We start from the raw sequence: 56,674 nt of genomic DNA, 5'->3' as shown, positions 1-56,674 counted from the left end.
CTTGCGGATCACGCCGCAAGGAGGGTTCTCGCTGGTGACCGAGTACGACGGCGAACCCAACGGGCTGAAGATACACAAGGACGGACGCATTTTCATCGCCGACCAGAAGAACGGCCTGTTGGTGCTCGGCCCAGGCGACAGCCAGCCTCGGCCGTTCCTGACGCGCGCCCACCTCGAGCGCCTCAAGGGGCCGAACGATTTGATCTTCGCGAGCAACGGCGACCTGTATTTCACGGACCAGGCGCAGACCGGCCTGCAGGATCCCACCGGGCGCCTGTACTGCCTGCGCGCGGATGGCCGGCTCGACATGCTGCTGGATAACGTTCCCAGCCCCAACGGGCTTGTGCTCAGCCCCGACGAGTCGGTGTTGTTCCTGGCCGTGACGCGCGCCAACGCCATCTGGCGCGTGCCGCTGTCGGCCTCCGGCCGCGTCAGCAAGGTCGGCAACTTCATCCAGCTATCGGGCGGCGGCGGCCCGGACGGGCTGGCCATCGACGAGGACGGCAACCTCGCGATCGCCCATGCCGGCCTGGGCAGCGTCTGGCTGTTCAGCGCGTTCGGCGAGCCGTTGTACCGCATCGTTTCCTGCACCGGGGGCAGGGCGGTCACGAACCTGGCCTACGGCGGGCCGGATCGCAAGACCCTGTTCATCACCGAATCGTCTACCGGAACCGTCATCAAGGCGCAAATGGACGTGCCCGGCCGCGCCATGTATTCGCACATGTAAGGCGCCGCGGGCGCGGTTTCCATCCAACTCTCATGCAAAGGCAATTCATGGCCAAGACATTCAAAGTGGTCGCCGCGACCGGAATGCTGGGTTCCGGCTTCCAGCCGGCCTCGATCGACAAGGCGATCGCCCTGGGCGCGCAGATGATCGGCTGCGACGCCGGTTCGACCGACGCCGGACCCAACAACCTGGCCCAGGGCAAATGCCACTTTTCGGCGGCCGCCGTCAAGCGCGACCTGAGCAATATGCTGGGCCGGGCCCTCGCGGCCGGCATCCCGCTGATCATCGGTTCGGCCGGAACCTCGGGCTCCGACGAAGCGCTGGAGACGCTGGCCGGCATCGTGCGCGAGCTCTCGCGCGAGCAGGACCTGCATTTCAAGATGGCGGTGATCCGCTCCGAACTGAGCAAGGACGTGGTGCTGGAGCACCTGCGCGCGGGCCGCTGCCATCCGCTCACGCCGTCCAGCCCGCTGACCGAGGAGGAGGTCGGCGAGTCGCTGCACATCGTCGCCATGATGGGCGTCGAGCCGATCCAGGAAGCGCTCGCGGCCGGGGCGCAGGTCATCCTGGGCGGGCGCAGCAGCGATACGTCCATCTACGCCGCCATGCCCCTGATGCAGGGCTTCAGGCCCGAAGTGGTCTGGCACATGGCGAAGATCCTGGAGTGCGGCGCCGCCGCCGTGACGATGCGGCTGGCGCCCGACAGCATGATGGCGGTGCTGCACGAGGACTCCTTCGATATTTTTCCGCTGCGCGAGGATTACCGCTGTTCGCCGCAGAGCGTGGCTTCGCACACGCTCTACGAAAATGCCGATCCGTTCGACCTGAAGGAGCCGTCCGGAACGCTGATCACCCGCGATTCGCAGTACCGGGCGATCTCGGACACCGCGGTCAACGTCTCGGGCTCGCGCTTCGAGCCGGCCGGGCAATACACGATCAAGATCGAAGGCGTGCGCCAGCGCGGCTGGTCGACGGTCATTCTCGGGGCGGTGCGCGATCCCTATATCCTGGCCGGCCTCGATGACTGGCTGGCCCAGCTCGACGAGATCACCAGAATCCGGCTGTCGAACACGATAGGCGAGCAGCCCTACGAGATCGTCACGCGGGTCTACGGGCGCAACGGCGTCATGGGCGAACTCGAGCCGACACCCAACGTGGCCGGGCACGAGGTCTTCATTCTGTGGGACGTCATCAGCGGTTCGCAGGCGCTGTCGCATTCGATTGCGAGCAGCGTGTCGCACCTGGCGGTGCACAACCCGATCCCGAAGTGGAAGGGACTGATTTCCGGTGTCGCGTTCCCGTACTCGCCATCGGAAATCGACCGCGGCCCGGTCTATGAATTCCATATGAACCACGTCCTGGTGCCGCAGACGCCGACCAGCCTGTTCCACACCGAATTCGAGGAGGTTTGATCATGGCCAACACCATCGGCGATCTCGCGGTCCTGGTGCGTTCGAAAAACGCCGGACCGTTCTGGCTGACCTTCGACATCATGTTCGACGACGAAGCCGTCTACCGGCGCGTGCGCGATAGCCGGGTGCTCAACAAGGATGACATCGCGAGCCTGTACCGGCGCAGCCGCGACGAAGTCATCGTCGTCAACCACGATGCCGCGCTGGCGGTGAAAGTCAGCTTTCCCCGTCCGCAGAGTTCTGGTTCCAAGTACGACAGCGATGTCTACGGAGGCGCACAGTATGCGCCGCTGCTCGGTCTCGCCATTCCCGATTGACGGCGGGCCCGGATAACTACATGAAAACAGGAGGTGACATGATGAGAGTCAACAAAAGGTTGGGCCGTATCCTTTTGGCGGCGACGGTGCTTTCCCCGTTCGCGGCCTCGGCGCAGGCCCAGTGGCCGCAGCAGCCGGTCCGGATCGTCGTGCCGTACGCGCCGGGCGGGTCGGCCGACAACATCGCCCGCCGCATGGCGCAGGAGCTGACATCGAGCCTGGGGCAGTCCGTCATTGTCGACAACCGGACGGGCGGCATGAGCACGATAGGCATGATGGAGGGCGCCCGGGCCAGGCCGGACGGATACACCCTGGTGGTCAACGACATCGGCTTCGTGATGCTGCCCCACGTCAAGAAATCGCTGCCCTACGATCCCTGGCAGGATCTCATCCCCATCGGCGCGTTCGTATTCTCGCCGATCGGCCTGGCCGTCAACGCATCCAGCCCCTACAAGACCCTGGGCGACCTGATGGACAGGGCCCGGGCCAAGCCCGGGACGGTTTCGTTCGGCTCGGGCGGCTACGGCACCAGTCCGCACCTGGCCAGCGAAGAGTTCGCGCTGCAGGCCGGCGTCCAGCTCTTTCACGTGCCGTACAAGGGGGGCGGGGAGGCCATGGTCGCCCTGATGTCGGGCACCATCGACATGCAGGTGAGCGTGCTGTCCACTTTCAAGGGGGCCGTGGACGGCGGCAAGCTGCGCATGCTGGCGATCAGCGGCGAGCAGCGCCAGAAGATGCTGCCCGATGTGCCGACCTTCGCGCAAGCCGGCCTGAAGGGCTACGACCTGTACAACTGGATCGGGCTGTGGGCGCCCGCGGGCACGCCGGCGCCGGTCGTCGAACGCCTGCGCACAGCCGTGTACGACGCCATGCAGCAACCGGGCATGAAGGCCTACGCCGAGAGCGTCTCCGCCGAGCCCAGGGTCGTCGTCGGCGACGACTTCCTCCGGATGCTCAAGGAAGAGGACGCCATGTGGAAGCGGGTCATCGACAAGACGGGCCTGGAGAAGCAGTAGCCCGCGCCGCCCGAACGGGTCTGGCATGCCGGCGGCGTCTTGCACGCTGCCGGCCGGTCGTTGAGCCAATCCGTACGTTGAGGCAATGTGGCCGGTCCTGGATTTCTGATCTCCGGATAACTTTACATAATACACATTATGCGCATTAAACCAGAGCCAGACTTTATCAGCTTCCGCGCCATCATGCGGCCCCCTATGTGCCCTGGTCGAAGCGATGAACGCGCCCGCCGCCAATGCTGCGGCCAGACTGAGCGCCATCCGCACGGCGACGGAGCAACTGGGCGCGCCCGCGCTGGCTGACATCCTCTTCTTGTCGAACGTAGCCGCATCGCCGCGCCCACCATGGCCTCGGGCAGCGTGATGAGCACCAAGAAAACGTGGGCGGCGGCGTCCGAGAGACCGGGATCGTCATCCCCATCTTGGCAAGCCCCATCTCGAGCGCCAGCACCACCACATGCACGGACAACCCGTCCTGCTCCCTCAAAGTGAATCTAGGTGTTTTCACCAAGGTGATTAAATCACTTGATTGATTTTACCATGTGGACTGTCTGAAGCCAGACGACACCCTGATCAACAGCCAAGACGAACTTGAGAGGTCGGACACAGCATGGAAGCCAAGAGCGAAGTACGAGACGGTATGCGCATCGATTGGGATGTACCCATCGAGATGGACGATGGGCTTGTTCTGCGCGCCGATGTTTTTCGACCGCTGCAAGATGGCCGATATGCCGTCATCCTCAGCTTGGGCCCATACGCCAAGGGGCTGGAGTTCAAGCAAGGCTATCCCTCGAACTGGCAGAGGCTGGTCGAAGCAGCGCCGGAAGTGGTGGAAGGATCGACCAACAAATATCAGAACTGGGAACTGGTCGATCCGGAACGGTGGGTGCCCGCCGGATATGTCTGCGTGCGCGTTGACTCGCGTGGAGCGGGACGGTCGCCCGGCTTCATGAACCTCTGGTCGAAACGCGAAACCCAGGATCTGTATGACTGCATCGAATGGGCCGGCGTGCAGCCGTGGTCCAACGGCAAGGTCGGCCTCAATGGCATTTCCTACTATGCAATGAACCAATGGCATGTGGCGCCGATGCGCCCTCCCCATCTCGCCGCGCTCTGCGTCTGGGAAGGGAATGCCGACTTCTACCGCGAGCAGGCACGGCACGGCGGCATCCTCAGCGACATGGTGGCCGGCTGGTACACACGCCAGGTGCTGAACGTGCAGCACGGCGTGGGAGACCGGGGCAAGCGCAGCGTCGTTACCGGCGAGACCGTCGCAGGCCCGGAGACCTTGTCGCCCGCCGAGCTTGAACAGAATCGCGACGATCTGGCGGGTCAGCTCGCCAAGCGGGAATTGTTCGACGAGTTCTACGCGCAGCGCAAGGGAGCTGTCGAGAAGATCGACGTACCCCTGCTGTCGGCCGGCAACTGGGGCGGCCAGGGCATTCATCCCCGCGGGAATTTCGAAGGCTACCTGGGGGCCGGCACCAAGCAGAAATGGTTGGAAATGCACGGCCATACCCACTTCACGCATTTCTACAGCGCCTACGGCGAGGGGCTGCAACGCAGGTTCTTCGATCATTTCCTCAAGGGCGAGGATTCCGGCTGGGACAAGCAGCCTCCGGTGTCGCTCAACATCCGGCGTCCCGGCGAGCACTTTACATTGCGCGCCGAAAACGAATGGCCGTTGGCGCGAACCCAGTGGACGAAGTATTACCTGACGCCAGGCGCGATGACGCTGGACACGACGGCGCCGGGCACCGAGACGTCGATCACCTATGAAGCGCTGGGTGACGGCGTGCGGTTCTACATGCCGCCGATGCAGGAAGAACTCGAAATCACGGGGCCGCTCGCGGCCAAGCTATGGATTTCGTCCGAGACGATCGACGCCGATATCTTCCTGGTGCTTGGTGTCTACGATCCGTCAGGCAAGGAAGTCACCTTCATCGGTTCCAACGACCCTCGTACGCCCGTCGGCCTGGGGTGGCTGCGTGCTTCGCACCGAAAGCTCGATCCCGAGTTGTCCACGCCATACCGGCCATACCACACGCATGACGAGAAGCAGCCGCTGACGCCGGGCGAGGTCTATGAACTCGATGTGGAGATCTGGCCGACTTGCATTGTCGTTCCTCCAGGGTATCGGGTCGCATTGACGGTCCGAGGCAAGGATTACGAAGTCGACGGGACCGACGGGGCTCCGCCCAACGCTGCCTATCCGATGAAGGGTGTCGGTCCGATGACCCATACGCTGGATCGGCCTGCCGAGATCTTCGGCAAGAACTACACGTTGCACTTTGCTCCCGGCCGGCAGCCCTATGTGCTGCTTCCCATTATCCCGCCGAGCGACGTTTGACCCACCGGGCGAAACGACGCATGTCCCACAGGAGGAGAAAGCAATGCGTAGAGGAGTTGCAGGGTATCGTTGGACCGGCCTTTTTCGAAAAACCGTGCGCTATGCCTTGGTGGCCGCGCAGAGTATGGTTCTTGGGTTCTCGGGGGTATCACAGGCACAGGCGGAGTATCCCGAGCGTCTTATCAAGATCGTTGTTCCGTTTGCCCCGGGAGGGCCGACGGACTCGGTTGCCCGGTTGGTTTCCGCAAGGTTGAGCGAGAAACTGGAGCAGTCCGTGATCGTTGAAAATCGGCCGGGTGCCGGCGCCAATATCGGTATTTCCCATGTCGCCAAAGCCGAACCCGACGGCTACACCTTTCTCTTCACAACCAACGTTTTCACCGGAAATCCCGCCGTTTACAAACGGCACTTCTACGACCCCGTAAACGACTTTGTTCCCATGGTCGATTTCGGCGGCTCGCCCAATGTCATCGCAGCCTACCCGGGAACGGGTTTCAAGACGCTCGACGACCTGGTCCGCTTTGCGAAGGAAAACCCGGGCAAGGTCAATTACGCGACGCCCGGCGTTGGTTCGCTTTCGGAGCTCGGGCAGGCGCTCCTGGACAGCAAGGTCGGGATCGAGCTCGTTCCGGTCCCATACAATGGCGGGAATCCCGCCGCGCTGGCCGCCGTTACGGGCGAGGTACAGCTTGTCATTGCCAACGTTGCATCGATTATGCAGCTCATGCGCGTCGGCAAACTCGTCCCGCTTGCGCAGACCGGCCCTAAACGTTGGCCCGACCTGGCGGACGTCAAGACGCTGGAGGAATATGGTATCCATGGGAGCACCTATGTCACCTATTTCAGCATGCTTGCGCCCGCTGGAACGCCGCAGCCGATCGTGGATCTCGTCTCCAATGGTGTCCTGGACCTCTTGAAGGATCCGGGTCTGAAGCAGCAACTGTTCCAGGCAGGGATCGATACCGACGATGGCGGAGGCCAGGATCACCTGCGAGCACGTATAGCCCAGGAATTGCCAATGTGGGCCGACGTTGCCAAGCAGATTGGGGTGAGTATCGACTGATCCTTCGCGCCCTTGGAGCGTGGTCGATTCTGCAGCCGGGCTTTCAAGCCATACCCAAGCGCTGCCTTGCCGCTGCATGCGGATTTCCGCCACATGCGCGGCATCCTTGCGCGGGATCAACGACCGCCTGCGCGCAGGCAATAGAATCGAGGAACCTGCCGACCACCTCCCGGGAGCCGTCCATGAAAGCCATGGTGCTGCACGCCCATCGCCAGCCGCTGAGTCTGGAGAACCGTCCCGAGCCCGAGCCGGGCCCGGGCATGCTGCGCATCCGCGTGCTGGCCTGCGCGGTCTGCCGCACCGATCTGCACGTGGTCGACGGCGAACTGCCGCCCGGGCCGCTGCCCATCGTGCCCGGCCACGAGGTGGTCGGCGTGGTCGAAGCGCTCGGCGCCGGCGTGGCCGGTCCGCCGCCGGGCGCGCGCGTGGGCGTGGCCTGGCTGGCGCACGCCTGCGGCGGCTGCCCGTACTGCGCCGCGCGGCGGGAAAATCTGTGCGATGCGCCGGCCTTTACCGGCTACACCCGCGACGGCGGCTTCGCCACCCATCTGCTGGCCGAAGCCGCTTTCGTGTTCCCGCTGGACGAAGCTGCGGACCCGGTGGCCACCGCGCCGCTGATGTGCGCCGGGCTGATCGGCTGGCGTTCGCTGCGCATCGCCGGGCCGGCCGACAGACTGGGCCTGTACGGCTTCGGCGCGGCGGCGCACATCATCGCCCAGGTCGCGCGCTGGCAGGGCCGCGAGGTCTACGCCTTCACCCGGCCGGGCGACACGCAGGCGCAGCGGCTGGCGCTGTCTCTGGGCGCCGCCTGGGCGGGCGATTCGGACACGCCGCCGCCCTGCCCGCTGGACGCGGCCATTCTGTTCGCGCCGGTCGGCGCGCTGGTGCCGGCCGCGCTGCGCGCGGTGCGCAAAGGCGGCAGCGTGGTGTGCGCGGGCATCCACATGAGCGACATTCCGGCCTTTGCCTATTCGTTGTTGTGGCAGGAACGTCGGCTGGTTTCGGTTGCCAACCTCACCCGCGAAGACGGCCGCGAGTTCCTGGCGATCGCGCCCCGGGCGGGCGTGCGCACGGTGACCGTGCCCTACCCGCTCGCGCGCGCCAACGAAGCGCTGGCCGACCTGCGCGAGGGCCGCGTGGCCGGCGCGGCGGTGCTGGTGCCTTGAGTGCGAATGCTTCGAACGCTGCCTTCGGAACGTTCCACTAGCCAGTGCGCGGGCGCGCTGGGATACTGGCGCCCCGAACCGGAGACCACCGCATGACGAACACCCTTGTCGACCGCCCCCACGCTCTTGCCACGCTCGATGCGCGCGGCATCGCCACCCTGACCCTGCGCAACGCCGGTGTGCTCAACATCCTCAGCACCCCGGTGATCCGCGACAACACCGAGGCGCTGCGCACGCTCGCGGCACGCGAGGACGTACGCGCCGTGGTCCTGCAGGGAGAAAGCCCGCGCGCCTTCGTGGCGGGCGCCGACATTGCGGAGATGGCATCGCTCGACGGGGCCAGCGCGCGCGCCTTCATCTCGGGGCTGCGCGATCTGTGCAACGCGGTGCGCCACTTCCCGGCGCCGGTCATCGCCTGCGTGCCGGGCTGGTGCCTGGGCGGCGGCATGGAGTTGGCCATGGCCTGCGACCTGCGCGTGGCCAGCGAGAACGCGCACTTCGGCATGCCCGAAGTCAAGGTGGGCATCCCGTCGGTGATCCACGCCGCCCTCCTCCCCTACCTCATCGGCGGCGCGAACACGGCCTGGCTGTTGATGATGGGCGAGACGATCGACGCCGCGCGCGCCCTGTCGTGGGGGCTGGTCAACGAGGTCGTGCCTGCCGGCGAGTTGGATGGCGCCATCGACCGCATGGCCGGCGCCCTGGCCGCCATGGGGCCCGCGGCCATACGCCAGCAGAAGAAACTGTTGCGCGCCTGGGAGCCGGCGCACATCGACGACGCCATCGAAGCCACCGTGGCCGAGTTCGGTGCGGCCTTTCGTACCGGCGAGCCGCAGCACTTCATGAACGCGTTCCTGGAGCGCAAGGCGCGCGAGCAGCGCGGCTGAAACGCGCAAGCAGGACGGCGGGCCCGGCCCAGTGCCTCTCCCGACCGACAGCGCTCGGCGCCACCCTTGCAGCAAGGCCGAGCGGCTCGACTGCCATCTCAGGCGGGCCGCCCCTCGACCCCGCCAAGCTCGCCGCGCAGGCGCCGCACCCTTCGCTCAGTCTGTATCCTCGTCCGTCACCGAGGCGATCGCGTCGATCAATCGCTGAGCAAGATCGGCGTCGCCCAGGAGAGGGAACTGCTTGCGCAGCGCGCTCGACACCCCGCCATGCTGTTGGATCGAACGAATGATGCGATCGACGTCCGTGTCAGGACCCTCGACGACATTCTTGACGCGTTCACGCAGCTCACGCAGGCGCCGCAGGTAGCGGGCCTCACGCGGCATTTCTTCTTCCAGTGTCGCGCGCACGACCTCGGCCAAGTAGGCTGCATGCTCGGTAAGGTCCGGAAACCGCCATGCTGCAAGCGCCTCGGCATAGCCATCGAACTCGAGGTTGTACAGCACGCCATCCGGCGCCCGGCGCTCCGGGCCGAAGCGATAGCTTCCCGCGAAATGCCGCATAAAAGGACGCGAGAAGACTTCCAGCACATCGTCATAGCCCTGGCGCCGCACGACCGACTGCGTGATGGTCGCGGACACCGGCAGGATCAGAGGCGACGGCACCATGCCGTCGCGGCGTAGCGTGTCGTTGATCAGAAAGCGCGAGATGCGGCCGTTGCCGTCGACCATGGGATGGATGTAGACGAAACCGAAGGACAGCACCGCAGCCCGCACGACTGCCGCTGAACCTATGGTTCGCTCTTCGAATGCACGCAGACCGTCGAGCAATCGTGGCACGTCGTCCCAGTGCGGCGCGATGTAATGGACCACGGGGACGAAGCCATCCATGGCGCCGACGAACACCGGCGACTGCCTCAATCCGTAGCGCGTCGCCCGCGGCCCGAGGATGCGCGCTTGCAGGTCTTGCAGCACGTCGATGTCGAGCCCGCGTGCGCCTGCGCCGCACATCGCCTCCATCGCGGCGGCGAACCGCTGGATGCGGCCTTCGTGCTGCTCTTCGTGCTCTATGGCGAAGCTGGCCCGGCTCTCCTTGACAGTCAGCCAGACGGCGCTGCGCCGCAGAAAGTCCTGCCCGTAGCACGTCTCCAGAGCTTCGAGCTGCGCCTTTGCGGCATAGGTCTCGGCCGCGGTGACTGCCTGCGTCCGGGCGACAGTCGGGCAATAGTCAGGCGTGCCCGGAAGGTTGTCGCGCACACGCCAGCGCGCGTCGTTGGTTGTCCGGGTAGCAGTGATATACAACGCCGGGTCCAGAATTGGCACATAGTTGCCCGAGCGTACGCCTGGGAAAGCCAGCCGGCGGCCGGTCAGCCACTCGTACAGGAAGCCAGCCCTGCGGGCATACTGCCCCGTGGGCTCGGCCGCAATCCAGGCCTCGAGTTCGGCAGGGCCGGTCTGCGCGAACAGCCGGCTGAGCAACTCCAACTGCACACCCTCGTGCTTGAGGGCGAAGCCGAGATGTCCCGCGAGCGTAGCCTGTGGTCTCTGTCTGGCTGTATAAAACTCCTGCACACGTCCGTGATCGTGGATCGTCTGGCGCCGCGCACCGATTGCGCAGTGCGTGCGCAGTTGCTGTACAGGAGCAAGTCGGTAGTGCATCTGCAGCCACCGATAGCCGATCCAGTCGCTCATGGAATTTTCGATTATTTGGCGAAAAAAATGATTAGAAAACCGCCTTTTCTCTAATAAACGTTTACTTCACTTCGCCCTGCCCCGCTCGCAGAGACCCCTACCCTACCCCGCCGGCCGCGCCATCAGTTGACCGACACGCCGCGCGGCAGCGTGATCTCGAAGACGGTCAAGCCATCCCGGCTGTGCATGTGCACCGAGCCGCCGTGCAAGCGCACGATCTCGTGCACGATGAACAGGCCGAGCCCGTAGCCCTGGGTGCTGCCCGGCTGGGTACCGCGCTCGAACGGCTGGAGCAGCCGTTCGAGCGTCTTCTCGTCCAGGGCGCCGGCATTGCTCACCGTCAGCCTGACGCGTTCGGGTTCGCTGCCGTCGACCAGTACGCGCACGGCGTCCTGAGCCCCATGCTGCACCGCGTTGCCGACCAGGTTGGACACCACCTGGGCCAGGCGGTCCCCGTCCCAGGCGCCGGTCGTTGCGCCCGTCGTCTGCAGCTCCAGCACCGCCTCGGGCGACGCGCCGCGAAACTCCTCGATGATGCCGCTACAGATCTCGCCGAGGTCCACCGGGCCCGCCCGCAGGGATACCTTGCCGGCGCGCATCATGGCCAGGTCCAGCGTCTGCTCGATCAACCGCGCCATGCGCTGGCCGCTCAAGCCGATGCGCCGGCCCACGCTGCGCAGGCGCTCGTCCTGGGCGCCGCGCGTGACGACTTCGGCCAGGTTCATGATGGCCGACAAGGGATTGCGCAGATCGTGGCCGAGAATCGCAACGAACAGATCGTTCATGCGCAGCGATTGCTGCAGGGCTTCGTTCTGCTCGGCCAATTGGCGCTGACCCTCGTAAAGCTGTACGAAGATCTCGACCTTGCTGCGCAGGATGTGCGGATCGTAGGGCTTGTAGAGGAAATCGACGGCGCCCGCCTCGTAGCCGCGGAAGGTGCGCACCGCGTTGCGGTCGGTCGCGGTGAGAAAGATGATGGGTACGTGCCGGGTGCGCGGACTGCCGCGCATCAGCTCGGCCAGCTCGAAGCCGTCCATGCCCGGCATGTGGACGTCCAGCAAGGCGAGCGCCACCGAGTGCTCGAGGAGCAGTTCGAGCGCCTGGGCTCCGGACTGCGCCTTGAGTAGCTGCAGGCCGGGCCGCTCTAGCAGCGCCTGCAACACCACCAGGTTCTGGTCGATGTCGTCAGCAACGAGGATTTTGACAGGCTCGGCCATGCAATCAGGGGTTCCGTCTAGGTTGCGTCCCGGCATCCACAGATGCGGGACGGGAAAACTCGGCCAGGCATGCCGCGATCGTCTCCAGATCGAGTGTCGCCTCGGCCGCCTCCAGCGCCAATGCCGCATTCGGCATTTCGGGCGCAAACGCCGTCGCCGGGCTCTGGACCCAGGTCCGGCCGCCAACGCGTCGGATCTGCAGCAGGCCTTGCGCGCCGTCGGCATTCGCGCCCGTCAGCAGGACGCCGAGCACGCGCTCGCGCAATGCCCACGCCGCGGACTCGAACAGCACGTCCACGGAAGGCCTCGAATAGTTCTGGGGTTCATCGAGCGACAGCGCGATGCTGCCGGGCGACTCGATGAGCGTATGGTAACCGGCAGGGGCGAATAATACCCCACCTGGCAACAAGGGTATCTTGTCCTCGGCGTCGAGCACCGGGACGGCGCAGTTCGGCGCGAACAGCTCCGCCAGCCGCGAACGCCGGCGCGCCGGCATGTGCATGACGACCACCATGCAGGGCTGCCAGTCCGCCGGCAACCGCGGCAGGATCGCGCCCAGCGCCTGCACGCCGCCCGCGGAGGCGCCCACCACCACGAGCTCGGGCTCGCAGGCGCCCTGCCCGGTCGCGGTTTGCGCCGGGCCTGCCTCTGCAGCGGATGGGGTGCGGGTTGGCATGGTCAGACTTTCTGGTAGATGCGTTCCTTCGCCGCGAGCGGCCCGAAGGCGTCGGCGTGCGCGCAGAAGCGCAGGCTTTCCTGGCTGCCCAATCCGAGGAAGCCGCGCCGCACCAGCGCTTCGTCGAACAGGCCCACGGCGCGGTCCTGCAGCTCGCGGTTGAAGTAGATCAGCACGTTGCGGCAGGAGACCAGGTGCACTTCCGAGAATACGCTGTCCGTAGCGAGACTGTGCTCGGCGAACACCGCGCGCTCGATCAGGTGGCGGGCGAAGTGGGCACCGCCGTAGTCCGCATGGTAGTAGTCCGACAGCGAGCCGGTCCCGCCGGCGGCCAGGTAGTTCGCGCTGAAGCCCGCCAGGCGCTCGATGGCGTACACGCCCGACTTCGCCATGCGCAGCGCCTCGGGGTTGATGTCCGTCGCATAGAAAATGGTGCGCTCGCTCAGGTCCTCTTCGTGGAACAGGATGGCGAGCGACCACAGCTCCTCGCCCGTGCTGCAGCCGGCAACCCACACCTTCACCGACGGATAGGTTTTGAGCAGGGGCACCACCTTCTCGCGCAGTTGCCGGAAATACTCCGGGTCGCGGAACATCTCGCTCACCTGCACCGTGAGGTACTGCATCAGGCGCGCGAACGTCGCAGGCTCGCGCAGCACGTAGTGCTGCAGCCGGGACAGGCTGTCGAACCCCAGGTCCTGCAGCGCGCGGTCCATCCGGCGCCGCATCGAGGCGATCGAATAGGCGCGGAAATCGTGCTGATAGCGCAGGTGGATCGCATCGAGCAGCAGCCGCAGCTCGATGTCGAACGTGGTCATCGCCTCGGGGCGCTTCAGTGCGGCAGCCATACGCGGCAAAGGGAAAGCAGCTTGTCCACGTCGATCGGCTTGGAGATGTAGTCGTTCGCCCCGGCCTCCAGGCAGCGCTGGCGATCCGACGCCATCGCCTTGGCGGTCAGCGCGATGATGGGCAGCTTGGCATGGGCTTCGTCCTTGCGGATTTCCACCATGGCGGCCAGGCCGTCCATCTCGGGCATCATGATGTCCATCAGGACCAGATCGATGTCGCGGCCGCTGCGCACGGCGTCGACGGCCTCGCGCCCGTTGCGCGCGATCTCGAGCTTGGCGCCGAGCGGCTCGATGACCTGGGACAGCGCGAAGATGTTGCGGATGTCGTCCTCGGCGAGCAGGATGGTGCGCCCTTCGAAGGCGGTATCGCGCTGGCGCACTTCCTTCAGCATGCGCTGGCGGTCGGGCGGCAGTTCGGCCTCGACGCTGTGCAGGAACAGCGTCACTTCGTCGAGCAGGCGTTCGGGCGAGCGCGCACCCTTGATGATGATCGAGCGCGAATAGCGGCGCAGGCGACGCTCGTCCTCCGAGCTGAGCGAGCGTCCGGTATAGACGATCACCGGCGGCATGGTGTGGCTGTCGCGCTGCGCCATCAGCTCCAGCAGCTCGTAGCCGCTGCCGTCGGGCAGCACCAGGTCCATCACCACGCAGTCGTAGCCGCCGGAATCCAGCGCGCCGCGCGCCTCGGCCAGCGTGCCCACGCCCACGATCTGGACGTCGTCGGTGCGCAGCAGCAGTTCGATGTTCTCGCGCAGCGTCGCATCGTCCTCGATGACAAGGATGCGCCGCAGGCGCTGCGCGGCGCGCTCCTGCAGCGCCGCGATGGCGTGCGCGAGCTGTTCGCGCGCGGGCGGCTTGAGCGTATAGCCGATGGCCCCCAGGTGCAGCGCGGTTTCCGCGTGGTTCTCCACCGACACGACGTGGATCGGGATGTGCCGTGTCTCGGCGCTGCGCTTGAGCTGCTCGAGCACCGACAGGCCGGAGTTGTCCGGCAGGCCCATGTCGAGCAGGATGCCGCAGGGCCGCAGTTCGCGGGCCAGTTGCACGCCTTCGCCCGCCGTCGGCGCATGCACGCAGTCGAAGTCGAGTTCGTGGGCGAGGTCGTAGAGGATGCGGGCGAAGGCCGCGTCGTCCTCGATCACCAGGATCAGGCGATCGCCGCGCTGGCGATTGTCGCGGTCGTCCGGCGAAACCCGCCCCAGGCTGAACACATCCTCGTGACGTGGCGCCGGGCGCGACGCGGGCGCGGCAGGCGCCGCCGCCGGGGGCGCCGGCGGGGCGGCGGGCGGAACGGGCGATGCGGCGGCGGCCTGGGCGCGGGCGACCGCGGCGGCGGCCATCTGCGCTTGCGGTGTCGACGGGGCCGCGGCGGCCGGCGGATGGGGCGTGCTCACCACCGGCACGACCAGGCTGAACGTGCTGCCGCGCCCGGGCACGCTCCTGACCGTGACCTCCCCGCCGAGCAGCTCGGCGAATTCACGCGAGATCGCCAGGCCAAGGCCACTGCCGCCGTACTTGCGGCGGGTCGTGCCGTCGGCCTGCCGGAAGGCGTCGAACACGGCCTCCTGCTGCCCCTCGGGAATGCCGATGCCGGTGTCCTCCACGTCGAAGCGAACGCGCGCGCCGTCGTCCGCGGACACACCCAGCCTGACCGAACCGGACTCCGTGAACTTGATCGCGTTGGCGAGCAGGTTCTTCAGGATCTGCTGCAGGCGCTGCGTGTCCGTGGTCATGCTCTGCGGCGCCGTGACCGTCTGCTCGATACGGAACTGCAGGCCCTTTTCGGCCGCCTGCGGCAGGAACAGCATCTCCAGCGGCTTGAGCAGTTGCGACATCGGGACGGTCTCCAGCTCGACCTCGATGTGCCCGGCCTCGACCCGCGACAGGTCCAGGATGTCGTTGATGAGATTGAGCAGGTCGGCGTTCGACGAGTGGATCGTGCGGGCGTAGCGCACCTGCTCGTCCGACAGGTTCCCGCTCTTGTTGTCCATCAACAGCTTGGACAGGATCAGCGAGCTGTTGAGCGGAGTGCGCAGCTCGTGCGACATGTTCGCCAGGAACTGCGACTTGTACTGGCTGGCCGCCTCGAGCTGCACGGCGCTCTCGGCCAGTTCCTGCTGCACGGCGAGCAGGCGCTGCTTCTGGCGCTCCAGATCCTGGGTATGCTCTTCGAGGCGCACGTTGGAATGCTCGAGGTCGACCTGCTGCGCTTCGAGGCGCGCCTGCGACTCCTGCAGTGCGCGGCTGCGTTCCTCCAGCTCCTCGTTCGAGACCCGCAGCTCCTCCTGCTGCACCTGCAGCTCCTCGCTCTGGCGCTGGGTCTCGGCCAGCAGATCCTCCAGGCGCGCGCGGTACACGGCCGACCGCATGGCGACGCCGACCGGCTCGCCGATGAGCTTGAGCAGCTCGATCACGCCGGCGGGGTCGCCATCGGCCCCCGCGAAGCCGAGTTCCAGCACGCCCAGGACCTCGTCGTCGGCGGTGAACGGCAGGATGAATACCTGGCCGGACTGCATCGACCCCAGTGCCGAACCCAGCCGCAGATAGCCGGCGTCGGTGCCCTTGAGATGGAGGATGCGCTTGTCCTCGACGGCCTGGCCGGCGAGCCCGCTGCCCAGGGCGATGCGCACGGGCGGCGCGTTCTCGGTGGGCAGGGCCCAATCCGCGACGCGCCGCAGCTCGCCGCCCTCGATGATGTACAGCGTGCCGACGTTGGCATTCAGATAGCCGGTGACAGCGCGCAGCACGCGCTCGCCCATTGCCGCGGGGACGTGTTCGCCGCGCGCGTCGGCCGCCAGGCGGGCAAGCCCGCGCTGCAGCCAGGCCGTATGTTCGATCGACTCGCGCGAGACGATGTAGCGGTACACGATGATGGCCAGCAGCCAGACCGTGAACAGGCCTATGCCCCGGTTGTACATGCCCGCCGTGGCCAGTTCGGAATCCGGCGAGAACACGAAGCCCACGAGCAGCAGTATCGACGCCGCGGCCGCGGTGACGATCGGCGCATGACGATCGCGGGCGAACAGGCACATCGCCAGCGCCACGACGTAGAGCACCCACTCGGCATAGCCGCGGGGCGTGATGAGGTCGATCACCAGCAGTGCGCTCAGCACGGCAGCGATGGCGATGTACAACAGCCTGCTCGAGCGACGAAACTTCGGAGTCATGGCAGCGGAGAAAAAGGTTGGACGCGCTGGCGTCGGAGGGCAGCGGGCGATGTTACCTCACGACACCTTGTCGGGCGGCGCGCAATCGCAATCGTCCCCACGGCTGAGGTACGATGCGCGGCGCGACCCGTCGGACCTGGCCGGGCCGCTCGTGCCGAGCGCTCGCCAACGGCCCCGCGCCGACACGCACCTCTGTCCGGTCGGCCTGGAGTAGTCGTGGATTTTCTGCAGATTGTCGTACTTGCCCTGGTCCAGGGGCTCACCGAATTCCTCCCCATCTCGAGTTCCGCGCACCTGCTGCTGGTGCCGGTCCTGGTCGGCTGGCCCGACCAGGGGCTGGCCTTCGACGTCGCGCTGCACGTCGGCACCCTGCTCGCCGTGCTCGGGTACTTTCGCCACGAACTCGTGGCCATGGCGCGCGACTGGATCGCCTCGCTGCTGGGCCGCGGCTTCACGACGGACGCCAAGCTCGCCTGGGCGGTGCTGCTGGGCACCATCCCGGTCGGCCTAGCCGGCCTGCTGCTCAAGGACGTGGCGGCGACGTATTTTCGCTCGCCGGTCGTGCTGGCCGTCGGCATGATCGCCTTCGGCCTCTTGCTCGGCTGGGTGGACTGGCGCCATCGCGGCGAGCGCACCGAGCGCGAGATGCGGCCGCGCGACGTGGTTCTGATCGCCTTCGCGCAGGTGCTGGCCCTGATCCCCGGCACCTCGCGCTCGGGCGTCACGCTCACCGCCGGCATGTATGCCGGCCTCACGCGCCAGGCGGCCGCCCGCTTCTCGTTCCTGCTGTCGATTCCGGTGATCGTGCTCGCCGGCGCGCTCGAGGCGCGCGAGCTGGCGATGCAGCCGGACGCCATCGACTGGCGCGCCCTGATCTGGGGCGCCGGGCTGTCGGCCGTGGCCGCGTATCTGTGCATCAACGTGTTCGTGCGCATGCTGGGGCGTATGGGGCTCATGCCGTTCGTGGTCTACCGGGTGATCCTGGGCGTGGTGCTGCTCGCCATCTACGCCTGAGCCTGCGGCGGCGCGTGACGCCGCCCGGCCTGCATGAAGGCAGCGAACGTGCGCTCGGCCGCGGCGCCGACGGCGGCGCGATCCAGCCCGGCGTCCGCCGCGTCCAGCCACTGCACGAAGCGCGGCCACAGCGGTTCGGCCTCGCCGTGGCGCAGGTAGCCGGTGGGCAGCCCGGCCGGCACCTGCCGCGCAAGAAAGCGCGCCCCCATGCGCGAACCTTCGAGCACGTAGAGCGTGCCCCAGAGGGCGGCATCATCCGCGGCGCCCGCCCATGCGATCGGCGCGGGGGCGGCGCTGCGCAGCCCGGCGAGATCCGCCTGCAATGCGCCGCTGCGCCGGCGCTGCGCCCAGTCGGGCGCGAGACGCTCCACCTCCTGCTCTTCGAGCCACTGCTCGATCGGCAGCAAGGCAGCGGCATGCGCCTGCAGGAAGGCCGGATAGTCGCTGCCGTCGGCGATGCGATAGGCGCTGAACGCAGCGTCGACCGCCTCGTGCAGCGGGCGCGTGGCCTCGCGCAGCCAGAAGCGCAGACTGGGAGATGCGGGTTGGGACATGGGTGACAGGCAGAAAGACACGAACGGGCTGCTGCGCCGGCTCAGCCGACATCGCGCGCGGCGCGCTGGATGCGATCGAGCAGCTCGTTCTCGTTGAAGGGTTTTTGCAGCACCTGGGCATCGCCGATGTCCAGGCCCTGCAGTTCAGCATAGCCGGTCACGAAGATCACCGGCAGGCCGGGCCGCAGCGCACGCGCGCGACGGGCCAGCTCGGCGCCGTTCATGGCCGGCATCGCGAAGTCGGTGAGCATCACGTCGACCTCGGCGTTCTCCTCGAGCAGCGCGAGCGCCGCCGCGCCGCTGGAGGCCTGCGCCACCACGCAGCCGCGATCCTCCAGCAGGATGGCGGTGACCTCTCTGACGGCATCGTCGTCGTCGACCAGCAGCACGCTCACCGCCGTCTCGGCGACCACGCGTTCGGCGCTGGGCGCCGGCTCGGGCGGCGCGGGTTCGCGTTGCAGCTCGTCGTCGTGGCGCGGCAGCATCACCGTGACGCTGGTGCCGGCGCCCAGCCGCGTGCGGATGCGCACGCCGCCGCCCGTCTGCTTGGCGAAGCCGAAAACCTGGGCCAGGCCCAGGCCCGACCCCTTGCCGATTTCCTTGGTCGTGAAGAACGGCTCGAACGCCTTGGCGAGCACGTCCGGCGGCATGCCGGTCCCGTTGTCGCTGACTTCCAGCGCGACGTAGTCGCCCGGTTCCGGCTCCTCCGGACGGTCGCTGCGCTCGACGACGCGGCAGTTCTGCGTGGACAGCTCCAGCACCCCGCCCTGGGTCATGGCGTCGCGCGCATTGATCGCCAGGTTCAGCACGATCAGTTCGAGCTGGGTCGGATCGGCCAGTGTGGGCCACACGCCGTCCTCGAAGCGGGTCTCGATGGTGATGCTGCTGCCCAGCGTGCTGCGCAACAGGCCCAGCATCGCCGTGATGGCCTCGTTCAAATCCAGTACGCGCGGTTCGAGCTGCTGGCGGCGCGCGAAAGCGAGCAACTGCGTGGTGAGCTTGGCGCCGCGCTCGCCGGCGTCGCGCACGTTCGCCAGACGCTGCAGCATGCGCGGCGGCACGTTCATCGAGGCCAATTCGCGCTCGAGCATGCCGATGCTGCTCAGGATGACCACCAGCAGGTTGTTGAAGTCATGGGCAACGCCCGCGGTGAGCTGGCCGACGGCCTCGAGCCGCTGCATCTGCCGCAAGGCGGTCTCGACCCGTTCGCGCTCCTCGATCTGCTCGGTAAGCTTGAGGTTGGCCGCGGCCAGTTCTTCGACGGCCAGCATGTCGCGGGAGATGTCGCGGCCGCTGGCGTAGATCATCCCGCCGTCGGGCACGGCGGACCACGAGATCCAGCGGTAGCTGCCATCGACATGGCGCAGGCGGTTCACGAAGCGCGTGACGATCGCCCCCTGCCCCAGCGATTCGATGGTCTGGCGGGTGGAGCCGAAATCTTCCGGATGGACGATCTCCATCAGCGAGGCCATGCTGGTCACGTCGCTCTCGGACCAGCCGAGGACCTGGGACCAGGCCGGATTGATCGACTGCATGCGCAGGTCGAAGTCGGCGATGAAAAGAATGTCGCGCGAGAGCGCCCAGGTGCGGTCGCGCTCGCGCGTACGCGCCTCGACGCGCTCGCCCAGCACCACGTTCTGCTGGCGCAGGGCCTGCGTGGCCAGGCGCTCGCTCGTGACGTCCATGAGCACGCCGGTGAAGCGCTGGCAGCGGCCCTCGCGCGCGATGGAACGCCCGCGCACGGCCAGCCAGCGCAGCCGGCCGCCAGGCAGCGCCACGCGGTACTCGTCCGTATAGCTGCCGGAGTAGCTCGTGTCGAGCACGCGCTGCATGCCTATGCGCACGCGTTCGCGGTCTTCCGGGTGCACGCGCTCGAGGAACAGCCCCCAGGAAGCCTGCACACTGTCGGGCACGCCGAGCAGTTGCCGGCACCGTGCGTCCCACTCGAAGGCGTCGGCCTGCGGATCGTAGTCCCAGATGCCCAGCCGAGCCGCCTCGATCGCCAGGCGCGACTGCAGATCGGTCTTGTCCAGCGCGCTCGTTCCGCGCTGGCGCTCGTTGCGCCCGTGCACCTCGCCCAGGGCGCGCTCCACGGCCTTGGGCAACAGCGAAAGGTTCTGCTTGAGCACGTAGTCGGTCGCGCCCAGCCGCATCATCTCGACGGCGTGCGCCTCGCCGAATACGCCGGAAAAGAAGATGAAAGGCGTCTGTCCGGCCTGTTCCCGCGCCAGGCGCAGCGCCTGCGCCCCGGAGAACGCCGGCAGCACGAAATCCGAGACGATCAGATCGAAGCTGTGGTGGCTCAGCGCCTGCTCCATGCCGTCACGATCGTGCACGACCTGCGCATCCACGGCATAGCCCGCGCGCTCGAGCACGATCAACGCCAACTCGGCGTCGTGCTTGCTGTCTTCGATCAGCAGCAGGCTCAAGGGCTGGGGCTGGGGCATGATCGGGGCAGGCGGCGGCCGCGACGTCGTCGCACCCATCGTCAATTCTGCAGGCGAGCCAGGGGCTCGGCGGTGGGCTTGTGGCGTGTCGAGCCGGGCGGCGGCTCGTTCAGGACGGCCCAGAACATCCCGAGATCCGAAATCGCAGCCACGAACTCCCGGAACTCGACCGGCTTGACCACATAGGCGTTGACGCCGAGTTCGTAGGCGCGCGCAAGGTCGGGCTCCTCGCGCGAGGAGGTCAGCATCACCACCGGAATGCTGCGCAGCGCCGGCAGCGTGCGCACCTGCGCGAGCACCTGCAGCCCATCCACGCGCGGCAGCTTCAGATCCAGCAGCATCACCGCCGGGTTGCCCTCGGGGCGCTCGGCATGTTCGCCTCGGCGCAGCAGGTAGTCGAGCGCCTCCACGCCGTCGCGCGTGATGACCACATCGTTGGCGAGATGACAGCGCTCCAGCGCCACGAGCGTGAGTTCGAGGTCGCGCGGATTGTCTTCGATGAGCAGGATGGGTTTGAGCATGTGCGATTGAAACGAGAACGCCGGATCACTCCGAAGGCGGGCGATCGGGAATCCAGAAGGAGAAGGTGGCGCCCTTGCCAAGCTCGCCGTGAGCCCAGACCCGGCCGTTGTGCCGTTCCACGACCCGGCGCACGCTGGCAAGGCCGATGCCCGTGCCTTCGAAATCCTCCATGCGATGCAGGCGCTGGAAGATGCCGAACAGCTTGTCGACATAGGCCATGTCGAACCCGGCGCCATTGTCCTGGATATCGACCACGATGCCCTCGCCGTCGTGGCGCGCGCCGACCGACACCACCGCCGTCTCGCGCCCGCGCGAATACTTGACCGCATTCGACAGCAGGTTGCGCAGCACCAGCCGGATGAACGCCGCATCGGCGCGCATGCTCGGCATGTCCTGCTGGACGTGCCAGTCGACGTGGCGGCCCTCCAGCTCGGGGCTCATCTCGCGCCGGATGTCGCGCACCAGGGCGCCGATGTCGACGTCGGTATAGCGCAGGGCTGCGCGCCCCATCTGCGAGAAGTTCAGCAGGTCGTCGACCAGCGTGCCGGCCAGTTGCGCCGAGCCGCGGATATTGGCGAGGAAATGGTGCCCGCGCTCGCTCATGTTCTGGCCCTCCAGCTCGCCAAGGAGCTCGGCGAACCCGGCGATGTGGCGCAGCGGAGCGCGCAGGTCGTGAGAGACGCTGTACGAGAACGCCTCCAGTTCCTTGTTGGTCTCTGCCAGGTCCGCGGCCAGAGCCGCGCGTTCCTCGGCCTTGCGCAGCACCAGGCCCAGCACGGCATGGCCCAGTTCGCGCGCCGCCTCGATCTGCACCGCGTCCCAGGGTGCCGAACTGCCGCTCACGATCTCGCGCCAGCAGGAGAAACTGTTGCGCGGCGAGAGCGCCCCCGACTGCGGATCGATCTTGTCGCGGGGCGCGCCCGCCCAGTTCACTTCGTGCACGCGCTCGTTGCGGAACCACACGAGGTAGTGCGCGTGCAGCGAGGAGATCGGCACGGCCATCACGCCGGCGCTGCTGTCGGCCAGGCGCGGCAAGTGCGGCACGTCGCGCTGCAGGCTGTCGCTGTGAAAGACGTTGCGCCCGCCGCTCTCCTGCAGCCATTGGCAGAACTGCAGGATGTCCGCCCGCTCCGGCGTATGGCCATAGCTTTCGCAGCGCGAGCCCGCCACCACCGCTGCGCCGTCGCCGCGCACGAACGAGACGAACATCGTGTCCACATCGCGCAGCCCGGCCATCACGTTGTCGCGTTCGGCCATGGCGGTGAGCATCTCGACGATGTCGCGCCGCAGCGCGTAGCGCGCGGCCATCCTGTCCTGCTGCACGCGCGCGTCGATCTGCATCGACAGCATGCCGGCGATCAGCTCGCACGCCGTGCGCACGCGCAAGGGAACGTCGCGCGCCTGCGCATCGTGACAGGAGATGAGCCCCCAGAGTTCGTCGTTGATCACGATGGACATCGACATCGACGCCAGCGTGCCCATGTTCTTCATGTACTTCACATGCACGGGAGACACGCTGCGCAGCGCCGCATGGCTCATGTCCAGCGGCAGTTCGCTGCCCACGGGCAGCGCGGGCACCAGCGGCACCGGCTCGTAGTTGGCGTCGTGGATCACCCGGATGCGGTTGCGCACATAGAGCGCGCGCGCCTGCGCCGGAATGTCGGACGCCGGAAAGCGCAGCCCGGCGTAGCTCGGATAACCCGTGTCGACGCGCTCGCTGATCACCGAACCGTGCCCCTCGGCGTCGAAACAGTAGGCGAGCACCCGGCCGAAGCCGGTGATGCGCTTGATCTCGGCCACCGCCAGCTCGCACATGGCGCTCACCGACTGGATGCGTTGCAACTGCGCAAGAAAGCCGCGCGCCAGCGGATAGATGGTGTCCAGCACACGCTGGCGGTCATCGGCCAGTTCCAGCTCGACGACATCGTAGGGGCCGGACGTGTGGACCAGCATGGCGAGCAGCGCCCCGCCGTCAGGCGCGCGCAGGTCGCCGAGGTGATTGGGCAGCACGTCGGGCTGCTCGGCGCAGCGCCCGGGCTGGCTGTTCAGCAGGGCAGCGGCCTCGGGCCACCAGTCGGCCAGCGAACAGCCAAGGACTTGCCGGGCTTGCATGCCCACCCACTGGGCCAGGTTGGCGCTGGCCTGGACCACCTTGCGATCGCCGTCCAGAGCGAACAGGCACCCATGTGGCTGAATGCTGCCGGGAATGTGTATGGGTTCGCGGGCGCACAGGGTGGCGCCGTCCATCTCCAGCCCCGTCGCGCTAGTCGAACTTGCCAACACTGCACTCCTTGAATAAACGCCGTCACGGGTGATTTACCCGGACGACGTCGATGAAAGACCGGAATTCTACGTGAGCCACACGCATGCGATCGCCTTGCCGCATCGCATGCGCCGACGCGCAGCAGGCATCAATGCGCCGTGGCAGGCAGACGCTTGGTGAGCACCGGCGAGTGCACCGGGTCGAAGTCCACCCACTGCCCTTCGCGCCACTCGCCCTGCGCCTCCTCGATGTCCTTGCCGCCCGCGGCATGCAGGGTGCGCACGACATCGTCCAGCGCGCGGGCGTCATCGGCCTTGATGGCCAGCATCACGCCGGCCTGCCGTCTGCCCGTGGGCCGGCCCGGCTCGCGCGCGGGGCGGCGTCGCCGCGTGGCGATCAACGCGCCCAGCAGCGAGCCGACATAGGCGCCGATGCCGGTGGTGAGCAACAGCACCCACCATCCGGCGCCGGTGGCGGCACGCGCGGCGATGCCCACGAACAGCCCGACCAGGCCGATGACGACGACCCCGGCCACCGCCCCGTACGGGGACTTCGTGGCTGCGGGGTCGTTGGTTCGGTCGCCGCCCAAAGGATGCTCGTCGTGCGCGCCGGGCTGATTGACGAAGAACGTGGACATCTGCTCTGCGGCATAGCCCTCGGCCTGCATCCGGGCGGCGACGGCCTGCGCTTCGTCGAAGGTGTCGAAACGGGCAGCAACGATGGGTACCATCTGGGCCTCCTCTCGGTGGGTATCGGGCGCCGCGCCGGGCGCCGGCTCAGTCCGGGTCGACCGGCTCCGGGGGCGGATCCTGCACCGGCGGATCGCCGACGGGCGGCACCGGCGGGTCTTTGACGGGCGGCGGCGTGGGGACCGTATGAGCGTGCATGAGGAACTCCTCGCGCCCCGCGGGGCGCGTATGTCAACGACGTTGCAACAGCAGGCAGGCAACGAGCAGCCCCGCGCCTACCGCTACCAGGCTGGCGACCGTGCGCGGATGCTCGCGCACGTAGACGCGCGCCTGGCCGGCCGCCTCCTGGTAGGTGTCGCGCACGGAGGTGCCCACGTCTTCGACCCAGTGCTGCGCGTCGGCCGCGCCCCGGCTCAGGCGCTGGCGCGGGCCGTCGACCTCGTGACGGGCCTCGCGCCGCGCGGCGCGCAGACTTTCCTCGACGCCTTCGAGCAACTCGTGAAAGCCGTGGGAGATCTTGCGCCGACCGGCGCGCAGTTCGCGGGAATCCAATTTCATGTGCTAGCTCCTTGTGTTCTAGTCGGTTCGTATCAACGACGCATCAAGCCCATCACCAGCGTGACCACGAAGATCACCAGGAAGATGAAGAACAGGATCTTGGCGATACTGGCCGCACCGGCGGCAATACCGCCAAAACCGAAGAAGGCGGCGATCAGAGCGATGACGAAGAAAACCGCGGCGTAATACAACATGGCCTTTCTCTCCCAGGACAGGTTTCGGCTGGCTGCCGATTCCGACTTGCACCGACCGCCGCGCGATGCATCGGCGGGTTCAACGAGTGACGCTGCGCCCTCGGGCGCCTCGACGCTTCGGGGACAATCCGTTAGCAATCGGCGTGCCCGTGCTCACTTGTTCTCACGCGAGGACGGAACCGTGGTTTCCCGCTTGCCGCGGCTGCCCCGCAGATCGGTGTCTTCCTGGCCCGACTCGATGTCTTCATGAGCCTGGCGCATGACCTCGCGCGGCGCGCTGCTCTGACTGTCGGCGGATTCGTCGTGCTCGTGCGGCAGGCGCGGACGCTGTGCGCCCTGGTCGGTTTCCGGCTGCGTACTCTTGCGGGCATCGGCCGGTTTGCCGGATGTATTTGCGTTCATGGCGTATCCTCTGGATCGGAGAGCCGGCCGAAGTCCGCAAGAAGCGGGCCGCTTTGTCGGCGGCATCCCAGGAGCCCCGGAACAACATGCACGACGACGCCAGCAAACTCGATCGCGGTACCCCGGGTGCGGTCCCCGCGCGCGACCTGAACGATCTGTACATACTCGCCCAGGTCGCCGACCTGGGCGGATTCTCGGCGGCGGCCCGGGCGCTGAACCTGTCGAAGTCGCACCTGAGCCGGCGCGTCGCAGCGCTGGAGGCGCGCCTGGGGCTGAGGCTCCTGCAGCGCAGTACACGGCGCCTGGTACCCACCGAGGCGGGCGAGCGCTATCTCGCCTACTGCCGGGCCATTGCCGAGACGGCCCACGAGGCCGATCAGGCCATGCTCGATCTACTGGCCGAGCCCACGGGCCCGGTCACGCTGGCCAGCCCGATCGGCCTGGCGCAGGCGGTGCTGCCCTTGATCCTGCCCGGGTTCATGCTCGCCTATCCCAGCGTCACCGTGCGCGTGCACCTGAGCAACGACGTCGCCGACCTGTACCGCGACCGTATCGACATCGCCCTGCGCGTACGCGAAGTCATCGACGAAGAAGCGAACGTGATCGCGCGCCGCTTCGGCACCAGCGAGTTGTCGCTGGTCGCGGCCCGCAGCTATCTGCAGGCGCACGGCACGCCCGCAAGCCCGGCCGAACTCGCGGCGCACGCCACCGTGGGCTGGAACGCGGGGCAGACCGGCTTCGATGCCTGGCGGCTCTACGACCGGCAAGGCCAGGCTGTCGACGTCGTGCACCAGCCACGCCTGATCAGCGGTGATCTGCAACTGTTGCTCGAGGCGCTCAAGACGGGCGCCGGCATCGGCCTGATGCCCGATCCGCTCTGGCGCATGGCCGACACCGAGGATCGCCTGGTCCAGATCCTCACCGACTGGCGCACGCCGGAAGGCATCGTCTACGGGGCCTATGCTTCGCGCCGCGGCATGTCGCCCGCCGTCCGGGTCCTGATCGACTACCTCGGCGAACATCTCACGCCGCTGCTCGATCACGCGCGGGACAAGACCACGCCCCTGTCGCCGCTGCATTCGGCGGTGACGCGCGCGCTCCAGGATTGAGCTGCGCCGCCATGGCCGAAAAAGAAAACCCGGCGCGAAGGCCGGGTTTTCTCATGGTCGGGGCGCTTGCCGCCGACGGGGGTGCTGCGCCAGGGGATCAGAACCCGCCCGGGTAGTCGATGCCACCGGAGCGCACGTTGCCGTTGCCGGCGGCCTGCGCGAGTTCGGCCCTGACTTCCGCACGGGTCTTGCCCGGCAGTTGCTGTTGCTGCGCCGCAAGATAGCCCTGCGGATAGTCGGGCATTTCGCCGAGTTCGACGCCGTTGAACGGCGCATTGTTCAGCTCGGCCAGCACTTGCGCCCGAGTCTTGGCCGGTGCGTTCGACGTCACGGCGACGCCTTCGGGATAGTCGGGCAATTCGCCGAGCAGGCTCTGGCCGGCGAAGGCGGCTCCGGCAAACATCGTTGCAGCAACAAACGAAATTTTGGCTACGGCTTTCATGGGGACCTCCAGATATCTCGATGTGATTTAACTCACGACGGTGATATTCTGAGGGTTTACCCTAGGCTTGATAAGACGGAGATCGCGCAACTTATTGTTCCCATATGGCAACAATCCTGGTGCACGCTCAAGTACCTACCGCCCCGCCGCCTTGGCGAACAGGCGGAAGAAGTTCGCGGTCGTCGCCTCGCCCAGAGCTTGCGGCGTCACGCCCTTGAGCTGCGCGATCCGCTCTGCGACGTGCATCACGAAGCCCGGTTCGTTGGTCTTGCCGCGGTGCGGCATCGGCGCCAGATAAGGCGAGTCGGTTTCGATCAGCATGCGATCGAGCGGCACCGCCAGGGCGGTCTCTCGCAAGGCCTCGGCGTTCTTGAAGGTCACGATGCCCGAGAACGAGATCATGAAGTTCATCGCCATCGCCGCTTGCGCGACCGCCGTTGTCTCGGTGAAACAATGCATGACGCCGCCCACCTCCCCGGCCCCCTCCTCGCGCATGATGCGCAGCGTATCCTCGGCCGCCGCACGCGTATGGATGATGAGCGGCAAGCCGGCCGCACGCGCGGCGCGGATATGGGTGCGAAAGCGCTCGCGCTGCCATTCCAGATCGCCTTCCAGCCGGTAGTAGTCCAGGCCGGTCTCGCCGATCGCCACCACCTTGGGCTCGCTGCGCGCCGCCTCGACAAGCTGTTCGACGGTGGGTTCGGGCGTGTCCTCGTAGTCCGGATGCACCCCGACCGAGGCGTACAGATTGGCGGCGCTGCCCGCCACCGCCATGACCGCGGGCCAGTCCGGCAGGTTGACGCTGACACAGAGCGCGTGGGTGACCTGGTTCTCGCGCATGCGCGCCAGGATCTCGGGCAGGCGTTCGCGCAGACCGGGAAAATCGAGATGGCAGTGGGAGTCGACGTACATGGCGGAAACGGCGCGGGAAAACCCTCATTGTAGGGCGACAGGCGGTGGCGGCAGGCCGGGCCGTTCCGGCAGCGCCGGACGCAGCCGGATCACCACGCACAGGCCGTGGCCGCCCTGCCCGTTCGGATCGCCGTCGCGCAGCACGATGCGCCCCCCGTTGCGCGAGACGAATTCGCGCGCGATGGCCAGCCCCAGGCCGACCCCTTCCGCGCCGTTGGGCGTCAGGCGCTGAAAGCGCTCGAACACGCGCTCGCGCAGCGCAGGCTCGATGCCCGGCCCGGTGTCGCTGACGCGGACCTCCACCTGATGATTGCGCTCGTGCGCCGACACCGTGATGCGTCCGCCCGAGGGGGTGTAGCAGACCGCATTGTGGATCACGTTGGAGATCGCTTCGCCCAGCGCCGATTCCGAACCGCGCACGAGCAGCCCCTGCTCGGGGGATGCTTCGTCCCAGCCCAGATCCTGCTGCTTGGCCCAGGCCAGCGGCAAGTGCTGGACCGTCAAGTCGTACGCGAGCTTGGCCAGATCGAACACCGGCGCCTGCGTGTCCTCCGGCAATTGGCGCGCGTGCGCCAGCGTGAGCAGTTGCGCCGTGAGCCGCCCGGCGCGCTCGAGCTGCGCCAGGATGGCGTCCAGGCTCTGGCGCGTGCGCGGCGTGCCGGGCTCGCGCAGCGCGTATTCGACCTGGGTTCTCATGATGGCGAGCGGCGTACGCAACTGGTGCGACGCATCGGCCAGGAATTGCGCCTGGGCATCGAGCACATGGCCCAGCCGCTGCACATGGTGGTTGACGGCCTGTACCAGCGGGCGGATCTCCTGCGGCACGGCGTCCGCGTCCAGCGGCTTGAGGTCGTCGATGGCCCGGCTGCGGATCTCCGTGCGCAGGCGTTCCAGCGGACGCAAGGCCCAGTACACGCCGAGCAGCAGCATGCCGACCATCACCAGGATGATCACCACGTTGCGGCGCAGCTTGTCGCGCCAGGCCTGGGCCTGCTGAATGCCGCGCGACTCCACGCTCTCGGCGACCTGGACCAGCAGTTGCGGCCCCCAGACGTCGCTGCGCGAGAGCGGGCGCGACAAGGCCGCCACGCGTACCGGATCGCTGCGGTAGACGGAGTTGTAGAACACCGGTTCGACGCCCGCCGGCCAGATGTTCGGCAAGGGCAGATCGCGCATGCCGGAGACAGGCGTGGTGATGGTCGTGGCGAGGTCCACGCCGATGGGCTGGGTCCAGGCGTCGCGCATGGCGCGCGCGCGGCCGCGGGGCATCTCGACCACGGTCACGCGGTAGTAGACGCGCTGCTGAGGCGCCGATTCGAGCATCGCCAGGGCGAGCTGCGGCACCTCCAGGCGCACCTGACCGCCCGCGTCCTGCGTAGCGCTGTTGCTGAGCGCCAGTGCCGGGCCCAGCAGCGCGCGGTCGTAGGCTTCGTCGGTGGTGCGGTGCAAGGTCTGGTAGTCGCTCCAGACGTCGAACACCAGCAGCCCGACCACTGTGGGCACCAACAGGCCCAGCAGGGTGGTCTTCAGGCGCAGGCGGCGGCGCCTACGCCACACTGTCGGCTTCCAGCATGTAGCCCAGCCCGCGCACGGTGACGATGCGCAGAGGGCCGTCGAGCTTCTTGCGCAGACGGTGCACGATGACCTCGATCGCCTCCGGCCCGGCGTCCTGCGGCGAATCGAACACCTCGGCGAAGAGATCGGCGCGCGACACCGGCCGCCCGCTGTGCTGCAGCAGCACCGACAGCGCCGAGTGCTCGCGGCGGGTGAGCGCGAGCGGCCGGCCCTCCATCAGGAATACGCGGGCCTGGTCGTCGTAGGACAGCACGCCGCAGCGCAGGCGCGGGTAGTCGCCGCCGTGGCTGCGGCGCACGAGCGCGGTCAGGCGCGCCTCGAGCTCGGCCAGCGCGAACGGCTTGACCAGAAAATCGTCGGCCCCCAGGCGCAAGCCGCGCACGCGGTCGCTCAAGGTGCCCTGCGCCGTCAGGATGAGGATGGGCGTACGGTCGCCGCGCTGCCGGATGTCGCCCAGCAGCGACAGGCCGTCGCCATCCGGCAAGCGCAGATCCAGCAGGATCGCGGCATAGGTGGCGGCGGCCAGGGCTCGGTGGGCGGATGCGCAGTCCGACGCGTGATCGACGTTGAAGCCGCTCTCGGTCAATGCCCGCATCAGCCAGGCGGCCAACTCCTGCTCGTCTTCTACCAACAGAATATGCACGGAACTCTCGTACTTGGCGCGCGCAGCCCGTGCCCGCTAGCGAGCCGCCGCGGGCGTCTCGGACGCGACGCGCAACAGGACGGAATGAACGAAGAGCGCGGGGCTCAAGGGGTGATTGGCCACCCGCTGCTGCGTGGCGAGCCAGCGCGCATGTTGTGCGGCGGCGACCCGGGACAGGCGCGCCGCGCCAGCGCCGATCGACGCCTGAAGCTCTGGATAATAGCGCACCCCGACGCCGGCCTGCACCCGCATCAGGTCGACGAAGGCACGCTGCAATACGCCCAGCCATTCGCTCGCCGGCATCTTCTCCAGCTCGGGCACCAGCTCGGCCGCGATCGCGCTGCCGCGCCCCTCGGCCAGCGCGCCCAGCCAGCGCGGCAGCCAGGCCGGATAGGGCGCCCCGCCCTGCTCGTGCGCCTGGAGCGCGGCCAGCGGCGCCCCGCCGGCCGCGGCCAGGTAGGCATGGATGCGGCCGGGCTCGGCGAGGCCGGCCGCACGCAGCCAGGCGGCGGCCGCATCCGCGTCCGGCGCCGTCAACGCCAGCCGGCGGCAGCGCGAGACCAGCGTGGGCAGCAGCCGGTCCAGGGCGTCGGCCACGAGCAGGAAAAGCGTGTGCTCGGGCGGCTCTTCCAGCACTTTGAGCAGGGCATTGCCGGAGATGGCGTTGAGCGCCTGCGCCGGATAGAGCACCACCACGCGCGAGCCCCCGCGATGCGTCGCGGTGTTGAGCCAGGTCTCCAGCTCGCGCACCTGCTCCACCCGGATCTCGCGCGAGGCCGACTTCGTGCGCGCCGGCACGGCATCCTCGCCCGCCGCCTCGGGTTGGCCTTCAGCCTGCGCCACGGCCTCGGGGCGCAACAGGCGCAGATCCGGATGATTGCCATGGCGCACCCACAGGCAGGCGTCGCACTCGCCGCAGGCGAAACCGCCGCGCGGCGATTCGCACAGCAGGCTGGCGGCGGCCGCCCGCGCAAAACGCGCCTTGCCCACGCCGGCCGGGCCGTGAAACAGCCAGGCATGCGCCATGCGCTCGCGAGCGGCGAGCCAGCGCCGCGCGGTTTCCTGCTGCCAGGGCAGAAAGGTGGACTCAAGCACGGGCGTGCGCCTCGAGCATGGCCAGGACGTCGCGCTCCAGATCGGCCCGGATGGTCTCGATCGAACGCGTGGCGTCGACCACGATGCAGCGCTGCGGCGCGCCGGCCACGCGGGCGTGATAGGCGGCACGCGTGCGCTCGAAGAAAGCCGCGCCCTCGCGCTCGAAGCGATCGAGCGTCTGCCCGCGCGCCAGACGCTCGCGCGCCACCGCGAGGGGTACGTCGAAGAGCCACGTACGGTCCGGTTGCAGCGGCGGCTGCAGCCAGGCCTCCAGCGGCGCGATGCGCGCGGCGCCCAGCTCCCGGCCGCCGCCCTGGTAGGCATAGGTGGCGTCGGTGTAGCGATCGCAGACCACCCAGCGGCCCGCGGCCAGGGCGGGCTCGATCACCGTGCGCAGATGCTCGCAGCGTGCGGCGAACATCAGCAAGGTCTCGGTTTCCAGGTGCATGGGCTGGTGCAGCAGCATGTCGCGCAGCGCCTCGCCGAGCGGCGTGCCGCCCGGCTCGCGCGTGCACACGACGTCCAGCCCCTGCGCGCGCAGCAGGTCGCACAGCCATTGCACGTGGGTGCTCTTGCCGGCGCCATCGACGCCTTCGAGAGTCAGGAAGAGCCCGCGCGCGCCAGGCGCGCCGGACGGAATCGACAGCTTCGACGGGTTCACTGCGCCTCCGCGCCGCGGATGTAGCGGTTCACGTTGCGATTGTGGTTGGCCAGATCGGTGGCGAACGCGCTGCTGCCGTCGCCGCGAGACACGAAGTAGTAGTACTTGTGCGACTCGGGATGCGCCGCGGCGTCGAGCGAGGCGCGTCCCGGGTTGGCGATCGGCGTGGGCGGCAGGCCCGGGCGCGTATAGGTGTTCCACTCGCTGTCCTCGCGCAGGTGCCGGCGCAGCAGCGTGCCGGTGTAGGCCTCGCCCATCCCGTAGATCACGGTGGGGTCGGTCTGCAGGGGCATCTTCACGCGCAGCCGGTTGACGAACACGCCGGCCACCTTGGCCCGGTCGATCTTGTGGCCGGTTTCCTTCTCCACGATGGAAGCCATGATCAACAGCTCGTAGGGTGACTTCCAGGGCAAGTCGGGCACGCGGCTGGCCCACGCCTGGGCGAGCTGATCGTGCTGGGCCTGCCAGGCGCGGCGCAGGATGTCGAAGTCGCTCGACCCCTTGGCGAACGAGTAGGTGTCGGGGAAGAACAGGCCCTCGGCATGCTTGGCCTCGGTCTCGCCCAGGCGCTGGAGCAACTGCTGGTCGTCCACGCCGTCCAGGGTCTGGCGCACGTCGGGGTGGCGCTGCAGCGCATCGCGGAACTGGCGATAGGTCCAGCCCTCGATGAAGGTGATGCGCGCATGGGTGACGTCGCCGGCCGCCATGCGCTGCAGCACCTGCCACAGGCTGTCGCCCTGGGTGACTTCGTAGCCGCCGGCCTTGACCTGCGTATCGAGCCCGGACACGCGCGACAGCACGACGAACAGGTCGGGCTGAACGGCGATGCCGGCTTCGTTCAGATGCCGCGCCACCGCGCGCATGCCGCTACCGGGCGGAATGGAAAAGTCGACGCGCGCAGCGGGCAGGGGCAGTGGCCGGGCCGCCCAATAGACGAACGCGCCAATGGCAAGCGCTGCCAGCACCAGGGCCAGCAGCAACAGACGGAAGACAAAACGGAGCATGGAAGGACGAGGGATGCACAGCCCCGGTATCATACCCGTTGTGACCACCAGCCAAAGCGCGAGTCTCGCCCGTCAGGGGCGACGACTGGCGCGGCCAGACGATCCTGGCGCCGCAGGCGCCCCCATTCCGTGACGAGCAGGCTCCCGCCTTCCGGCGGGAGCAACTCACCGTATCAGCCGCGATTCCATGCCCGAGCCGACCACCCCGACCTCCTTGCTCATCGCCCCCCTGCCCCAGCTCGCCGTGCTGCGCTTCGATGGCGCCGACGCCACCGACTTCCTGCAGGGCCAGCTCACCCAGGACCTCAAGACGCTGGCGCCCAACGAAGCGCGCCTGGCCGCCTATTGCACGGCCAAGGGCCGCATGCTCGCCACGCTGGTGATCTGGCGCGTGCACGGCGCCGAGCCGGCGACCTACGAAGCCCTGGTCAGCGCGGACCTGGCCGATGCGCTCGCCAAGCGGCTGCGCATGTTCGTGCTGCGCGCCAAGGTGGGCATCACGCGCAGCCCGCGCGCAGTAGCGGGCGCATGGCGCCTCGCCGAGGCCCCGGGCCTGCCCGCAGCCTGGCAGGTGGCCGACGACGCCGACGGTGTCACCTGGATCGGCGCACCCGCCGCGCCGCAGGCGGCCGCGCGCGGCTGGCGCATCGGGGCGGCGGACGCCCCCGCCGTCGGCGAGGCCGCGGCCGATGCCTGGCTCGCCCAGCAGATCGAGGCCGGGCTGCCCTGGGTCGACACCGCCGTGCAGGAACTGCTCACGCCGCAGATGGCCAACCTGGACCTCATCGGCGGGGTCAGCTTCACCAAGGGCTGCTATCCGGGCCAGGAGGTCGTCGCCCGCGCCCACTACCGGGGCAAGCAGAAGCGCCGCGCGCTGCTGGGCCGGGCAGCGCCCGATGCCGGCGCCGCGCCGGCCCAGGACGTCTACGATGCGCGCCAGCCCGGCGGCGAACCGATAGGCCGCGTCATCAACGCAGCGGCCACGGCGCAGGCCACCGTGCTGCTGTTCGAGGCGCCGTTCGAGGCAGCGCAGACGGCACAGTTGCGCCTGGGGACGCCCGACGGCCCGGCGATCGCGCTCGAGCCCCTGCCCTACGCCCTGGACCCGGCCTGACCACACGCCATGGAACCCACCCTGCCCCACGCCCTTCGTGAGCCGTAATGCCGATTGAGACGTACCTGCTCGGCTTCGGCAAGGCTTTCCTGCTCGCACTGGCGACACTGCTGCCGATCCTGAACCCGACGGCCACGGCGCCTGTCTTCCTCACGCTGACCAGCGGCGCATCGACCGGCACCCGCGCAGCGCTCGCCGCCAAGATCGGCCGCAATGTCTTCCTGCTGCTAGGCTTCGCCATGCTGGTCGGCTCGCCGGTGCTGAATTTCTTCGGCATCTCGCTGCCCGTTGTGCGGCTGGCCGGCGGGCTGCTCGTTGCGACGACCGCGTGGCGGCTGCTCAACTCGCCCGACGCCGGCATGCAGCGAGCAGCGGAGCTGGCCGAGGGCTACACCCCGGAAATGGCGCGCAAGCAGGCGTTCTACCCTCTTACCTTTCCGATTGCCTGCGGGCCGGGCTCCATCGCGGCGGCCATCACGGTGGGCGCGAGCCTGCACGATCCGCGCGTATCGCTGCGGCTGGTGCAGTTGGCGGGCGCCGTGCCCGCCCTCGCCCTGATCGCCGTCGCCGTGTACGTGTGCCTGCGCTTTGCGCTGCAGTTGCTCCGCCCGCTGGGCGAATCCGGTACCGCCGTCTTCATGCGGCTCACCGCCTTCCTGCTCCTGTGCCTCGGCGTACAGATCATGTGGGACGGTCTCTACGAGCTCTTCAACCAACTCACGCCCTGGTCCTGACCGGCCAGCGCGTCACCACCCCACCCCTCTCAGCCATGCCCTCCGTCACCTACAGTCGCGCACTGGGCGCAACCGCACTGCTCGCCTTCCTCGCCTTCGGGTTCGCGCTCTTCTCCCAGCATGTCCTGGGCATGCAGCCCTGCGCCTGGTGCGTACTGCAACGCATCATCTGCCTTGCGATCGGCATCGTCGCCGCCCTGGGTTGGTTCGCGCGCCGGCGCGGCGGCATCGCGCCGCTCGCCTCGGCGGTGGTCTTTCTGCTGGCCATCGGCGGCGCGGTCGCCGCCTGGTACCAACATACGGTGGCGGCGCACGCCTTCACCTGCGACCTGAGCTTCGCCGACCGCGTGGTCGTGGGTTCCGGGCTGGACGCCGCGTTCCCGCAGGTATTCGGCATCTGGGCCACTTGCGCGGACAGCGCCACCACGCTGCTCGGCGTGAGCTACGACATCTGGACGCTGATTTTTTTCATCGCGCTGGCGGCCCTGAACCTGCTCGCGCTGGGCGGACGCCGGGCGAACCGCGCCGGCTGAGGCGGCGCTGCGACAGTGCCGTATGCGGCGCGCGCGGTCCCGCCTTCAGGTGTGCGGCTCAGGCCGCCACGGCGCGCAGCGTCTCGCGCACGGCGCCGGCATCCAGGCCGGCATAGACGTCGCCGATCATGATGAGCGCCGGGCCGCTGCCCAGCGCGAGCGCGGTGTCGCCCAGGCGATCGACCCGCGTGGCCAGGATGCGCTCCTCGGGCAGACTGGCGCTTTCGACGATCACGGCCGGGCGCGAACCCGGCACGCCGACGGCCATCAGGCCATCGGCGATGGCGCGCGCCTGCTGGCCCGCCATGTAGAGCACGGCGGTGTCGGCGGCGAGCGCAGCGCGCGCCCAGTCGTGCCCGGTCTCGCCCTTGCCCACGGCCGGCGTCAGCAGGACCAGGCTGCGCGACATGCCGCGCTGGGTCAGCGAGCGGCCCACCGAGGCGGCGGCACCGAACGCCGCGCTGATGCCCGGCACGACCTCGACCGGAATCCCGGCCGCCGCCAATGCGGCGATTTCTTCCTGCGCGCGGCCAAAGAGCATGGGATCGCCGCCCTTCAGGCGCACCACGACAGCGTGGCGCTGCGCCGCATCGACGAGCTGCTTGTTGATGAACGATTGCGCGCTGGACAGACGCCCGCTGCGCTTGCCCACCGGCACCCGCCGGGCCTGCGCAGCGAGCGCGAGCACCTCCGGGCCGACCAGGGCGTCGTGCAGGACGATGTCGGCCCGCGCCAGCAGCCGCGCGGCCCGCACTGTCAGCAGGTCGGCCGCGCCGGGCCCGGCACCGACCAGATAGACGGTGCCCGGGTTGGCAGGGGTACGGGGTGCGGACATGGCGGTCTCCCTGCGGCCGGACACGGCCGGCCGCACATCGATCAGGCGGCGGCGCCCAGCGGATACTGCGGCTGATAGCTGACGCTGAAGGCGTGCAGTTGCCCGCGCGCGGCCTCGCCGTCGTGGCCCGGCTTCATGGTGAAGCTGTCGAAGCCGCAGCGCGAGAGATAGAACACGGTATCGATGAGCACGTCGCCGACGGCGCGCATCTCGCCTTCCCAGCCGAGCGCGGTGCGCAGCAGGCGGCCGCTCGAGAAGCCGCGGCCGTCCACGAAGCTCGGAAAGTCCACGGCGATCAGCGCCAGGCCCTCGAGATGGCCCTCGAGGTCGCGCACGTCGTCGCCGGGCGCGACCAGCACGCCCACCTCGCGCCCGCGCAGGGCCGCCTCGTGCGCGAGCCAGGTGGCCAGCGGCACCAGCCAGCGCCCCTCGGCCGCCGGCAACGCCGCCGCATCGGCGGGCTCGAAGCGCTGCCAGTCGTCCTGGCTCACGCCATCCGCGCGCACCAACTGGCGCGGCGCCTCGGCAGCTTGTTCGACGATCTCAGACATGGGCGGCCTCCGACTCCCGACGGCGGGCCGGCGCCTCGCCATACACATCCTTCTTGAACGGATCCAGGCCGATGCGTTCGACCACGTCGATGAAGCGCTCGGCATCGCTGTCGCGCTCGCGCAGATAGGTCTGGACCAGCGTTTCCACGACACCCGGCACTTCCGCGCGCGAGAACGCGCGGCCGATGATCTTGCCGATCACCGCGCCGCCGCCGCCCTTGGCGTAGATGTCCGACGCTTCGAACGCCTTGCCCGGCCCGGCGCTCTGGCGTCCGCCGAGCGTCACCTGATACCACTCCTCGCCCGCCTTGTCGACGCCGAGGATGCCGATATGACCGACGTGATGGTGGCCACAGGAGTTGATGCAGCCCGAGATGTTCAGGTCCAGCTCGCCGATATCGTAGAGATAGTCCAGGTCGTCGAAACGGCGCTGGATCGACTCGGCCACCGGGATCGCCACGGCGTTGGCGAGCGCACAGAAATCCCCGCCCGGGCAGCAGATGATGTTGGTCAGCATGCCGATGTTGGGCGTGGCCAGGCCCAGCGCTTCGAGCGCCTGCCACAGCACGTACAGATCGGCGCGCTTGACGTCGGCGAGAATCAGGTTCTGCTCGTGCGAGACGCGCAGCTCGCCGAAGCTGTAGCGGTCGGCGAGGTCGGCGACGGCCTCCATCTGCTCGCACGTGATGTCGCCGGGCGGCACGCCGGTGCGCTTGAGCGACACGGTGACGGCCGCGTAGCCGGCCACCTTGTGCGGGTGCGTATTGCTGCGCAACCAGCGCGCGAAGGCCGGCTCGGCGGCGCGGCGCTCGGCCACGTCGTCGGCGGGCGCCGGCTGCTCGTACGCATGCTTGTCGAAGCGCGCGGCGATCTCGTCCACGTACGCCTGGGTGAGCGTCGCAGCGCCACCCTCCAGGCGCTTGAACTCGGCCTGGACCTGGTCCTCGAACACCTCGGGCGTAAGCTCGCGCACCAGGATCTTGATGCGCGCCTTGTACTTGTTGTCCCGGCGGCCGTGCAGGTTGTAGACGCGCAGCGCGGCTTCCAGATAGGACAGCAGGTGCTGCCAGGGCACGAACGGGTTGATCAGGCTGCCCAGCACGGGCGTGCGGCCCAGGCCGCCCCCGATCCAGACGCGAAAGCCCAGCACGCCGTCATCGTTGCGCACCGCCTGCAGGCCGATGTCGTGCACGCCCACGGCGGCGCGATCGTGCGTGGCGCCGCTCACCGCGATCTTGAACTTGCGCGGCAGGAAGGCGAACTCGGGATGCAGTGTGGACCACTGGCGGATGATCTCGCACCACACCACCGGATCGACCAGCTCGTCCGGCGCGATCCCGGCGAAGTGATCGGTCGTGGTGTTGCGGATGCAGTTCCCGCTGGTCTGGATGGCGTGCATTTGCACCTTGGCCAGCTCGGCGAGCATGTCCGGCACATCCTTCAGCTCGGGCCAGTTGAGTTGCAGGTTCTGGCGCGTGCTGAAGTGGCCATAGCCGCGATCCCAGCGGCGGGCGATGTACGCGAACGTGCGCAACTGCCGGCTGGCGAGAAAGCCGTACGGGATCGCGATGCGCAGCATCGGCGCATGGCGCTGGATGTACAGCCCGTTCTGCAGGCGCAAGGGGCGGAAGTCGTCGTCGCTCAGCTCGCCCGCGAGAAAGCGCCGGGTCTGGTCGCGAAACTGGGCGACGCGCTCGTCCACCAGTTGCTGGTCGACGGGAGTGTAGTTGTACATGAAAACGGCCCGCTGGATTCGTATCGGAAAACGGCCAAGGCCGGCCCGACGGAATCGGGTCGGCCCTAACGGCAGACATATAACGATTTTAGGGGATGAGGCCGGGTCTCTTATGACGAATAAGGCATAAGCTTATGCGCCCGCGAACCTGGCGCTCCCGAGGGAAACGCACGCGCCGCAGTCGACATGACGGGCGCCGCCGAAGACCGCGAGTATACGGGAAACCCCCAGCTCAAGTTTCATTGACGTATCTGTCAATTTTGATGACTATATCGTCGTCAATATATCTGACATATTCGTCAATGAATGGAGAGAAGATGATCAAAGGCATCCTGGGCATCAACATCGCCGTGAAGGACCTGAACGCGGCCATCGCGCGCTATGAAGCGTTCCTGGGCTGCCGCGCCGTGCCCAGCGCGCCGGGAGCATTCGCGTATCCGGGCCTGCAAGGCGCCCGTTTCGATGTGCATGGTTTTCGGCTCAATCTGATCTCGTCCGACGACCCGGCCACCAGCGTGGGCCGTTTCCTCGCCAAGCGGGGCGAAGGCGTGTTCCTCGTTTCGGTCCAGGTGGACGACGCCGACGCCCAGGCCGCCGAAGCGCGCGCCCTGGGCCTGGAAGTGCTGCTCGATCCCAGCGCGCGCGGCCGCTACGGAGCGGTCAATTTCGTGCACCCGCGCGACATGCACGGGGTTCAGTTCGAAATGCTGCAACCTGCTGTGGCGGAGGTCTGAATGAGCATGCGCGCAACGGCGCAGGCCGGCGGGGCGGCCGAACGCCGATCCACCGTACGCGCCGCAACGGGCAACAATCGCGAACTGCAGCGGCGCACGGTGCTCGAGGCAGCCGCCCGGCTCTTCATGGAGCGGGGCTTCGCCGGCACGAGCATGTCCGACGTTGCCCGCACGCTTCAGGTGAGCCGGCCCACCCTCTACTACTACTTCGAGAACAAGGATTCGATACTCGCCGCCCTGGTCGAGGAAGTGACGATCACCTCCAGCGAGAACTCCCGCGCCCTGGACCAGGATGCCGACCCGATACAGGCGCTGCATGGCGCGGTACGCCGGCAAGTCGAATTCATCATCGAGAACGCCACGATCTACCGCGTACTGACGAACTCGCAGGTGTTCCTGCCGCCGTCGCTGCGCGCGGTCAATGACGAGGCCAAGCAGGCGATATTCAAGAACTTCGAGCACCTGATCGAACGCGGCGTGGCCAGCGGCCGCCTGCGCGAGGTGAATCCGGCGCTGGCCGCCCTGACCGTGATCGGCATGTGCAACTGGACGGCAAGCTGGTATCGGGAAGGCGGCGGCCTGGCGCGCCCCCAGGTCGCCGAGCAGATCGCCGACATGGCGACGGCCGCCCTGGCCGCGCCGACGGACGCCAGGCAGGTGCACGAGGCGCTGAACGATGCCCAGCACAGTCTCGCCCGGCTCGCCGCGCTGCTCGGGCCGGCGTGAGCCCCGAACCTGACCGGCCCCCGCACGCGCAGCCCACGGAGACAGGGATGAACAGCCCCATACCGTACTACCTGACCTCGGTCGACTGGCCTCGGTTGATCCAGGACTACCCTCCGCCCCCCCACTACGCCGAAACCAGCGGGGCGCTTTCCGACGAAGCCATGCGCCAACTCCAGGAGCAGCGGCTGCGAGCCCGGATCGCGGACGCGGCCCGACTGCCCTTCTACGCCGAACGCTGGCGCGCCGCCGGCGTCGATGCCGCGGATGTGCGCGGACTGGAGGACCTGCCCCACCTGCCGACTTTCGATAGCGACGAGCTGCGCAGCAGCCAGGAGGCACGCCCGCCGTACGGCGCACACCAGCCCTCGCCCGCCGAGTGGGACGACGTGCTGCCGTTGAAACTGCAGACCAGCGGCGGCACGACCGGCGCTCCTCGCCTGACCCTGTTCGACCCTGTCGCTCTGGAGGTCCAGGGCATCCAGACGGCGCGCGGGCTCTACGCGCAGGGCGCCCGGCCCGGCGACCTCATCCAGATCCCGTTCACCGCATCGCTGGCCAACGCGGGATGGTCCGCCTACAACGCCGTTCATCATTGGCTGGGCGGCGTGCCGGTGACGACCGGCTCGGGCAACGTCACGTCCAGCGAGAAGCAGCTCGAATATGCCCGGACACTGGGCACCGCCGGCTGGTACGCCAACGCAGACTACCTCGGCCGCCTGACCGCAGTGGCGCAGGACATCGGCTTCGACCTGCATGCTTTGCGCACCAAGTTCCTCTTCTCGTTCCTGGGGGCCGACGACGGCACCGTGCGCCGCGCCCTGAGCGACGCCTGGAACGCCCCGGTATACGACAACTACGGTTCCCACGAAGTCGGACTGATTGCCTGGGAGTGCCAGGCGGGCACCCGGCATATCAACGAGGACACCGTCATCGTGGAGATCCTCGACGAGGACGGCCGGCCCGTGCCCGACGGAACCTATGGCCACGCGGTGCTCACCTCGCTGCACCGCAAGATTCCGGTGTACCTGCGGTATGACATACGCGACAGGCTGGCCGTGCTGCCCCGGGCCCGCTGCGCATGCGGCGTCCTCAGCAAGCGCCTGCTGCCCATGCAGGGCCGGGTCGATCAGATGATCAAGTTGCGCGGCACCAATATCTACCCCTCGAGCTGCCACAGGACGGTCAGCGCCGACCCGCGTACCAACGGCGAATACCTGTGCGTCGTATCGCACTCGGGTGCAGGCCTGGCGCGCCGTCTCGAAATGTGCGTGCGCATCGAGCGAAGGTCGACTCAGGTCGATGCCGATGCGCTGCGCACGGACATGCTGCGCCGCCTGGCGTCGGACCTGGGCGCGAAGGTCGACGTCGAGATCGTCGATCCCGGGGCGTTGCGTCCACACACCGGCGAAGGCGAGAAGATTCGCCGCGTACTCGACCTGCGCAAAGCGGGCTGACCATCCCAGGGCTACATCCCATAACGATACGGTGCGCCCTGCACCACCCAAGGAGACGACCATGTTCATGTTCCGCCCCCGGCGCGGCCCCTGGGCCCGTGCCGCGCTCGGCTGCCTCGTCCTGCTCTGCAGCACCCTGCTGCCTGCGCCCGGCGCGGCAGCGGAATGGCCGCAGCGACCGGTGCGGCTGCTCGTGCCGGGCGCGCCCGGTGGCGCGTCCGACCTGTTCTCGCGCCTGATCGCGGAGGAGCTGGCCAAGGAATTCGGCCAGCCTTTCGTCGTCGAGAACCGGCCCGGCGCCTCGGGCACGCTGGTCACCGTCGCCCTGGCCAACGCCGCAGCCGATGGCTACACCCTTGCCATGAGCTTCGCCTCGGCCCTGGTGCCGGTGGTGACGATGCGTCCGGAAGTCAAGCAGACTTGGGCCGACCTCACGCCCATCGCGCGCTTTGGCGCCCAGGGAACCATCGTCGTCGTGGCGCCGAAGCTGCCGGTGCAGACGCTGCAGGATCTGGTCGACTACGTGAAGACGCGCCAGGGCAAACTGAACTATGCCTCCTACGGCATCGGTTCCGGCGGCCACATCGTCATGGAGGCCTTGAAGAACCTGAGCGGCATGCAGATCAACCATGTTCCCTACCAGGGGGTGCCGCGCATCCTCAACGACATGAAGGGCGGCATCGTCGACATCGCCGTGGTGGACCCTGTCACGCCGATCCCGATGCTGCAGGACGGCAGCATCCGCGCCCTCGCCACCAACGGGCACCAGCGCCTTCCCGCGCTTCCCGGGGTGCCGACGATGGCCGAACAGGGCTATGCGATCTACATGGAAAGCTGGTATGGGCTGTTCGGCCCGAAGGGGCTGGACCCGGCGGTGGTCGAGCGCCTGAACCGGGCCGTTGCGGACATCGTCGCGCGTCCGGCCATGCTGGAGCGCTTCACCCAACTCAACCTGGCGAGCACCGCCAACCTCACGCCGACGGAATTCCGGGATTTCATCGCCGACGAGGTGGGCGTCTGGGGCCGGGTCATCCAGGCCAACCGTATCCGGCCCGAGTGACATCCACAGGGCCTTCCCGCCGGCCCGCGGCAAAGGCCGCGGCCCACGGCCGTATCGGCGGCAGGCGCCTCGTACCGCTTAGCCGCGCCGCGACACCTCGACGCGCGCGAGCAGTTCGGGCGTGACGTCGCCCGTAACGTAGTTGCCGTCGAAGCAGGAGGCGTCGAAATCCTGCACGGCCGGATTGACGTCGCGCACCGCCTGCTTCATGGAGTCGATGTCCTGGTAGACCAGCGCATCGGCACCGATGATGCGGGCGACCTCCTCGTCAGAGCGGCCATGGGCGATCAGCTCGGAGCTGGTCGGCATGTCGATGCCGTAGACGTTGGGGTAGCGCACCGGGGGCGCCGCGGACGCGAAGAAGACCTTGTTCGCGCCGGCCGCGCGCGCCATGTCCACGATCTCGCCGCTGGTCGTGCCGCGCACGATGGAGTCGTCGACGATGAGCACGTTCTTGCCGGCGAACTCCTCGCCGATGGCGTTGAGCTTCTGGCGCACCGACTTCTTGCGCACGGCCTGGCCGGGCATGATGAAGGTGCGACCGACGTAGCGGTTCTTGATGAAGCCCTCGCGGTAGTCCAGCTTCAGGCGCGAGGCGAGCTGCATCGCGGCCGGGCGCGCCGAATCCGGGATCGGCATGACCACGTCGATCTCGCCGAGGTTGAGCTGGCGCGCCACCTTGTCGGCAAGGTATTCGCCCATGCGCAGGCGCGCGCTGTATACCGAGACGCCGTCCATCAGCGAATCGGGCCGGGCCAGGTAGACGTACTCGAACACACACGGCACCAGGCGCGGGTTCTCGGCGCACTGGCGGGCCGTTACTTCGCCGTCGAGCGTGATGAACACCGCCTCGCCGGGATGGACGTCGCGCTCGAAGGTGAAGCCGGTGCCTTCCAGCGCGACCGATTCCGAGGCGACCATCCATTCGCGGCCGGCGTCGGTGACGGTGTAGCCCATCACCAGCGGACGGATGCCGTACGGGTCGCGGAACGCCACCATGCCGAAACCGGCGATGTGGGCCACGACGGCATACGCCCCACGCACGCGCCGGTGCACTTCGGCGATCGCGCGGAATACGGCTTCCTGGTCCAGCGACACGCCGGTGGTGGCGCGCTGCAGCTCGTGCGCGAACACGTTGAGCAGGACTTCGGAGTCGGAATTGGTGTTGATGTGGCGCCGGTCGATCTGGAACAGCTCGCGGCGCAGTTCCTCGTGGTTGGTGAGGTTGCCGTTGTGGGCGAAGGTGATGCCGAAGGGGGCGTTGACGTACAGCGGCTGGGACTCGTCCTCGTTCTCGACCGAGCCGGCGGTCGGATAGCGCACCTGGCCGATACCGGCGTTGCCCGGCAACGAGCGCATGTTGCGGGTGCGGAACACGTCGCGCACCTGCCCGCGCGCGCGGAACGTGCTGAACACGTTGTTATGTGCGGTGGCGATGCCCGCCGCGTCCTGACCACGGTGCTGCAGCAGCAGCAGGCTGTCGTAAATGAGTTGATTGACGGGCGCATGCGCCACGACACCGACGATTCCACACATGGGATGACTCTCACTGCCCGCCGTCACGCACGGGACGCGTTGTAGAAAGATGGCCGCCTGCCGGAGATATGAGGGAAAGCGGCGATTACTCAAGTCGCGGCGGCTCGCCGCGACGCTTCAAATCGTTTCGGCCTGTGCCGCGCCGGCGTCGGGCGGACGCACCGAGGGCAGGCCGGGCATGTCGGGCAACCCGGGCACCGGCGCCGCGCCGGATGGCGGGGGCTGGTACGGATAGGGTATCCACTGCCCCACGTCCTGCGGCAGCCGCTCCTTGGCCGCGACGATCACCTGCTCCAGCGGGCGCGCCAGAAGCGCGTTGCGCCACCACGCTTCGGCCGGCAGCGCCGTATAGCCCGCGCCCAGCATCAGCACGAACAGGATCAGCAGGCCGCGCACGACGCCGAACAGCATGCCCAGCCCGCGGTCGGCCGGCGCCAGGCCGGTCGAGGCCACGAAGGTACTGAGCGCGAGGTTGATCACGCCCACCAGCAGCAGGATGGCGAAGAAGACACCGATATAGGCCACGGCCAGCCGCAGCAATTCCGTTTCGATGTAGGGGGCAAGCGAGACGTGCACCCACGGGCCCCACCAGACCGCGCCGACGAAGGCGGCGGCAAAAGCGAACAGCGACAGCACCTCGCGGATGAAGCCGCGCAACATGCCGACGGCGGTCGAACACAGCAACACCGCCAGTGCGATGAAGTCGAACCCGGTCACAAAGGCACCAGGCTGCCGCTATACCCGCCGGGCAGGCCGCGCAGCTTGGCTTGCGCGCTCTCCGCCTGGCTACGCGAGTTATAGGGCCCCAAGCGCACACGGTGCACCTGGCCGTCTGGCGTGGTGATGGATTCGATGTAGGCGGTCAGGCCGGCGCCGCGCAGGCGCGACAAGAGCTGATCGGCCCCTTCGCGCGAGCGCACGGCCACGACCTGGACCGCGAAACGCTCGGCGCCGCCGGAACGCGCGCTGGCGTTGTTGCCGGAGGACGCGGGGGGCACGGGCTGGCCTTGCAGCAGGGCAAGCGCGCGCGCAGCCTCGGCCTCCTTCTGGGCCGCGGCCGCATTGGGCGGCGTGCGCGGCTGGGCCACGGGCGGCGGAGGCGGCGGCTGCGTAGCCGCCGGCCGCGCGGGCTCGGGCTTGGCGGTGCTGGGCTGGTTGGCCGCGGCAGGCGGCTGGCCCGGCTGCGCAGGCGTAGGCGTAGGCGTGGACGGCTGCGGCACGGCGCCATGGCCGGGAACCGGCGTGATGTTGGCGATCGCGGCCGGCACGCGGGGATCGACTACGGCGCCGCCGGCGCTGGGCGGCGCTTCCTCGCCGACGCGCCCGGCCGTCTCGGAATTCGTGAGCGACGCGGGGGGCGTCACGACGGCCAGGTTCGGCTGGCCGGGCGCCTGGCTCGGCACCTGGACCGCGAGGTTGTCGTGGGTGGGCTCCGGCTCGCCGTCCAGGATCATGGGCAGCACCACGACCGCGACGAGCACCATCAGGATGGCGCCGACCAGCCGGCGGCGCGCGCGGCGGCGCAGCTCGTCGGCCTGGTCGCGGCCATTGTTGGCAGTGCGCCGGCGGGCCGTGCCCGCCTCTGCCGCTGGACGAGACCCCCGTTGACCGGGGACGTCGTCGTCACCCTCTCGGTTGCGCGTAAAGAACCCCATGCGACAAAACCCCAGCGACAGTCAGAAACGACCCAAAGACCACAATTCTATCACCCTCGCCCGCCCTCTCCCGCGCCGCGGCGAGCCCCGCGGCGGGTTCTGCGGCGACGGCAACCGAGGTGTCCGCGCGGCTGCCTATGCCGGCCTGAGCGACGCGCCGGGCGAGCTCGGCGGCCGGCATCGCCCGCGGCCCGGGCAGGTCCACGCAGACCCAGTGATCGATGCGGCCGGCCAGGTGCGCGATGACCGCGTCGACGTCCTTGTCGGCGAGCATGCCGAACACCGCATAGGTGTACGGGAAGAAGCCCATGTTGTCCAGATTCTGCGCCAGAACGGCGGCGGCGTGGGGGTTGTGCGCCACGTCCAGGATCTGGGTCGGCTGCCCCGGCACGATCTGAAAGCGCCCCGGCAATGTCGCGTTCGCCAGGCCTTGGCGTACCGCCTGCTGGGGCACCGGCAGGCGCGCCTCGAGCGCCTCCAGCACGGCCAGCGCGCCGGCCGCGTTGAGCAACTGGTTCGCGCCGCGCAGCGCCGGATAGGCCAGCGCGTTGCGCCGCCGGCTGCGGCCGCCGTAGTTCCACTGCTGGCGGTCGCCGGCGTAGTTGAAGTCGCGCGAGAACAGCCAGAGATCGGCGCCGATGGCTTCGGCGTAGGCCAGCAGGCGGGCCGGCGGCTCGGGATCGGCGCAGATCGCCGGCCGGCCCGGCCGGTAGATGTGCGCTTTCTCCCAGCCGATGTCCTCGCGGTTCCCGCCCAGGAACTCGACGTGGTCGATATCAACGCTGGTCACGATGGCGCAGTCCGCGTCGACGATGTTGACGGCGTCCAGCCGTCCGCCGAGCCCGACCTCGAGCACGACGGCGTCCAGACTGGACTGGCTGAACAGGCGCAGGATGGCGAGCGTGGTGAACTCGAAATAGGTGAGCGAGGTGGCGCCGCGCGCGGCCTCGACCGCGCGCAACTGCGCCACCAGCGCGGCATCGCTCGCGCTCTCGCCGTTGACACGGGCGCGCTCGTTGAAATCGATCAGATGCGGCGACGTGTAGGTCCCGACGCGATAGCCGGCCGAGAGCAGGATGGCTTCCAGCATGGCACAGGTCGAGCCTTTGCCGTTGGTGCCGCCGACGACGATCTTCACGCAATCCAGGGACAGGCCGAGCCGATCGGCCACCGCCCGCACCCGGTCCAGACCGAGCTCGATCGGCCTGGCGTGCAAGGCCTCCAGATAGGCCAGCCAGTCGGCCAGCCCGGCGGACTCGGCCGGCACGCTGCGTCCAGGCGACACTGCACTCATGGACACACCCTCCTGTCGCTGCGCGACATCCTCCCCGCGGGAGGAAGCGCGCCCCCTTCGGGCGGCTGGGCGGAAGCGCTCATCCCCTCACCCCTCGATCCCGCGCGAGGCGAGGTAGTCGTCGTAGCTGCCCTTGTAGTCGATGATCTCGCCGTCGGGCAGGATTTCGATGATGCGGGTGGCCAGGCCGGAGACGAACTCGCGGTCGTGCGAGACGAAGACCAGGGTGCCGGCGTATTTCTCGAGCGCGAACTGCAGCGACTCGATGGATTCCATGTCCAGGTGATTGGTCGGCTCGTCCATCAGCATGACGTTGTGGCGGCCGAGCATCAGCCGGCCGAACATCATGCGGTTCTTCTCGCCGCCCGAGAGCACCGAGGGCTTCTTGGGCAGGTCGTCGCCCGAGAACAGCAGGCGCCCCAGGGCGGAGCGGATCGACTGGTCGTCGTCGCCCGGCTGCGCCCATTGCGACATCCAGTCGAAGAGGTTGTCGCCGGTCTGGAACTCGCCCGAAACGTCCTGCGCCATGTAGCCGATGTCGGCGTTCTCGGACCACTTGATGAGGCCGGCATCCGGCTCGACGTCACTGGCGAGCAGGCGCAGCAGCGTGGTCTTGCCCACGCCGTTGGCGCCGATGATGGCGATCTTCTCGCCCGCCTCGACCATGCCGCTATAGCCCTTGATGACCGGCTTGTCGTAGCCCTTGGTCAGGCCCTCGACTTCCACCGCCAGGCGATGCATGACCTTCTTCTGCTCGAAGCGGATGTACGGGTTCTGGCGCGAGGACGGCTTGACCACCACCATCTCGGACTTGATCTTGTCGACCTGCTTCTGGCGCGAGGTGGCCTGGCGCGCCTTGGACTTGTTGGCGGAGAAGCGGCGCACGAAGTCCTGCAGCTCCTGCACGCGCTCCTTGGCCTTGGCGTTGGCGGCGACCTGGCGTTCGCGCGCCTGCGTGGAGGCCAGCATGTAGTCGTCGTAGTTGCCCGGATAGACGCGCAGCGTGCCGTAGTCCAGGTCGGCCATGTGGGTGCAGACCTGGTTCAGGAAGTGGCGGTCGTGGCTGATGATGATCATGGTCGAGCGGTACTGGTTCAGCACGCCCTCCAGCCAGCGGATGGTGTTGATGTCCAGGTTGTTGGTCGGCTCGTCCAGCAGCAGCACGTCGGGGTTGGAGAACAGCGCCTGCGCCAGCAGCACGCGCAGCTTCCAGCCCGGAGCGATCTCGCGCATGGGCAGGGCGTGCTGCTCGACCGGGAACTCCAGGCCCAGCAGCAGCTCGCCCGCGCGCGACTCGGCGGTGTAGCCGTCGTATTCGGCGAACTTGGCCTCGAGCTCGGCGGCGCGCATGTAGTCCTCTTCCGAGGCGTCCGGGTTCGCGTAGATCGCGTCGCGCTCGGTCATGGCTTCCCACATCTCGGTGTGACCCATCATGACGACGTCGAGCACGCGCAGGTCTTCGTACGCGAACTGGTCCTGGCGCAGCTTGCCCAGCCGGGTGTTGGGCTCCAGGGCCACATTGCCTGCACTGGGCTCGAGATCCCCCCCGATGATCTTCATCAGCGTGGACTTGCCGCTACCGTTGGCGCCGATGAGACCGTAGCGGTTGCCGTCGCCGAACTTGACCGAGATGTTCTCGAAAAGAGGCTTGGGACCGAACTGGATGGTGAGATTTGAAGTGGAGATCACGGGCGGATGGGCTCGCTGCGGGGTGAGGGAAAACCCGTCATTTTAGCAATTCGTAGCGGCGCTGGCTCGATACGCCCTGCGCGCCGGGCGCGCGACGCCCGTACTAAATTCGCTATTGAGAATTGATAGCATTTGGTTATCATTCGTCTTCACGTTCTCGCCGCGCCCGCCCGGGCGCGCCGCCCCCTTCATCTGGAGACACGTATGCGCTTCTCGCCCCGCCACACGCTGGCCCTGGCCGCGCTCTTTGCCGCCCCGCTCGCCCACGCGGCCGAGGTCAATCTCTATACGACGCGCGAACCCGGCCTGATCCAGCCCCTGACGGAAGCGTTCACCAAGAGCACCGGCGTCAAGGTGAACATGATCGCCCTCAAGGACGGGCTCGCCGAGCGCGTGGCCGCCGAAGGCGAGCGCTCCCCCGCCGACGTGCTCATGACCGTGGACTTCGGCAATCTGGTCGACCTGGTCGAGGCGGGCGTCACGCAACCGGTCTCGTCCGAGACGCTCGCCTCGGCCATTCCGGCCAACCTGCGCGACGACGAAGGCCACTGGTTCGCGCTCTCGCTGCGCAGCCGCGTTGTCTACGCCGAGCGCGGTTCGGCGCTTTCGAGCATCACCTACGAGAACCTTGCCGATCCGCAATGGAAGGGCAAGCTGTGCATCCGCTCCGGCCAGCATCCTTACAACACCTCGCTCATCTCGGCGCACATCGCGCATCACGGCGAGGCCGCCACCGAACAGTGGCTGCGCGGCATGAAGGCGAACCTGGCGCGCAAGGCCGCCGGCGGCGACCGCGACGGCGCGCGCGACATCCTCGGCGGCATCTGCGACATCGCGGTGGCCAATGCCTACTACGCGGGCCAGATGAAGAGCCCGGACGCCAAGGGCGACCAGAAGGCCTGGGGCGAGGCGATCAAGGTGGTGCTGCCCACGTTCGAGGGTGGCGGCACCCACGTCAACGTCTCGGGCGCGGCGGTGGCGCGCCATGCCCCGAACCGGGCCGAGGCCATCCGCTTGCTCGAATACCTCGTCTCCGACGAGGCCCAGGGCATCTACGCGGCGGCCAACTACGAGTATCCGGTCAAGCCCGGCGCACCCGTCGATCCGGTTCTCGCCGGCTTCGGCGAGCTGAAGGTCGACCCGATCCCGCTCGAGAAGATCGCCGCGCACCGCAAGCTCGCCAGCGAGCTGGTCGACAAGGTCGGCTTCGACCAGTGAGAGCGCGGGGACGCGTCCGAGCCGGCGACCGCGCCTGGCTGGCGCCGGCGGTCCTGACGGCCCTGCTGGTGGCGCTGCCCCTGGCCGCGCTGGCCGTGGCCGCCGCCCGGGGCGGCGTGGGCCATTGGGCCCAGCTTGCCGGCACGGTGCTCGGCCCTGCCCTGCGCGACACCGCCGTGCTCCTCGCCGGCGTGGGCGCGATCGCCGTTCTGCTCGGTGCGGCCAGCGCCTGGCTGGTGACGGCCCATGAATTCCCAGGGCGGCGCGTACTCTCGTGGGCATTGCTGCTGCCGCTGGCGATGCCCACCTACATCGTGGCCTACGCCTACCTGGACCTGCTGCATCCCATCGGTCCGGTGCAGGGCGCGATCCGGGCGCTCCTGGGCTACGACAGTCCGCGCCAGTTCCGCCTGCCCGACGTGCGCTCGATGTGGGCCTGCATACTGCTGCTGGGCTGCGTGCTCTATCCCTACGTGTACGTCACGGTGCGCGCGATGTTCCTGATGCAGGCGGCAAGCCTGGTCGAGGCCGCGCGCACGCTGGGCGCACGCCCGCTCGCCGTGTTCTGGCGCATCGGACTGCCCGCGGCCCGCCCCGCCGTCGCCGTCGGCGCCAGCCTGGCCTTGATGGAGGCGCTCAACGACATCGGCGCGAGCGAATTCCTCGGCGTGCGCACCCTCACCGTCACCGTCTACACCACCTGGATCACGCGCTCGGATCTGGCCGGCGCGGCCCAGCTCGCCTTGGCCATGCTGCTGCTGGTGGTGCTGCTCATCGTCGCCGAGCGCCGCGCGCGCCGCCGGCTTGCCTATGCGGCAAGCGCCAATGCGCCGCGGCGCCTAACGCCCATCCCGCTGCGCGGCACCGCCCGCTGGGTCACGCCCGCCCTGCTCTTCGTACCCGTGCTGCTGGGTTTTCTCGCGCCGGGGGCCTATCTGCTCGACGCCGGCCTGGAACGCTATCTCGACGCCGGCATCAGCCCCGCGCTGTGGCGCGGCACGGGGCACACGCTGGCCCTCGCGGCCGCCGCCACCATCCTCACACTGTGCGCCGGCCTCGCCCTGGCCTACGGCGCGAGGGTGGCCCCCGGAGCGGTCTCGCGCGCGCTGCAGCGCATCGGCTCGCTGGGCTACGCCGTGCCCGGCACGGTGCTGGCCATCGGCCTGCTCACGCCCCTGCTTGCCTTCGATCACTGGTTCGCCGGCGTGCTGGAGGCCGCCGGCATGCAGGGCGTGGGCCTGGTCCTGCTCGGTTCCGGCACGGCCATCGTGCTCGCCTGCACGGTGCGCTTTCTCGCCATCGCCGCGGGCAGCGTGGAAGCCGGGCTCGCCCGGCTTCCCGGCAGCCTGGACGCCGCCGCGCGTTCGCTCGGCCAAGGCCCGGGCGGGCTGCTGTGGCGGGTGCATCTGCCGCTGCTGAGCCCGGCCCTGGCAGCCGCGGCCCTGCTGGTGTTCATCGACTGCATGAAGGAATTGCCGGCCACGCTGCTGCTGCGCCCGCTCAACATCGACACTCTGGCCACCCTGCTCTATGCCGAAGCGGCGCGCGGCGCCTACGAGGACGGTGCGCTCGCTGCGCTCTTCATCGTGATCGCGGGCCTGCTGCCCGTGGTGCTGCTCGCTCGCGTGGGCGAGCACCGCCGCACCGGCCCGGCCGGCGCGAGCGCGCCGGCAACCCACGGTTTGCTCGCTCGACCCGCGGCCGCCTGACACCGCGGCCGGCGCGCGCGGCGGCTGGCGCTTAGGCGATGCTGAAGACCTGGCGCAGATAGGCCAGATAGGCCGGGTCTTCGCACATGGTCTTGTCGGGCGTGTCGGTCACCTTGGCCACCGGCTGGCCGTTGCAGCGCACCATGCGCAGCACGTGCTGCAAGGGTATGCAGCCGACATCGTTGGTCAGGTCGGTGTCGACCCCGAAAGCCACCTGGCAGCGCCCGTTGAAGCGCTCGAACAGGCCGATGGCGAGCGGAAAGCTCAGGTTGTCCGAGAACACCAGGGTCTTGGTGTGCGGATCGACGCGGTTCAGCCGGTAGTGATCGAGCATGCGCTCGCCCCACGTGAACGGGTCGCCGGAATCATGGCGCGCGCCATCGAAGAGCTTGCAGAAATACATATCGAAGTCGCGCATGAAGGCGTCCGCGCCATACACGTCCGACAACGCAATGCCGAGGTCGCCGCGATACTCGCGCGCCCAGGTCTCCAGCGCGAAGATCTGCGATTCGCGCAGGCGCGGGCCCAGCGCCTGGCACGCCTGCAGGTATTCGTGGCCCATGGTGCCCAGCGGCCGGATGCCGTGGCGCATGGCCAGGTGCACGTTGCTGGTGCCGGCCAGGTTCTCGCCCAGGCGCTCGACCAGGCGCGCGATCACCTGCTCGTGCCAGGCCTTGGAGAAGCGCCGCCGGGTGCCGTAGTCCGCGACGCGGAACCCCGCGAGCGAGCGGTCCTGGCGCACGAGGTCGATCTTCGCGTCCAGCCTGGCCATGGCGCGGCCCCAATCGGGCTCCGCGCAATAGCGGCGCGAGTACACCTCGTTCACGATGGCCAGCACCGGCATCTCGAAGAGGATGGTGTGCAGCCAGGCGCCGCGCACCGTGATCTGCAACTGCCCCGTCGCGGCGTCGGCATCCACCGTGACGCACTGCTGCGGCAGGTGGAACAGGCGCAGGAAGTCGATGAAGTCGCTCCGGATGAAGCGCAGGCCGCCGAGGTAGGACAGCTCGGCTTCGCTGAAGCGCAACCCGCACAACGCATCGATCTCGGCGCGGATGGCCTCGACGCACGGACGCATGTCCACGCCCTGCGGGGCACGGCAGCGATAGCGGTACTCGACCTGGGCCGCCGGGAAGTGATGCAGGACCACCTGCATCATCGTGAACTTGTAGAGGTCCGTGTCGAGCAGGGAGTCGATCAGCATGGCGGGCGAGGCTCGGGATGCCGGTCAGCCGGCCTTGGGGGCGTTGGCGCCGCCATAGGCCGCGGCTGCGTCGCCGGTCGCGGCGTACACGTGCTCGGCCGCGGGAAAACGCCCCGCGCCGACTTCCTCGGCGTAGGCGCGAAACGCGCGCTCGATGAGGTTGCCTTCGCCCGGCGCGAGCTCGCGCGTGAAGTCCTTCACGAAGCGGGCGGGCCGATCGGTCATGCCCAGCATGTCGTGCATCACCAGCACCTGGCCGTCGCAGGCGCCGCTGGCGCCGATCCCGATGGTGATCGCGCCCACCGATTCGGCCACGCGGCGGCCCACGTCCTCGGGTACGCCTTCGATCAGGACCATCGCCGCGCCGGCCGCGTCGAGCGCCTGCGCATCGGCGAGGATGCGCTCGGCGGAGGCGGCATCGCGACCCTGCACCCGAAAGCCGCCGACCGCGTTGACGTGTTGCGGCAGCAGGCCCACGTGGGCGCAGACCGGGATGCCCGCCAGCACGTACTGCTTGACGATGGGCGCGATCTCGGCGCCGCCCTCGAGCTTGACCATCTGCGCGCCCGCCTTCATCAGCGTGACGGCGTTGCGCATGGCCTGCGCCGCATCCTCGTGGTATGAACCGAAGGGCATGTCGGCCACCAGGAACGCGCGCGGCGCGCCGCGCGCGATGCACGCGGTGTGGTACGCGATGTCGTCGACCGTGACGGGCAGCGTGCTGTCGTGGCCCTGCACGACCATGCCCAGCGAGTCGCCCACCAGCAGCGTGTCGACACCGGCGGCATCCATGAGGCGGGCAAAGCTCGCGTCATAGCAGGTGAGCATGGCGAGCTTGCGGCCGCCGGCAAGGGTCTTGCGTAACGTGGAAAGCGTGTGGCGCATGGTGAACCGGCCTTGAGGGATGCGGCGGCCGCCGCTCCTGTTGTTGGTGGCAATCCGTTACCTTAGCACACGCCCCGGCGGCCCCAGCCGGCCGCGGGGCTGCCAGGAATGGCCGCGCGGCGGTAAAATAGCGGGCTATTTGGCCTTGGCTCGCCGCAAGCTGCACGCCCACGCAGGGGCGCACGCGCTGCGCGCGTCGCCAGGATCCCGTCCGCCCCCGCCGGGCGGCACTGTAACCAGATTTTCCATGGGCGCCGTGCGTGTTGCCCGCCCAGCGAACGGAGTTTTGCATGACCCACGTCGTCACCGAGAACTGCATCAAATGCAAATTTACCGACTGCGTCGATGTCTGTCCGGTGGACTGCTTTCGCGAGGGCCCGAATTTCCTCGTCATCGACCCCGATGAGTGCATCGACTGCGCAGTGTGCATCCCGGAATGCCCGGCGAATGCCATCTACGCCGAGGAAGACCTGCCCCAGGACCAACTGAACTTCATCGAGTTGAACGCCGAGCTGGCCAAGGACTGGCCCACCATCACCCGCACCAAGCAGCCGCTGCCGGACGCGGACGAATGGAACGACAAGCCGGGCAAGCTGGAGCACCTGGAACGCTGAACGCGCATCCGCCGCCGATGACTGAAGAGAAGTACACCGCCGAGACGATCACCTGGCTGCATACCTGGGTGCCGGGCAAGCTGTTTTCCCTGCGCTGCACGCGCGACCCGGGCTTTCGCTTCACGGCCGGCCAGTTCGCGCGCCTGGGCGTCAAACCCCGGGGCAGCGACGAGATCGTCTGGCGTGCGTACTCGATGGTGTCCTCGCCGCACGATGAACACCTGGAGTTCTTCTCCATCGTGGTCGAGGGCGGCCTGTTCACCGGCGCGCTCGAACACCTGCGCGTGGGCGACACGGTGTACGTCGAGAAGACCGCATACGGTTTTCTCACCATCGAGCGCTTCGCGCACGACGTGCCGCTGGAGCGCAGCCTGTGGATGCTCGCTTCGGGCACCGGGCTCGCGCCCTTTCTCTCGATGCTGACCGACCTCGCGGTCTGGGAGCAGTTCGGTCCGCTGGTGCTGGTGCATAGTGTGCGCACGCGCGAGGAACTGGCCTATGCCGACACCCTGCGCGCGCTGCCCGAGCACCCGGTGTTCGGCGAGTTCCTGCGCGAGAATCCGGCCCGCCTGCGATATCTGCCGGTGGTGACGCGCGAGCATGTGCCCGGCGCGCTGTCGCACCGCATCACCGAGCTGCTTGCCGACGGCGAGCTGGAACGCGCCGCCGGGCTGCCGCTGGACCCGGCGCAGGCCTGCGTCATGCTGTGCGGCAATCCGGAGATGGTGAGGGATCTGCGCAAGCTCGTGCAGGAGCGCGGATTTCGCGCGCCGCGGCGCGGTCAGCCGGGCAACCTGGCAGTCGAGAACTATTGGTAAACAATCGCTAAGCGTGCGTTCGGCCCGCTTGGGGAGGCGGGCCGACGGGCGTAGAATGGTGCGATGCAGTAAAGCCGATTATCGGCGCCGCGCCCCGCCTCCCCCGGCCCTGCCGCACAACGGCAGGCCACTGCTATAGGGATATACGGACATGCTGTACCAACTTCACGACCTGCAGCGCTCCTTGCTGGCCCCGTTCGTGGCGCTTGCCGACGTCGGCGCCCAGATGTTTTCCAGCCCGTACAGCCCGTGGGCGTACATGCCCGTCTCGCGGCGCATCTCGGCCAACTACGAGCTGCTGTACCGCCTGGGCAAGGACTACGAAAAGCCGCCCTGGAACCTGCCCACCACCGAGGTGGACGGCAAGACGGTTGCCGTGACCGAGCGCGTGGTCGTCGACCGGCCGTTCTGCAAGCTCATCCATTTCGAGCGCGCGGTGCCGCGCAGCCGCGCTCGAGACCCCCGCATCCTGGTCGTGGCACCGCTCTCGGGCCACCACGCCACCTTGCTGCGCGACACGGTGCGCGCCCTGCTCCCGCAGCACGAGGTCTACGTGACCGACTGGGTCGATGCCCGAATGGTGCCGGCGAGCAAGGGCCCCTTCCACCTGTCGGACTACATCCACTACGTGCAGGGCTTCATCCGCCACCTGGGTCCGGACGTGCATGTCATGGCGGTCTGTCAGCCCACCGTGCCGGTGCTTGCCGCGGTGGCGCTGATGGCGGCGCACAACGACACGCACCTGCCGCGCTCGATGATCCTCATGGGCGGGCCGATCGATCCACGCTGCTCGCCGACCCAGGTCAACAACCTGGCCTCGACCAAGCCGTATTCATGGTTCGAGAACCAGTTGATCCATCGCGTCCCGCCGCGCTTTCCGGGGCATGGGCGCAAGGTGTATCCGGGATTCCTGCAGCACGCCGGTTTCGTTTCCATGAACCCGGATCGCCATCTGCAATCGCACTACGACTTCTACCAGCACCTGGTGCAGGGCGACGACGATGACGCCGAGAGCCATCGCCGCTTCTACGACGAATACAACGCGGTGCTCGACATGCCCGCCGAGTACTACCTCGACACCATCAAGACGGTGTTCCAGGACTACGCCTTGCCGCGGGGCACCTGGGAGGTCGACGGCGAGAAGGTCGATCCTTCCCTCATCAAGAACGTCGCGCTCTTCACCATCGAAGGCGAACTCGACGACATCTCGGGCATGGGCCAGACCGAGGCCGCGCAGCGACTGTGCAGCGGCGTTCCGGCGGACATGAAGCAGCACTACATCGCACCCAAGTGCGGCCACTACGGGATCTTCTCCGGCCGGCGCTGGCGCGAGACCATCTGCCCGCAGGTGACCGAGTTCGTGCGCCGCTACGAAAACCCCGCCGCGCAGGAGCAGGTTGCGCAGGCGAGCTGAGCCGCCGTGAACCGAACCTTCTTGATCGAAAGGCTGCAGGCCGTCCTGCCGCAGACGCAGTGCACGCAATGCGGCTACGAGGGCTGCAGCCCGTACGCCGAGGCCCTGGCCGACGGCACGGCCCTGACCGATCGATGCCCGCCGGGCGGCGATGCCGGCGCCGCCGCGCTCGCCGCGGTGCTGGCCCGCCCACCCATCGCGCAGGATCGCAGCCGCGGCAGCCAGGGGCCGCTCGCCCTGGCCGTCATCGACGAGGCGCATTGCATCGGCTGTACGCTGTGCATCCGCGCCTGCCCGGTGGACGCCATCGCGGGCGCCAACAAGCGCATGCATACGGTGCTGGCCGACGCCTGTACCGGCTGCGAACTGTGCATTGCGCCCTGTCCCGTCGATTGCATCCGCATGGTGCCGCTGGAGCCCAAGCGCTACTGGACCCGCGACGACGCCCGCCTGGCGCGCGAGCGCCATCGCCAGCGCCAGGCGCGTCTGGCCCGTGTCCCGGCATCGGCGCGCAGCGCCGCGGGCGCTGTCGCCGCGCCGTCCGCCGCC

Annotated in this window: 52 protein-coding genes and 1 pseudogene (1 of these 53 cut by a window edge); 23 read left to right on the top strand and 30 right to left on the bottom strand. The window is 68.3% G+C overall.

Translation table 11 applies throughout. The features are described from left to right. The 8 genes from FOZ76_RS03640 to FOZ76_RS03605 form a co-directional block, all read left to right on the top strand. A protein-coding gene (locus FOZ76_RS03640) for an SMP-30/gluconolactonase/LRE family protein (RefSeq protein ID WP_143946778.1) crosses the window boundary here: on the top strand, positions 1–727 show its 3' portion. Its footprint begins 188 nt before the window's first position; only the last 727 of its 915 coding nucleotides appear in the window; its start codon lies beyond the left edge, outside the window; the stop codon is at positions 725–727. 47 nt (positions 728–774) lie between these two features. Continuing rightward, positions 775–2,139, top strand: coding sequence for an acyclic terpene utilization AtuA family protein (locus FOZ76_RS03635; RefSeq protein WP_170235279.1), 1,365 nt, complete (start codon positions 775–777; stop codon positions 2,137–2,139). A 2-nt stretch (positions 2,140–2,141) separates the two neighbouring features. Beyond that, complete coding sequence (locus tag FOZ76_RS03630; protein ID WP_143946776.1) at positions 2,142–2,456, top strand: DUF4387 domain-containing protein; 315 nt, start codon at positions 2,142–2,144, stop codon at positions 2,454–2,456. 38 nt (positions 2,457–2,494) lie between these two features. Beyond that, on the top strand, positions 2,495–3,472 hold the full coding sequence (locus FOZ76_RS03625; RefSeq protein ID WP_143946775.1) for a Bug family tripartite tricarboxylate transporter substrate binding protein: 978 nt from the start codon (positions 2,495–2,497) through the stop codon (positions 3,470–3,472). Positions 3,473–4,079: 607 nt separating this feature from the next. Then, positions 4,080–5,819, top strand: a complete 1,740-nt coding sequence (locus tag FOZ76_RS03620) for a CocE/NonD family hydrolase (RefSeq protein WP_143946774.1) — start codon at positions 4,080–4,082, stop codon at positions 5,817–5,819. Between the two features lie 43 nt (positions 5,820–5,862). Continuing rightward, entirely contained in the window at positions 5,863–6,882 is a 1,020-nt protein-coding gene (locus FOZ76_RS03615; RefSeq protein ID WP_170235278.1) for a tripartite tricarboxylate transporter substrate-binding protein, read from the top strand. 182 nt (positions 6,883–7,064) lie between these two features. Continuing rightward, positions 7,065–8,048, top strand: coding sequence for a zinc-dependent alcohol dehydrogenase family protein (locus FOZ76_RS03610; protein WP_143946772.1), 984 nt, complete (start codon positions 7,065–7,067; stop codon positions 8,046–8,048). A gap of 92 nt (positions 8,049–8,140) precedes the next feature. Continuing rightward, positions 8,141–8,935 (top strand): enoyl-CoA hydratase, encoded by a 795-nt coding sequence (locus FOZ76_RS03605; protein ID WP_143946771.1) that lies wholly within the window; start codon positions 8,141–8,143, stop codon positions 8,933–8,935. A gap of 156 nt (positions 8,936–9,091) precedes the next feature. On the opposite strand, the gene FOZ76_RS03600 is transcribed toward FOZ76_RS03605, so the two are convergent. The 5 genes from FOZ76_RS03600 to FOZ76_RS03580 all read right to left on the bottom strand — a co-directional run bounded on the left by FOZ76_RS03600 (position 9,092) and on the right by FOZ76_RS03580 (position 16,496). Continuing rightward, positions 9,092–10,624, bottom strand: a complete 1,533-nt coding sequence (locus FOZ76_RS03600) for a Fic family protein (RefSeq protein ID WP_143946770.1) — start codon at positions 10,622–10,624, stop codon at positions 9,092–9,094. A gap of 122 nt (positions 10,625–10,746) precedes the next feature. Continuing rightward, positions 10,747–11,841, bottom strand: a complete 1,095-nt coding sequence (locus tag FOZ76_RS03595) for a hybrid sensor histidine kinase/response regulator (protein ID WP_143946769.1) — start codon at positions 11,839–11,841, stop codon at positions 10,747–10,749. 4 nt (positions 11,842–11,845) lie between these two features. Then, entirely contained in the window at positions 11,846–12,517 is a 672-nt protein-coding gene (locus FOZ76_RS03590; RefSeq protein WP_143946768.1) for a chemotaxis protein CheB, read from the bottom strand. A 2-nt stretch (positions 12,518–12,519) separates the two neighbouring features. Beyond that, entirely contained in the window at positions 12,520–13,362 is an 843-nt protein-coding gene (locus FOZ76_RS03585; RefSeq protein WP_143946767.1) for a CheR family methyltransferase, read from the bottom strand. Next, complete coding sequence (locus FOZ76_RS03580) at positions 13,347–16,496, bottom strand: response regulator (protein WP_246129276.1); 3,150 nt, start codon at positions 16,494–16,496, stop codon at positions 13,347–13,349. The genes FOZ76_RS03585 and FOZ76_RS03580 overlap by 16 nt, the downstream gene beginning before the upstream one ends. A gap of 249 nt (positions 16,497–16,745) precedes the next feature. Between FOZ76_RS03580 and FOZ76_RS03575 the strand changes: the two genes are divergently transcribed. Further along, positions 16,746–17,543: an undecaprenyl-diphosphate phosphatase gene (locus FOZ76_RS03575; protein ID WP_143946765.1), complete on the top strand. Its 798-nt coding sequence runs from the start codon at positions 16,746–16,748 to the stop codon at positions 17,541–17,543. Here the strand turns inward: FOZ76_RS03575 and FOZ76_RS03570 are convergent. The 8 genes from FOZ76_RS03570 to FOZ76_RS03535 form a co-directional block, all read right to left on the bottom strand. Continuing rightward, positions 17,534–18,097 (bottom strand): biliverdin-producing heme oxygenase, encoded by a 564-nt coding sequence (locus FOZ76_RS03570; protein WP_143946764.1) that lies wholly within the window; start codon positions 18,095–18,097, stop codon positions 17,534–17,536. The genes FOZ76_RS03575 and FOZ76_RS03570 overlap by 10 nt on opposite strands. Before the next feature lie 41 nt (positions 18,098–18,138). Beyond that, a complete protein-coding gene (locus FOZ76_RS03565) occupies positions 18,139–20,544 on the bottom strand; it encodes a hybrid sensor histidine kinase/response regulator (protein ID WP_143946763.1) in 2,406 nt (801 codons plus the stop codon). 41 nt (positions 20,545–20,585) lie between these two features. Then, on the bottom strand, positions 20,586–21,065 hold the full coding sequence (locus FOZ76_RS03560) for a response regulator (RefSeq protein ID WP_143946762.1): 480 nt from the start codon (positions 21,063–21,065) through the stop codon (positions 20,586–20,588). Positions 21,066–21,090: 25 nt separating this feature from the next. Then, positions 21,091–23,346: an ATP-binding protein gene (locus FOZ76_RS03555; protein ID WP_246129275.1), complete on the bottom strand. Its 2,256-nt coding sequence runs from the start codon at positions 23,344–23,346 to the stop codon at positions 21,091–21,093. Positions 23,347–23,477: 131 nt separating this feature from the next. Then, positions 23,478–24,059, bottom strand: a complete 582-nt coding sequence (locus tag FOZ76_RS03550; protein ID WP_143946761.1) for a hypothetical protein — start codon at positions 24,057–24,059, stop codon at positions 23,478–23,480. 190 nt (positions 24,060–24,249) lie between these two features. Continuing rightward, positions 24,250–24,576 (bottom strand): ElaB/YgaM/YqjD family protein, encoded by a 327-nt coding sequence (locus FOZ76_RS03545; protein WP_143946760.1) that lies wholly within the window; start codon positions 24,574–24,576, stop codon positions 24,250–24,252. A gap of 32 nt (positions 24,577–24,608) precedes the next feature. Continuing rightward, positions 24,609–24,770 (bottom strand): DUF1328 domain-containing protein, encoded by a 162-nt coding sequence (locus FOZ76_RS03540; RefSeq protein WP_143946759.1) that lies wholly within the window; start codon positions 24,768–24,770, stop codon positions 24,609–24,611. Between the two features lie 153 nt (positions 24,771–24,923). Continuing rightward, on the bottom strand, positions 24,924–25,172 hold the full coding sequence (locus FOZ76_RS03535; protein ID WP_143946758.1) for a hypothetical protein: 249 nt from the start codon (positions 25,170–25,172) through the stop codon (positions 24,924–24,926). Between the two features lie 86 nt (positions 25,173–25,258). Here FOZ76_RS03535 and FOZ76_RS03530 point away from each other — a divergent pair, with 86 nt between their 5' ends. After that, positions 25,259–26,281: a LysR family transcriptional regulator gene (locus FOZ76_RS03530; RefSeq protein WP_170235277.1), complete on the top strand. Its 1,023-nt coding sequence runs from the start codon at positions 25,259–25,261 to the stop codon at positions 26,279–26,281. A gap of 97 nt (positions 26,282–26,378) precedes the next feature. On the opposite strand, the gene FOZ76_RS03525 is transcribed toward FOZ76_RS03530, so the two are convergent. The 7 genes from FOZ76_RS03525 to mltG form a co-directional block, all read right to left on the bottom strand. Then, positions 26,379–26,723, bottom strand: a complete 345-nt coding sequence (locus FOZ76_RS03525) for a DUF4148 domain-containing protein (RefSeq protein WP_143946756.1) — start codon at positions 26,721–26,723, stop codon at positions 26,379–26,381. 135 nt (positions 26,724–26,858) lie between these two features. Further along, positions 26,859–27,635, bottom strand: a complete 777-nt coding sequence (locus FOZ76_RS03520; RefSeq protein WP_143946755.1) for a TatD family hydrolase — start codon at positions 27,633–27,635, stop codon at positions 26,859–26,861. A gap of 24 nt (positions 27,636–27,659) precedes the next feature. Then, positions 27,660–29,192, bottom strand: coding sequence for a sensor histidine kinase (locus FOZ76_RS03515; protein ID WP_143946754.1), 1,533 nt, complete (start codon positions 29,190–29,192; stop codon positions 27,660–27,662). Then, entirely contained in the window at positions 29,182–29,853 is a 672-nt protein-coding gene (locus FOZ76_RS03510; RefSeq protein ID WP_143946753.1) for a response regulator, read from the bottom strand. The genes FOZ76_RS03515 and FOZ76_RS03510 overlap by 11 nt, the downstream gene beginning before the upstream one ends. Positions 29,854–29,889: 36 nt before the next feature. Continuing rightward, positions 29,890–30,948, bottom strand: a complete 1,059-nt coding sequence (gene holB, locus FOZ76_RS03505; protein ID WP_246129274.1) for a DNA polymerase III subunit delta' — start codon at positions 30,946–30,948, stop codon at positions 29,890–29,892. Continuing rightward, a complete protein-coding gene (gene tmk, locus FOZ76_RS03500; RefSeq protein WP_246129273.1) occupies positions 30,941–31,609 on the bottom strand; it encodes a dTMP kinase in 669 nt (222 codons plus the stop codon). The genes holB and tmk overlap by 8 nt, the downstream gene beginning before the upstream one ends. Then, the gene (gene mltG / locus FOZ76_RS03495) at positions 31,606–32,613 is read right to left on the bottom strand and encodes an endolytic transglycosylase MltG (protein WP_143946752.1); all 1,008 of its coding nucleotides are present in this window, start codon (positions 32,611–32,613) and stop codon (positions 31,606–31,608) included. The genes tmk and mltG overlap by 4 nt, the downstream gene beginning before the upstream one ends. 187 nt (positions 32,614–32,800) lie before the next feature. Here mltG and ygfZ point away from each other — a divergent pair, with 187 nt between their 5' ends. Genes ygfZ through FOZ76_RS03480 form a run of 3 tightly spaced genes read left to right on the top strand, consistent with a single transcriptional unit; the run spans position 32,801 to position 34,994 of the window. Beyond that, the gene (gene ygfZ, locus FOZ76_RS03490; RefSeq protein ID WP_143946751.1) at positions 32,801–33,727 is read left to right on the top strand and encodes a CAF17-like 4Fe-4S cluster assembly/insertion protein YgfZ; all 927 of its coding nucleotides are present in this window, start codon (positions 32,801–32,803) and stop codon (positions 33,725–33,727) included. A gap of 47 nt (positions 33,728–33,774) precedes the next feature. Continuing rightward, positions 33,775–34,461, top strand: a complete 687-nt coding sequence (locus FOZ76_RS03485; protein ID WP_143946750.1) for a MarC family protein — start codon at positions 33,775–33,777, stop codon at positions 34,459–34,461. A gap of 35 nt (positions 34,462–34,496) precedes the next feature. Next, a complete protein-coding gene (locus FOZ76_RS03480; protein WP_143946749.1) occupies positions 34,497–34,994 on the top strand; it encodes a disulfide bond formation protein B in 498 nt (165 codons plus the stop codon). Positions 34,995–35,052: 58 nt separating this feature from the next. On the opposite strand, the gene cobA is transcribed toward FOZ76_RS03480, so the two are convergent. The 3 genes from cobA to FOZ76_RS03465 are packed head-to-tail and all read right to left on the bottom strand — an operon-like array spanning position 35,053 to position 38,115. Next, positions 35,053–35,829 (bottom strand): uroporphyrinogen-III C-methyltransferase, encoded by a 777-nt coding sequence (cobA, locus tag FOZ76_RS03475; RefSeq protein WP_143946748.1) that lies wholly within the window; start codon positions 35,827–35,829, stop codon positions 35,053–35,055. Between the two features lie 41 nt (positions 35,830–35,870). Then, entirely contained in the window at positions 35,871–36,380 is a 510-nt protein-coding gene (locus FOZ76_RS03470) for a DUF934 domain-containing protein (protein ID WP_170235276.1), read from the bottom strand. Beyond that, complete coding sequence (locus tag FOZ76_RS03465) at positions 36,373–38,115, bottom strand: nitrite/sulfite reductase (protein ID WP_143946746.1); 1,743 nt, start codon at positions 38,113–38,115, stop codon at positions 36,373–36,375. Before FOZ76_RS03465 ends, FOZ76_RS03470 begins: the two co-directional genes overlap by 8 nt. 317 nt (positions 38,116–38,432) lie before the next feature. On the opposite strand from FOZ76_RS03465, the gene FOZ76_RS03460 reads away from it, so the two are divergent. The 4 genes from FOZ76_RS03460 (at position 38,433) to FOZ76_RS03445 (ending at position 42,089) form a co-directional block, all read left to right on the top strand. After that, complete coding sequence (locus FOZ76_RS03460) at positions 38,433–38,849, top strand: VOC family protein (protein WP_170235275.1); 417 nt, start codon at positions 38,433–38,435, stop codon at positions 38,847–38,849. Continuing rightward, positions 38,850–39,575, top strand: a complete 726-nt coding sequence (locus FOZ76_RS03455) for a TetR/AcrR family transcriptional regulator (protein WP_143946744.1) — start codon at positions 38,850–38,852, stop codon at positions 39,573–39,575. A gap of 47 nt (positions 39,576–39,622) precedes the next feature. After that, complete coding sequence (locus tag FOZ76_RS03450) at positions 39,623–41,029, top strand: phenylacetate--CoA ligase family protein (RefSeq protein ID WP_143946743.1); 1,407 nt, start codon at positions 39,623–39,625, stop codon at positions 41,027–41,029. Positions 41,030–41,090: 61 nt separating this feature from the next. Then, positions 41,091–42,089 (top strand): Bug family tripartite tricarboxylate transporter substrate binding protein, encoded by a 999-nt coding sequence (locus FOZ76_RS03445; RefSeq protein WP_143946742.1) that lies wholly within the window; start codon positions 41,091–41,093, stop codon positions 42,087–42,089. A gap of 78 nt (positions 42,090–42,167) precedes the next feature. Here the strand turns inward: FOZ76_RS03445 and purF are convergent, their stop codons facing one another. The 5 genes from purF to FOZ76_RS03420 all read right to left on the bottom strand — a co-directional run bounded on the left by purF (position 42,168) and on the right by FOZ76_RS03420 (position 48,263). Then, positions 42,168–43,625 (bottom strand): amidophosphoribosyltransferase, encoded by a 1,458-nt coding sequence (gene purF / locus FOZ76_RS03440; RefSeq protein WP_143946741.1) that lies wholly within the window; start codon positions 43,623–43,625, stop codon positions 42,168–42,170. A gap of 117 nt (positions 43,626–43,742) precedes the next feature. Further along, on the bottom strand, positions 43,743–44,342 hold the full coding sequence (locus FOZ76_RS03435) for a CvpA family protein (RefSeq protein ID WP_143946740.1): 600 nt from the start codon (positions 44,340–44,342) through the stop codon (positions 43,743–43,745). Beyond that, the gene (locus tag FOZ76_RS28125; protein WP_143946739.1) at positions 44,339–45,280 is read right to left on the bottom strand and encodes an SPOR domain-containing protein; all 942 of its coding nucleotides are present in this window, start codon (positions 45,278–45,280) and stop codon (positions 44,339–44,341) included. Before FOZ76_RS28125 ends, FOZ76_RS03435 begins: the two co-directional genes overlap by 4 nt. After that, the gene (gene folC, locus FOZ76_RS03425) at positions 45,249–46,574 is read right to left on the bottom strand and encodes a bifunctional tetrahydrofolate synthase/dihydrofolate synthase (protein ID WP_143946738.1); all 1,326 of its coding nucleotides are present in this window, start codon (positions 46,572–46,574) and stop codon (positions 45,249–45,251) included. The genes FOZ76_RS28125 and folC overlap by 32 nt, the downstream gene beginning before the upstream one ends. Before the next feature lie 87 nt (positions 46,575–46,661). Then, the gene (locus FOZ76_RS03420) at positions 46,662–48,263 is read right to left on the bottom strand and encodes an ABC-F family ATPase (RefSeq protein WP_143946737.1); all 1,602 of its coding nucleotides are present in this window, start codon (positions 48,261–48,263) and stop codon (positions 46,662–46,664) included. A 204-nt stretch (positions 48,264–48,467) separates the two neighbouring features. Here FOZ76_RS03420 and FOZ76_RS03415 point away from each other — a divergent pair, with 204 nt between their 5' ends. Continuing rightward, on the top strand, positions 48,468–49,481 hold the full coding sequence (locus FOZ76_RS03415) for a Fe(3+) ABC transporter substrate-binding protein (protein ID WP_143946736.1): 1,014 nt from the start codon (positions 48,468–48,470) through the stop codon (positions 49,479–49,481). Next, a pseudogene (locus FOZ76_RS03410) lies at positions 49,478–51,106 on the top strand (ABC transporter permease); the annotation flags it as partial. The gene FOZ76_RS03415 and the pseudogene FOZ76_RS03410, both read left to right, overlap by 4 nt. 115 nt (positions 51,107–51,221) lie before the next feature. Here FOZ76_RS03410 and pncB read toward each other — a convergent pair. Continuing rightward, complete coding sequence (gene pncB / locus FOZ76_RS03405; protein ID WP_143946734.1) at positions 51,222–52,394, bottom strand: nicotinate phosphoribosyltransferase; 1,173 nt, start codon at positions 52,392–52,394, stop codon at positions 51,222–51,224. A 24-nt stretch (positions 52,395–52,418) separates the two neighbouring features. Further along, on the bottom strand, positions 52,419–53,279 hold the full coding sequence (gene panB, locus FOZ76_RS03400) for a 3-methyl-2-oxobutanoate hydroxymethyltransferase (protein ID WP_143946733.1): 861 nt from the start codon (positions 53,277–53,279) through the stop codon (positions 52,419–52,421). A 290-nt stretch (positions 53,280–53,569) separates the two neighbouring features. Between panB and fdxA the strand changes: the two genes are divergently transcribed. The 4 genes from fdxA to FOZ76_RS03380 form a co-directional block, all read left to right on the top strand. After that, the gene (gene fdxA / locus FOZ76_RS03395; RefSeq protein WP_143946732.1) at positions 53,570–53,893 is read left to right on the top strand and encodes a ferredoxin FdxA; all 324 of its coding nucleotides are present in this window, start codon (positions 53,570–53,572) and stop codon (positions 53,891–53,893) included. A gap of 17 nt (positions 53,894–53,910) precedes the next feature. Beyond that, positions 53,911–54,711 carry a ferredoxin--NADP reductase gene (locus FOZ76_RS03390; RefSeq protein WP_143946731.1) on the top strand — a complete coding sequence of 267 codons (801 nt, stop codon included), beginning with the start codon at positions 53,911–53,913 and terminating at the stop codon, positions 54,709–54,711. 151 nt (positions 54,712–54,862) lie between these two features. Beyond that, a complete protein-coding gene (locus FOZ76_RS03385; RefSeq protein WP_143946730.1) occupies positions 54,863–56,125 on the top strand; it encodes a polyhydroxyalkanoate depolymerase in 1,263 nt (420 codons plus the stop codon). Between the two features lie 6 nt (positions 56,126–56,131). Beyond that, positions 56,132–56,674: RnfABCDGE type electron transport complex subunit B (locus FOZ76_RS03380; protein ID WP_143946729.1), on the top strand; the 543-nt coding region annotated here is incomplete at its 3' end.

Source organism: Verticiella sediminum, from assembly GCF_007558815.1.
Classification (GTDB): Bacteria; Pseudomonadota; Gammaproteobacteria; order Burkholderiales; family Burkholderiaceae_B; genus Verticiella; species Verticiella sediminum.
Note: the sequence above shows the minus strand (reverse complement) of the source record. Positions and strands in the feature narration are given on the sequence as shown.

Coding starts and splice junctions, on each gene's coding strand:
- FOZ76_RS03550 (WP_143946761.1), bottom strand. CDS start 24,059: ATGGTACCCATCGTTGCTGCCCGTTTCGACACCTTCGACGAAGCGCAG.
- FOZ76_RS03570 (WP_143946764.1), bottom strand. CDS start 18,097: ATGTCCCAACCCGCATCTCCCAGTCTGCGCTTCTGGCTGCGCGAGGCC.
- FOZ76_RS03485 (WP_143946750.1), top strand. CDS start 33,775: ATGCCGATTGAGACGTACCTGCTCGGCTTCGGCAAGGCTTTCCTGCTC.
- FOZ76_RS03595 (WP_143946769.1), bottom strand. CDS start 11,841: ATGGCCGAGCCTGTCAAAATCCTCGTTGCTGACGACATCGACCAGAAC.
- FOZ76_RS03565 (WP_143946763.1), bottom strand. CDS start 20,544: ATGCCCCAGCCCCAGCCCTTGAGCCTGCTGCTGATCGAAGACAGCAAG.
- mltG (WP_143946752.1), bottom strand. CDS start 32,613: ATGCTCCGTTTTGTCTTCCGTCTGTTGCTGCTGGCCCTGGTGCTGGCA.
- FOZ76_RS03615 (WP_170235278.1), top strand. CDS start 5,863: ATGCGTAGAGGAGTTGCAGGGTATCGTTGGACCGGCCTTTTTCGAAAA.
- FOZ76_RS03585 (WP_143946767.1), bottom strand. CDS start 13,362: ATGGCTGCCGCACTGAAGCGCCCCGAGGCGATGACCACGTTCGACATC.
- FOZ76_RS03470 (WP_170235276.1), bottom strand. CDS start 36,380: ATGTCTGAGATCGTCGAACAAGCTGCCGAGGCGCCGCGCCAGTTGGTG.
- FOZ76_RS03630 (WP_143946776.1), top strand. CDS start 2,142: ATGGCCAACACCATCGGCGATCTCGCGGTCCTGGTGCGTTCGAAAAAC.
- FOZ76_RS03600 (WP_143946770.1), bottom strand. CDS start 10,624: ATGAGCGACTGGATCGGCTATCGGTGGCTGCAGATGCACTACCGACTT.
- FOZ76_RS03530 (WP_170235277.1), top strand. CDS start 25,259: ATGCACGACGACGCCAGCAAACTCGATCGCGGTACCCCGGGTGCGGTC.
- FOZ76_RS03560 (WP_143946762.1), bottom strand. CDS start 21,065: ATGCTCAAACCCATCCTGCTCATCGAAGACAATCCGCGCGACCTCGAA.
- ygfZ (WP_143946751.1), top strand. CDS start 32,801: ATGCCCGAGCCGACCACCCCGACCTCCTTGCTCATCGCCCCCCTGCCC.
- FOZ76_RS03625 (WP_143946775.1), top strand. CDS start 2,495: ATGATGAGAGTCAACAAAAGGTTGGGCCGTATCCTTTTGGCGGCGACG.
- FOZ76_RS03520 (WP_143946755.1), bottom strand. CDS start 27,635: ATGTACGTCGACTCCCACTGCCATCTCGATTTTCCCGGTCTGCGCGAA.
- FOZ76_RS03385 (WP_143946730.1), top strand. CDS start 54,863: ATGCTGTACCAACTTCACGACCTGCAGCGCTCCTTGCTGGCCCCGTTC.
- FOZ76_RS28125 (WP_143946739.1), bottom strand. CDS start 45,280: ATGGGGTTCTTTACGCGCAACCGAGAGGGTGACGACGACGTCCCCGGT.
- FOZ76_RS03445 (WP_143946742.1), top strand. CDS start 41,091: ATGTTCATGTTCCGCCCCCGGCGCGGCCCCTGGGCCCGTGCCGCGCTC.
- fdxA (WP_143946732.1), top strand. CDS start 53,570: ATGACCCACGTCGTCACCGAGAACTGCATCAAATGCAAATTTACCGAC.
- FOZ76_RS03465 (WP_143946746.1), bottom strand. CDS start 38,115: ATGTACAACTACACTCCCGTCGACCAGCAACTGGTGGACGAGCGCGTC.
- FOZ76_RS03545 (WP_143946760.1), bottom strand. CDS start 24,576: ATGAAATTGGATTCCCGCGAACTGCGCGCCGGTCGGCGCAAGATCTCC.
- FOZ76_RS03535 (WP_143946758.1), bottom strand. CDS start 25,172: ATGAACGCAAATACATCCGGCAAACCGGCCGATGCCCGCAAGAGTACG.
- FOZ76_RS03610 (WP_143946772.1), top strand. CDS start 7,065: ATGAAAGCCATGGTGCTGCACGCCCATCGCCAGCCGCTGAGTCTGGAG.
- FOZ76_RS03540 (WP_143946759.1), bottom strand. CDS start 24,770: ATGTTGTATTACGCCGCGGTTTTCTTCGTCATCGCTCTGATCGCCGCC.
- FOZ76_RS03480 (WP_143946749.1), top strand. CDS start 34,497: ATGCCCTCCGTCACCTACAGTCGCGCACTGGGCGCAACCGCACTGCTC.
- FOZ76_RS03455 (WP_143946744.1), top strand. CDS start 38,850: ATGAGCATGCGCGCAACGGCGCAGGCCGGCGGGGCGGCCGAACGCCGA.
- purF (WP_143946741.1), bottom strand. CDS start 43,625: ATGTGTGGAATCGTCGGTGTCGTGGCGCATGCGCCCGTCAATCAACTC.
- FOZ76_RS03590 (WP_143946768.1), bottom strand. CDS start 12,517: ATGCCAACCCGCACCCCATCCGCTGCAGAGGCAGGCCCGGCGCAAACC.
- FOZ76_RS03390 (WP_143946731.1), top strand. CDS start 53,911: ATGACTGAAGAGAAGTACACCGCCGAGACGATCACCTGGCTGCATACC.
- FOZ76_RS03635 (WP_170235279.1), top strand. CDS start 775: ATGGCCAAGACATTCAAAGTGGTCGCCGCGACCGGAATGCTGGGTTCC.
- cobA (WP_143946748.1), bottom strand. CDS start 35,829: ATGTCCGCACCCCGTACCCCTGCCAACCCGGGCACCGTCTATCTGGTC.
- FOZ76_RS03415 (WP_143946736.1), top strand. CDS start 48,468: ATGCGCTTCTCGCCCCGCCACACGCTGGCCCTGGCCGCGCTCTTTGCC.
- FOZ76_RS03525 (WP_143946756.1), bottom strand. CDS start 26,723: ATGAAAGCCGTAGCCAAAATTTCGTTTGTTGCTGCAACGATGTTTGCC.
- FOZ76_RS03605 (WP_143946771.1), top strand. CDS start 8,141: ATGACGAACACCCTTGTCGACCGCCCCCACGCTCTTGCCACGCTCGAT.
- pncB (WP_143946734.1), bottom strand. CDS start 52,394: ATGCTGATCGACTCCCTGCTCGACACGGACCTCTACAAGTTCACGATG.
- FOZ76_RS03450 (WP_143946743.1), top strand. CDS start 39,623: ATGAACAGCCCCATACCGTACTACCTGACCTCGGTCGACTGGCCTCGG.
- folC (WP_143946738.1), bottom strand. CDS start 46,574: ATGAGTGCAGTGTCGCCTGGACGCAGCGTGCCGGCCGAGTCCGCCGGG.
- panB (WP_143946733.1), bottom strand. CDS start 53,279: ATGCGCCACACGCTTTCCACGTTACGCAAGACCCTTGCCGGCGGCCGC.
- FOZ76_RS03460 (WP_170235275.1), top strand. CDS start 38,433: ATGATCAAAGGCATCCTGGGCATCAACATCGCCGTGAAGGACCTGAAC.
- FOZ76_RS03620 (WP_143946774.1), top strand. CDS start 4,080: ATGGAAGCCAAGAGCGAAGTACGAGACGGTATGCGCATCGATTGGGAT.